Source organism: Thermosporothrix hazakensis (assembly GCF_003253565.1).
Classification (GTDB): domain Bacteria; phylum Chloroflexota; class Ktedonobacteria; order Ktedonobacterales; family Ktedonobacteraceae; genus Thermosporothrix; species Thermosporothrix hazakensis.
Window position 1 is genome coordinate 1 of sequence record NZ_QKUF01000037.1, and the last position, 50,651, is coordinate 50,651.

Here is a 50,651-nt window from a genome sequence, read left to right on the forward strand (position 1 = left end):
AAGGGATGGGCTGAAGGAAGCGTCTACGCTCTTGCCTCATCGCTTCTCAAGAGATCAGACAAAAGGTGTGCAATGGGTGTAGACAACTCTACCTGTTGTGCAGTCTTCGTGAAGAGACTCACGTCCTTCAGCGGAATCTTACTCTGCCTGAAAGGCGCAGCCTGGGTATCCTCGACAATTCTCTTCCCATGCCCCTGATAGATAGGAGAGGGGAATAGCGTGGGGGCCGTCGTCAGCATATCAAGTACTGCTTTCGGATCGACTCCATTGTTCTCAGCCACCGAGAGCGCTTCTCGCAAAGATTGTCCTGCGGAAACAATCAGGAAGTTGCCCACAAGTTTGACAAGCGTTGCCGCACCAACCTCTTCGCCAAAATCAACAATACCCTGCCCCCCCATCGCCTTCAGGAGTGGTCGGACGCGTTCTTTGGCTCTTTGCGGACCCGCAAACGGAATCCAGAGCCGTTGGGCGACAGCGGCCTCAGATCCTCCAAAGATGGGAGCCTCAACATAGACACTGCCATGTTGCGCATGCATCGCCGCCAGCTTCTTTGTCATTTCAGGCGATATCGTGCTCATCGCAAGATGGATACCACCTGGTCCCAATTGCTCTAAAAAGCCCTCACTCGTGACGATGCTTTCCACTGACGCATCACCCCACAAAATGGTCACAACAATTCCTCCGCTTGTCACCGCGTCAACGGGTCGACTCACCTGTTGTGCACCCTGAGCAACCAGAGGTTCCGCTTTGCTCGCCGTGCGGTTATACACCCGCAGCGCATACCCGGCTTTGAGGAGATTCCTTGCCAGTGGCAACCCTAGATTGCCGAGTCCAATACATCCAATCGTTTCATTCATCTTTCTCAATACTCCTGAATGATTTGCACTTAAAATGTGACGTTAACGTCATGTTTTGGATAAAAAAAAGCCTCGTTACGGTTCTCTTTCCTCAAGCCAGCGCTCGAAGCGTTCAATAGTGGCCTGTAAGTCAGCACGAAATTGTTGTAACGCTCCAATCTTCCGGTCTGCCTCGGCCAGATGCTGGCGCAGGATGGCAAGGACTTTCTGTTTTGGTTGTATTCCACCTGGATCAGTGAAATAGAGATCAATCACGTCACGTATTTCATCCAGGCTGAGTCCAAGCTTCTTTAACTGATCAATTTTACGCAGACGATACAGCGTCTCCTCGGTGTAATAGTGCTGGCCACGGCCTTCACGCTCACCAGGAGGGAGCAGCCCAATACTCTCGTAATAGCGGACGGTGCGCGCAGTGACCCCTGCTCGTTCCGTCACATCACCTATGCGCATCCGATCGTTCATCGCTCACCCACTCACATGTTACGTTAACGTCATGTTGATATGATAGACCGTGAGCGAGGATTTGTCAAGGACCTTTCTCCCCGGGGTTCACACGTCTGAAATCCAGATACCGCTGCTCAACACAATCTACATACGAAGATGATAGCGATAGTCTTGATACATCAACGCTTTGGCGCGGTTCTTTTTGCCTTCCCTAAAGCCATAGGAGGAGAGAAACAGAAGCTCAGTTCCTGCTCATGCTTCCCCCTTTGCCCTCCCCGCTTCAGCGTTCAAAGCACGTTCCTTTCTCCACTCCTTGTCTCATGGAGAGCTTGCAACGCATGCAGTTTCTTCTGGGTACGACGTTGCTCACCTCACGTTGATAGGCCCTTGCCTGTTCCCGATTCTGGACAGGCTGACCCTCTCCATTGTGCTTCACCATCTCTTCAAGCTCCTTTTCTATTTTCTCCAAGCCGTTCCCGTTTATCTAAGCATGCCCACTCAACAATCACCCTGATATTCTGAAACATCAGGGGAATCTCATCATAGATTCTGTCACCCTTGTCATTACATTCCCGAATCTGTACCGCTACCCTCAATTTCTTAAGCACATGCTCATTACCTCAGTTCAAAAAATGAGCCATGATGTTGTTTTTCAACGTCATTTTTAAACCTTCTCTATCACCACATCCTTCGCCTGCTGTAGTAGTTCAGGAACACAAGAGTCCAGGCTTCGCGCGCATAGAGTCAATCCAAGAAATCAAGCCCTTTTATTCAATTGTTCCAGCGAAAGACAACGATCTGAAGACGCTGCAATATTTGGATCACGCGTCACTAAAATCATTGTATTCTGTTCCTCCCGCTGGATTTCACGCAGCATAGTTAGCACCTCCTGACCTGTACGCGGATCCAGATTCCCTGTTGGTTCATCTACCAGTAAGAGCCTGGGTCGATGCATTAAAGCACGAGCTATCGCCACTCTCTGCTGTTCTCCTCCCGACAAACGTGCTGGAGTGTGTCCTAAGCGTCCGCCTAATCCAACCTGCTCCAACAGAGCTTTCACTCGTTGTTGTATATTGAAGAGTACAAACGCCCTTCAGGTACCTCTCCCACAAGGGAAGTAGAGCCTTACTCGCCATAAGCAACTATCCCGGGCCTATCATCTGATTGAGGTTTCAGTATCTCAGTTGCTATACTCTGTTCTGGAACAGTGGCGCTTCCCCCTTCCTGTTCTGGAACACACAAGGGGACTCCTCTTTGCTAGTTGTAAGTGAGAAGATCAAGGGATATGCGTTCCTCCACAAATAGTGTTGTCTCTGATGGATTTCTGATCTATTGGCAAGCTGGACAAAAAAGAACAGTAGCTGTCGGCTCTGACGCCTGGTATACCTGGCTAGAACAGGTCACATCCTTTTCCTTTCAAAGCAAGGAGGGATCCTTTTCTGCTCACAAAGCCCGAGCCACACATGGACGGGGGGCTGGTACTGGTATGCCTATCGCCATTATGCAGGTCGGCTTTATCGCTGCTATCTGGGCGGGTCGGAGAAGCTTTCACTACCACAATTGCAGATGGCAGCACAGAAACTCACTTCCAAAACCAGGGAAAGAGCGCCTATCCCATCGAAATCACAGTCTCCGTTGCCGGCTCCGGCCTCATCCATTGAGCCAATTGCCAGACACCCTCAACTTGGCCTCGCCTATCTCTGGGCCCTGTTGCCCGATGGCGACCCGCAAAGAGTAGAAGAAGTTGTCTCCTTGCTTGAGCAGTCCTTGCGAGAACTCCCGCAAGAGAGTCAGAAGGCAGAACTGCGTAGTGAATTGACCTTATTTCTGGTTGTCTTCGCGCTTCGACAACACGATTCTCGGCGCGCCGTTGAGCTCGCACAAGAAGCGTTGCACACGCTCCCCCGTCCGCTTCAAAGCGTTGCACACCTCGCGCTAACCCTCGCACAAGGGACCGCCTTCCAGGAACAAGGACAACTGGTTGTTGCAGAGCAGGCTCTTGTACAGGCAAGTATCCCGGGTGCGCAGACCGAATATCATCTCTTAAATCTCTTTGCGATGGATGCTCTGGCCAATCTCTATGAGGCACAAGGCCAATTGCAACAGGCTGGTCGTTTCTTTGAGCATGTGCTGTACATTGCAGGAAGGCCACCGCGCCAGTCACCTCTTTTGCTCGCCTGGGTTTCTCTCAGCTATGCATCGTTGTTACTCGAATGGAACAGGCTGGAGGAAGCAGAAACCCTTCTCAAACAGGCAATAAAAGAAAGCCAGCTTCTGGGTCTGGATGATCTCGCCAGCTTTGCAGGCATTCAGCTTGAGCGCACACGGGGCGATATTGATAAAGCACTGGAACTGCTAGAGCATCTCCAGGCAAACACTCACATCATTGAACCAATGAATACCTTTCTTGCCGCATGGCACGCTCGTCTGTGTCTTCTGACAGGCCGAAGAGCAGAGGTCCGTTCCTGGATGCGAATGTGTGGGTTACACTTCGATGATGAGCTTCAAGAGCCTCTTCGCCAGGAACCATACTTTGCATATATGACACTGGCCCGTGCCTTGATTGCAGAGGGACACCAAACAGAGCTAAAGCAGGCATCTCATCTATTAACGCGTCTGCTGGCCTTCGCTGAACACAAAGGATTTACAGGGTGGCGCATAGAGATCCTGACTCTCCAGGCACTCACATTACAGGCCCAGGGAGAAAAACATCAGGCACTCTCTGTTCTTGGCCAGTCCCTGGTGCTGGCAGAACGAGAGGGATATATCCGACTCTTTGCCGACGAACGGGAACCGATGAGGCAATTGCTGGCTCGGCTTCCTGCAAACAGTCCGATCTCGCCCCACTATCTCCAGACCTTAAAAAACGCCTGCATATCAGAGAGAACCGCATCATCCCCTCAACGGCTCCCTGACCCTCTCAGTGCACGCGAACTGGAGGTGTTGCGCTTGCTGGCCCGGGGATACTCCAATCAACAGATTGCAACAGAACTGATCATTACCCTCAACACCGCCAAACGTCATGTCAAGCACATTCTGGCAAAGTTAGGTGTGACCAATCGCCTCCAGGCGGTTCTTCGCGCCCATGAACTCTCCCTGCTTTCACCTCCCCAAAATACTCCCGATAATGCTCCTGAAGGAGCATGACCGTTCCCTCTTCCCCTACTATACTGTGACAAGAGCGGACAGGCCTTCATCGCCCCTCAGCAGAAGAAACCTGCGGGTGCCACTGAGTGCTTGTTGAATTGCTCTCCCAATCGCACTGTTTGTCAGAAAGGAAAAAGGTATGCAATCTGTACCGGTTTTGATTGTTGGAGCTGGACCAACAGGGCTCGCCACAGCTCTTTTTTTAGCTCACCACGGCGTACGCTCACTGGTGGTGGAACGCCACCCGAGCACCTCGATCTTCATCAAAGCACGGGGTATCGACTTTCGCACCATGGAGATATTCCGTCCTTTGGGATTGGAGGAAAAGCTTCGTACACAGGTTGGTACACTGAGCCAGAATACGCTGCTTCTGGTTGTCGAAACGCTTGCAGGCAAGGAACAACAGCGCAACTCCATTTCCTGGATGACTCAACCAGAAGGTACCTTTGAACAGATAAGCCCATCATCCTGGCTACTCGGGAGTCAGGCAATCTTTGAGCACGTTCTTGCCCGGGAAGTGCGGCAACGAGAAAGCGACATTCGCTTTAACACAGAACTCCTTTCTTTCACACAGAATGAGTCCGATGTTATTGCTCAAGTGCTCGATAAAACAACAGGAGAACAGCAAAGCATTCATGCAACGTACCTGATCGCGGCAGATGGCATTCATAGCCCTGTCCGTCAGCAGCTCACTCTCCCCTGGGAGAGTTACAGCGCCCCCGAGCCTCGAATCATCATCTCCTTTCGGGCCGATCTCAGTGCACTGGTACGCGAGCGCCTCTTCCTCTTCTGTTTTATCCACAATTCCAACATGGCGGGCATTCTTGCGCCCATCAACAATACAGATCTCTGGCAACTGAATATCCAATCTACGCCTGAAAAAGAAGTATCACTGGAGGATTTTCCTGCTGAACGCTGTCGCGAGCTGATACGTCAGGCGGTAGGCCTGGCCGAACTAGAAGTCGAGATCCAGCATATTATGCTTACTCAGGACGCGACAGGTATCGCAACCTCTTTCCAGCAGGGCCGCGTGTTGCTCGCTGGTGATGCTGCTCATCAGGTGCCATCGGGCCTGAATAGCGGCATACAGGATGCCCAGAATCTGGCCTGGAAACTTGCCTTTGTGCTTCAAGGGAAGGCTGGCCCGGCCCTCCTTGCTACATACGAGGTAGAACGCCAGCTTGCAGCACGGATCAAAGCCGAAGCAGCAACACGCCCACCCAGGCCAGAACATCCTGAAGAGCTGCTTGATGCCCCAGAAGAAGAACAGCAGGTGCTTCCGGATGAAGTTGTACAGACCTTAAATCACCGTTATGTTTCTTCTGCGGTGCTTGCAGAGCCAGAAGCACATGCTCCTGTTCAGGGAACATTCGATCTCAGTGGTTACCCTGGCACACGTGCTCCTCATCTGTGGCTCAGACAGCAAGGACGCCGCCTTTCGACGCTTGATCTTTTTGATGCTCGGTTTGTGCTTCTGACTGGAGAAGAGGGAAGTGCCTGGTTATCGGCTGCCCAGGAGGTCGCATCACGTCAGGGCCTTGCGCTCGCCACCTATCGGATAGGCACAGACAACGCAGACCTTATGGCGGAGCAACAGCAGTGGTACACAACCTATGGTATCACTCCAACAGGTGCAGTCATTGTACGACCAGATGGATACATCGCCTGGCGAGCCACAGAAAAATGCGATGATCCTTTGCAGATACTGGATTCTGTCTTCTCTCACTTACTGTGCCGCTAAATCACCTCCTCCCAGAGAGGAAATCTGTATGTACCTTCTGGAAGAAAAAGGAGATTATACCTATGGAGATGAAACCTATTCCAACCCTCATTGTTGGTGGAGGAACAGTGGGCTTATCAGCTTCGCTCTTCCTTTCACATCACCATATTCCTTCCTTACTTGTCGAGCTCCATCCACGTCCGTCTTCTCATCCTCGCGCGCGTGGCCTCAACGCAAGATCGATGGAACTCTATCGTGAAATCGGTCTGGAGAAGGTGATCTATGCCAACGAAACGGCCCTGGTCAAAAGTGGGGGTCTCCGTGGAGAAACGCTTGTTGCCACCCTTGCACATCATAGCTCTCAGGCGCGGCAGGCTTTCTATGATCGACTCGAAGGCAAAGGGACCTTTGCTCATTTGAGCCCGGTCACAGGGAGCCGGTGTACCCAGGATGCCCTTGAACCGATCTTGCTGGCAGCAGCTCGTGAACGCGGGGGCGATGTGCGTTTCAACACACAACTACTCTCGTTCACCCAGAAGCGTGACGGCATCATAGCAACCATACAAGATCGAAGTACCAGTGTCCAGCAGGTCATCTCAGCGGACTCGCTGCTGATGGAGCAAAGAGCCCAATACGTTCCGCACTCAACATTTCGCCCAACGGACATGGCACACTGGGCCATTTTCTCAACATCCTCTTTGAAGCAGATCTCTCCGACCTCGTCCAGGATCGTGAGTTCAGCATCTGTCTGATCAGGAGAGACAAGATCGAGGGCATGTTTCTTGCCATCAATAATACCAATCGCTGGGTTCTCCATCTCCACTATGACCCGGAACAGGGAGAGCGTCCGGAGAACTTTTCTCCAGAACACTGCCGAGCAGTGATCCACCAATGCCTCGGTGAACCTCCACGCGCCCTTGAGGTGAAAGGGGAACGAAGTAGACCGCCGTCAGGCTCTGGAATCTGTCCTCTCTCGCTTGCTGAGGCATACGCAGAAAAGCAGTTTGTAGCGCGTCGACGAGACCGACATATGAAAAGGAGTACCGCCAGAGGAGAGAGAACAGGAGTGGGAAGCGTTGAGTAGTCTGCTGCTTCATACCTTGCCGTCCCTGATAGCGGCTCTCAACAAACACCGTTGGGGCTCTTGTCCTGACCCTTGAGGCGTTGACGAACCAATTAGAAGTGAGCAAGGGGTCATTCTATCACCACTTTCAGCACTTCCAGGATTACAAAGAACAGTTGCTCTCCTTCATGAAATGGAAGCGACGATGCAGGTGATCGAGCATTCGCAGCACAGGAAGGACTCTCCAATGTGTTGACCAACAGGCTTCCCACACAAAGAGCCAATGTACCTCAGTGAACGCTCTTTGGGTCACAACAGGAGCAAGTAGCATAACTATTGACTACGTGGCAAGCGCTCTCCAGTCGGGATGGCGGCGTTTAAGACACGCGCGTCACCCCATGCATCATAACACGCATACTCGCACATACAGGCTCTATACAGGACAACTAAGAATATATAAATGCTTGCCCAGGCTCAAGGCTCTTGCTTCATATTCCTCTTCGAAAGAATCGTTTGCAATTGCTCTTCAGTCGCTTTTGCCGCACGCAGATCAGCCTCATCAAGCATCACCCCCGTGAGCATTGCCCCGGTAAGGTCAGCACCCTGCAAATTCGCATAAGAGAGTTCGACCCTGGTAAGATCAACTTCCTGCAACTGAGCCCCGGTGAGATCAGCACCTGTGAGATCGGCATCTCGCAGCCTGGGTGAGAAGCACATGCGACAGATCAGCTCTGAGAGCTGGATAGAGAGAAGTTCCGAATTGAACTTTTGGAGCTCACGGCTCGCTTTTTCTATCCGCATGCGAGTCTCGCTCAGATCGGCACCTATCAGATTGGCGCCCCGGATATTGATTCCTCTCAGATCAGCTTTTGTGAGGCTCGCTCGCGACAGATCGGCACCAGAGAGGTCAAGCCCGATACAGCCCTGTCTTGCTGAGATCAGCCCCACTGAGGTTGGCTTCACGCAAGTTTACCCGGCTCAGATTTGCCTGTGCTAAATGGATCTGAGGCAGCTCGATCTGCTGGAGATCCCCCCCGATGAAACTTGTGCTCCCTTGCAGGGCAGCGCTGATAAACGTGGCAGGCAGGCCATTGTGACTGAAAAACTTCACCATGCTGACCTGCTGATCGCCATTTAAGGTTTGCAACACCTGGCCTAGCCGCTGTTGTGCTATCCGTGAAATCTCTGCCCTCCCACCGAGAAGCGTGAGAAGGTAAGTCTGGAAGACCATCTCCTGAAGCATCGTCATCCACTGCTGTCCGGTCTTCTCCTGGGAATATACTTGCCAGGCAGAGATACTTAGATTAAACAAAATGGCGAAAATGAGTGCGGCCCAGACGGGCGAAGAGAAGGAACAGTGAAGCGAAAGGTGTTCAGAACCGCCTTCCCTGACAGAGGAAAGCAAGGAGATGAGCCATAGAGACGGTCCCGCCCCTGTACACACACCAGAAGCTTCTTTCACTGTCGGCTGCTCCTCTGCAGCAGCCGCAGCACCAACGCAAAGAGCCCTCCCATCACGAACGATACAATGAGAATTCCTGGTTCAGGAAGACGGGTCATGTTGATCATCGGGAGAAAGGCATTCCCAACATAGAGCAAGACGCCGAGCACAAACGCACATATGATCCCGAGGAGAAGCGTTCTCCCAGTCCCCGGTTTCTTCTGTCTTGAGGCCAAGGTAGATCTCCTCTCTCGTCCATTTTCTTCCCACATGGCTCGCTCTCATACAATGAGAGCCTCTTGACCTCTCCCCCCTCTCTTCCTTCTCTCCTGAAGGTGCAAACGTTGTTGTGATCATGAAGGAAAGGAAACGAGCTCATGGAGAGGAAATACCCTCGCCTCACATCTCAATCCGCTTCTTGATGGGTGTCTCCTCTCTTGGAAAGAAAACAGACAGCAGATGTGCCAATTAGCAACAACCACACCAGAAGCACCAGACTGTTGCATTGCCGCCACAACAGGTTACTGTGCATGGAATCCAACCCGGCCCACTCATCAGACATCCAACCAGGCAGCCACTACAGGTAGGCCAGAGATTATTCCAGAAGCAGTTGGTATCACATGCATGACCAGCAATAACCTGCCCTTCTTCAACAATATAGCTTGCCTGGATACACTGTTCTGGAGCAGCAACACACGTTGGATCAGGGAGAGCCTTCAAGACAGACAGGTCCGCCATGACACTCACCAGGTCTTCTCCCTTTTGGCTGACATTGTAACCAATCCACGCAAAGCGATCCTCATCCCCCTTGAGTTGATAGGGGATGTACGCGCCAGTACATATTTTATCACCCATGACATAATAGGCAACTTCTTGAGCTTCTGGAACGGGGATATAGCCATGAGATTGAAAATATCGATCGAGAAGGAGAACACCTGTATGCATTGTCGCGCGCTGAAGAAATTGTTCTTTTTCCTTCCCCCGTAGTAGAATGGCCGTGGCATCTCTCTGCTGTGTTTTATCTGCTTGCTGAGCTTGGGCTACATTTTCCCTGGCACGCATTCCTGCTGCGAGAGCAAAGCGAATTTCTTGCTCTGTTGCACCTGCATTTTGAGCGACCCGTTTGTATCCTTCAAGGCAGGAGTGACATCCCTCAGCAGCTTTTGCTGTCAGCATGATAAGAGCAGAAGTACGCCTGTCTTCAAGGGTTTTCAGTTTGATGGACATTGATTACCTCTTTTCTAGCAAAGAGAAAGAGAAACATATTTCATCCTCGCAAAGGAAGACTCGTTTCTACGAACCGCATATTACATCATTATCTATATCTAGCCATTATAAGCTGCTAATAAATTACAATTCTGTAGTGTATTACTATGCATTATAGAACAGAGAATTAAATTCTGTCAATACTTATACTTCCTTGATATGAAAAACCTGAGAAAGAAAAGAGAAGAGATAAGCTTCGTAGATAGGGCATGATATGAGAAAATGATGTTCCTGATACGTTATTTCAATATCAGAAGAAGTATATCTGAAAAACAAAGAGACATGGTACTGCAAAGCATCACGTGAGAATCATCCAGGTAGACAATCTGCTTCGAGGTATTTTAATTCGCAGATCTATCATCATAGATAACCTGTTCAGAAGACGAAGAAAGTGGTACACTGGAGAAAACATATAAGGAACATCCATCATGCAGACAAATACGCACAACCTACAATCTATCTACAGAGGATGGGATCTGCAACAGCGCGCTCACCATGTCATCCTGCGGATGAGCCCGCCGCTCCTCAAAGAGCCGGGTAAAGTAGGCGATCATGTTATTTTGTGCCTGAATGCCTGCCTGCATATCTTCTTCTGTCGCGTCCGCATCGCCCGCGACAAAGGTGCCGGACCACTGCTTGAATTCCGCCCGCCGCTCAGTGGGAACCCCTAACATCTCCGCAATGACCGTGATCGGCAGAGGATAGGCCAGATCTCGGATCACATCCATCTCGCCCGCTGCCTGCACCTGGTCGAGCAAGCTGTTAGTGATCTCCGTGATGCGCGCATCCATCTGAGCCACCCGGCGCGGAGTGAAGGCCTGCGACACGAGTCGGCGCAACTGGTGATGGCGCGGCGGGTCCATACGCACAATACTCGAACTGATCGGGCTCACATCGCGGTACTCGGCGGCACGAAGCGATTCTGCTCGGAAGAAAACGTCGCGTGATCACTGAGCACACGTTCTACATCCTCATAGCGAAAAATGTTCCACATGCCTGAAGCTGGATCCTGAGAGACAGCCTGCGTCTCACGCATCTGACGATACCAGTCATACATGGCGATAAGTTCTTCTCTATTCGATTTCGTTTGCATCATCTTTCTTCTTTCTCTTCGTCTCATCTTCGACTCGCTTGACGGTCAATCCCGCGCACGTGAGCAGATCCGGCTCTCACATATGGAACAGTGCCACGAGTCGCGGAGCACTGTCGTCGCGCGTATCTCTTTGCACGCTCTGGGGGGCGAAAATCAGACCGGTACGGGAGCGGCAAGCTGCAAGAAAGCGAGCTTGTTCCCTGAACACACGAGGCTCACCACTACGCCAGACGTCACGTGCGCCGTGACCGGATTTTCGCCCATGCCATTCCCTCGTAGCTTTCTGTGTTAGAGCTCTCGCAACACTTTTTGCGTCAGCCCGAACAGCATCACCACAGCCAGCACCAGTCCGGAGAGGGGAAAGAGGATCGCAGGCCCGAACTGGTTCGCCAGCGCCCCGGCCAGGGCCCCAGGATAGAGCCCCAAGGAGCTGTACATCAACAGCCCCATCAGATGCCCCGGTATGGTCACCGCAATGAAGAACAGGACACGAAAGCCACTGCTGGCGATGGCCGCAATCAGCATACAGGCCACGACTCCTGGCAGTACGCAGGCCTCTCATCTGATGGGAGGCGCTGACTTGCACCACGTTCGCTGAACTGAATCACCCTTTTCCAAAACTCCAGACAGGGATCTCTCATACCATACGGTCAGCCTCTCAAAGAGATGAAAGAGAGCAGGACCTTTTCCTTGCTGACTCCTCCTGAGCAAATTATTGTGCAGAGGCTATTTCGGGACCCCGTCTCAGGCGCTCATCGCTCTCCTGAGTGCGACTCATCGTCGAAACGGCCTGACCAGCCTCAACGAATCCAGGCACAAGCTATATTTCATGTGTGTCATTTACACTCCTACAAAATGAACCTATTCTCGGTTTACACTCATCTTCACTCACTTGCGGAGAAATAGCATCATCGGTCTCAAGCGAGAGCAAGATCAAACCCAGGCTATTCATTTTATGCAACACCCGATAGAGCGCCGCTTGATCGGGCAAGGATCCGCAGAGCAACGTTTTGCCTGAGGCTTGTGGGAGAAGCTGAAGGTCTTCAAACCATTCTTGCCAGGATGAATCCAGATGTCCCTTGATGCCAATCCGACAATGGATATTCAGCATCTTCCTCCTTTCTTTGAACCTGTCTGGAGTATAAGACGCCCGGGGTGAGTTGCCTTGCTGGCTGTGGCACCGGCTTCTTATGGCTACCCAACTGATATCTCCCCAGCACCCCAACATCCCAATGCGGGTGAGCATAACAGAAGCCAACATTGATAAGCCCGGGTATGTGCTCACAATGAACCTGCCGGCAACGAATGACTCAACATCGCCCGTTTCTTGAACCTTATATAAGGGAAGAAGAGTGTCAGACGTTCTGAGTGTATACAACAGAAGACCCGCGGTCTCAGCGGCAGCCACCCAGAACAGAGGAACGCGTCAACCAGCACACGCTAGCCCGAGTCGCTCCAGCAAGCAGCATCAGTCACCCGCTCTCATATCCCCACATCACCATATGCGTTCTCCCACCTTTCGAGCCTCACTCACACATATTACCCTCAAACAGGCGAAATATCATCAAATACGTCCATCATGAAGCCAAAGCAAGCATGGGAAATGTTCTTGTATATATTTAGCCAGTCACCCTTTTCATAAGAAAACAATCTTTTTTACCTATTTACTTGTTCTCAATAAACACATCTGCTATCATTGACAGATATAAACAGATCAATAAATACCCTCCCGGATAGGGAAGAAAGAATATCCTATGATGAGCTTACTGCATAATAAAGGCTTCGCTTCTTTCAAACTATGGCTTCAGAAAGATCTACAATCGACGCATTATAGCCTTTTTGCCCTGGCGATCCTCCTGATCGCAACTCTATTAACCGTTGTCGTCTATATTACCTATCCTTATCCGCCCCTCAATGCCGACACCCCGGGCTATCTGGAAGCGGCCAGGCAAATACAGATCTATGGCCTGAGCTTCCAATCCATTCATGCGATGCGTCTCCCGGTCTACCCGCTCTTCATTCTCCTGATCTTCGCTGTAGCTGGACAGGGGAACTTGATGGCAGTCAGCATCGTCCAGGGTGCCTTATTTGTGCTTGCCGCGCTGGAAGTCTATATCCTGCTCGCCCTCCTGCTGCGGCGCTCCTGGCTGGCTGCCCTGGTCTCGCTCTTCGTCGCGGCCAACCCGGTTCTCCTGCTCTACAGCAAACAAATCATGACCGAAGGGCCCTCGCTCTGGCTGCTCACAACCCTCATCCTCTGCTGTGTGCTCTTCTTCCAGAACATCCAGAAACCGCGCTGGTTCCTTTTCTGGGCTATGCTCGGGTTCATGATCCTGCTCATCTTTACACGCCCAGAATGGATTCTCCTGCCAATCGTGCTCAATGCCCTGCTTCTGTTCAAAACATGGCGTACTTCAATCTTTCGGCGCATTATTCCCCGTATGATTATCTCGCTGCTGGTGTTTTATGCCCTTGTGGGGGGCTACATTCTCACAAACTACTTTGTTCATGGCTATATGGGCCTATCGTGGATCGAGAACATGAACTATCTGGGCAAGGTGATGCAATATCGCATGTATCGGGAAGCCCCACCCGAATATCAATACATTACGGACCGCATTATTCAATATATAGAAGTAGAGCATCGTGGCCGCAGTCCCTATCAACTCCTCGGCTCCACCCTTCCGGAGCTGCGGGCGAATAACAACCATTTAGCCGGTGAATATGCCCGCTCGATTATCTACCGCCATCCGCTGAAATTTATCGGCTATACCATTCCCTATGTGCCCATTTCATTGACCTATTTCTACGTACCACCAAGCGACCCGGCTCACCCGACGCTGCACCATATACTTCTCTCTTTGACCGCTATCCACAAAGAAATCTACCACCAGAACTATCTCTTTCTCTTCTATGCTGCGTTCTGGCTGCTTCTGCTCTGCTGGAAACGCACACGTTCACACCATCTGGTTCAAGGGATGAGTTTTATCAGCGTCATTGTCTTGTATGCGCTGGTGATTACGACAGCAGGAGGCTACTTTGAAACCGACTATATGCGGGTTCACATCGTCTTTGACCAGCTTATCTATGTGGTCACCTGGGGAACGCCAGCCGCGCTGTTGCTCTTCCTCGCGCAGTATCTCCGCAGAAAGCGACGGATAGCCGCTGTTTCGCAATAACCTGTTCAGAAGACGAAGAAAGTGGTACACTGGAGAAAACATATAAGGAACATCCATCATGCAGACAAATACGCACAACCTACAATCCATCTACAGAGGATGGGATCTGCAACAGCGCCGCATGCTTCGGCTGCTCAAGTCCCTTTCGGATGATCAGCTCCACCTGCGGCCCGCCACAAACCTGCGCTCTGTCGGCGAACTCCTGGCCCATATCATTGCAGTCCGCGCTCGCTGGTTCCACTTCATCTTTCATGAGGGTGGAGAAGCATTTGTCGAGCTAGGAAACTGGGACCGTCCCGATGCCCCCGAGCGAGACATCACCGACCTGACAACAGGGCTGGAAACGACCTGGCACACGATCTGGGATGCTCTGGGACGCTGGACAATCGCTGATCTGGATGAGACCTTTGAAGATGAAGAAGACGGCGAGCACGTGACCTATACCCGTCAGTGGGTGCTCTGGCACCTGCTTGAGCACGATATCCACCACGGCGGAGAACTCTCGTATACGCTCGGTATCTACGGAATGGACGGCCTCAATTTCGACACTATGGATGTTCAATGAGCAATGTACCTGAAGGGGATGGCCTCCGCCTTCCTCTCAGGCTTCGCTCTATCCAATGTATCTCTTTGAGAAAGAAAATCTATGTATTCGATGCGCTCGGCATTTCCCGCGCCCTCTAATCCGATCTGGCTTCCCGTGCTGCTTCTCTTTCTCGGACGTCTATTCTTTCCTGTGACAACAGCACCGCTCGGGATTCGGCTGCCTCTCCTGCTTGCGCTCATCACCCTGACCGGCATCTCCACGGCCTTTCTGGCTCGGCGCTCCCGGCTGGAGCCGCGCCCACAAGAGCGCTTTGTGATGATGTCGCTTCTGGGAGCACTGGCAATCCCGCTTCCCCTGGCCCTTGTGGAAAGCAAGCTGCCGGTAAGGGATCTCTCTTTTCTGTCCGCCATGCTTTTCCCGCAGGGCGCATACCCGCTCTACCTGAACATCGCGATCATCTTCACGCTGATCGTCATCGCTGGCAGCTCAATCGTGAGCGTACTCTACCTCTTCACACGCCTGCGTTCCCTGTCACTCCCTCCGCTGATGACCAATCTGGCAGCCCTGGCCCTCTCATGGCTTGCCTCTATGCTGCATATGCCCTTGCTCGTTCAGCAGCTCTTCCTGCTGTGCTACGCGTTTTCACTTCCTATGCTGCTAGCGTCTCTTTTCATCACGCCCTACTTGCTCGCAAAACGGCTCTCTGCCGCACCGCGCCTCGCCTTCCACATCGCCATGCTGACCTGCATCTGCCTCTACTTCTTGAGTCAGATCCTTCTCTATTTCATTGCAGCATGAGAGAATGTAGCATCTCTCATGCCACAGATGCATCATCGACTGGGCGCAGTCTCAGCGCCTTGTTTTGAACTCAGGTGTTGCCACAGCTTCAGAGCAGCCTGTTCTCCATCTCGCACGCAGGCAGGCACTCCGGCCCCATGATAGGCAGCGCCAGCCAGCAACACACCCGGGGTCTCATTGAGCAGCCGCTCTATCCGCACCACTCTCGCACGATGCCCCGCATCATACTGCGGAAAGGCCCGTTCCCAGCGTGACACCCGCACCTCAACCGGCCACTCTCTCACGCCCATCGACGCCTCAAGCTCCCGCTGAAGCCGCGCCACAAGCGCCTTATCCGAGATGTGCCATCCTCGCTCATCCAGATAGCGACCAACCGAACAGCGCACAATCACCAGATCGGTCGCTCTCCTCAGATGCTCCCATTTGCTCGACATCCAGGTGCAGGCCGTCATCAACCGCTTATCTACCCGCGGCACCAGAAAGCCATTGCCCTGCAACGGCCCCGGGACCGCCTCTGGCCGGTAGCCAAGCGTTGCCACAATCACTGAAGCATAGGCAATCTGAGCCAGTTCAGCCGCAACCGCAGGCGTCAACGCTCGCACGACCTCTTTTGCAACCCAGGCCGGAACCGCCACAATCACGCCATCAACGATCACTTCAGATCCATCAACGCAGGAAACGCGGTAGTTCCCGTTCTCAAGCCGCGTGACAGCCTGCACCCTTGTGTTCAGCCTCACATCCAGCTCGCCCTTCATCGCGTCAAACAACCGCTCAGGCAAATAGCCGAGCCCCTGCCGAAATGACAGAAAAGCGGGCCCGCTCGCGGTCGCGGGCTGAGCCTGCTTTCTCAATTGCAGCAGGCTATAGAGCAGACTCCGCTGCTGCCTGGCCGCCTGTGCCAGTTGTGGCGCGGTCATTGCCAGACTGAGGTGACTGGCCCTCCCCGCAAAGATACCTCCGACCAGCGGTTCAACCAGACGCTCAACCATCTCCCGCCCGAACCGCGAGCCGATCACCTCCGCTACCGTTGGATCATCCGGCAACGCCTGCGCAGGCAACACCAGATCCAGCCCCGCCCTCAGCAGCCCTGGTAGCGAGAGAATACCGCTTTTCGCCACAGCAACAGCATCGGTAGGCACACCCTGCACCAGACCGGTCGGCAGCGAGCGGAGCCGCCCACGGGTCCACAGATGCGTTTTTCCGGTATCAGGGACAACAAACTCATCAGCCAGACCGAGCTTACGGCTGAGCTCCATTGCCCACGGTTGCCTTGTAATAAAGGCGTCAGGCCCCTCATCAACCGGCACACCCGCAAACGGCGTTGTCTTCACCTTGCCACCTGCCCGCTCGTCCGCTTCAAACAACGTCACGTGCAGCGGCACGTCTCCTTTTACCTGCAACAGCGTATAGGCAGCGCTCAGGCCCGCCATACCACCCCCGATCACCGCCACGCGCATCGTCATAGCGTGCCTCCCTGCTCATGCACAACCTCGGCCAGCATCTCCAGAAACGCGGGATCGTCGTTCGGCATCCGGGTTCGCCTCAGAAGCATGCCGCGCTCTTCGGCGTAGGCCTTCGCCTCAATATCCAGATCATACAACACTTCCAGATGGTCTGAGACAAAGCCAGCCGGACACACCAGCACGCCCCGTACGCCTTTCAACTCATCCAGCCGTTGCAGCAAGTCAGGCCCAAGCCATGCTTCTGAGGTCCTGCCCGCGCTCTGCCACGCCAGCGACCAGCGCTTCAGCCCGGCAACCTGCGCCACCGCCTCAGCCGTCTCTCTCAATTGCTGCTCATAGGGATCACCCATCGCCCTGACCCGCGCCGGGAGACTGTGCGCAGTAAAGAAGATCTCCACCGCTTCCGGCTCAATCCCGGCCTCGCTCGCAAGCTGTGCCCGTTGGCTCAGCACCTCATCGGCCAGGAAGCGCACATAGCCCGGGGCCAGATGCCACTGATGAATCATCGTGAACTCGAATGGCGCCGCCGCCCTGACTCGCTCCTCATATTCTCCGATACTCAAAGCAGAATAGTGAGGCGCAAGCACCAGCCCGATCACCTGCTGCACGCCACTTGCGGCCAGCTCAGCGACCCCATCTTCAAGAAAGGGGGGCGCGTGCTTCATTCCGAGGGCAACGCGATAGCGCCCCGGTGCCAGACGCTCTAAAGCGGCGCTCAAGCCAGCAACCTGCGCCTGTGTCCGTTCAAAAAGGGGGGAGATTCCTCCAATCGCGGCATAGCGGCGCTGGAGATCAGCCAGCAATTCAGGGGTTGGGGGCCGACCATGCCGAATATGGGTATAATACGCTTCAATATGTTCCGGGCTGCTTGCCGTGCCATAGGCCATCACAAGCACACCTATTTGTTTTCTCTGTTTCATAGACTCGACTCTCTCAATTCGGATACTTCCTTACTTCAATTCTAACGAACCTGAGCGAATTGAGCAAACCACCCTGACCCGGAGCACAAAGAAAAAGGCCGACACTGAACATCCATTCAGCATCGGCCACCGTTGCAAGTTGAGGCGGGAAAGGAATAAAACCTGAACGTCACTTCCCCTTTATGCCTCAAATGGCTGGAGATACTCGCGCTGTGCACTCCACATCTCGTCAAACAGGGCGCTGATCTCTGCCGGAGAGCAGACCGCCGCCGTCAACGGATCAAGCATCAACGCGTAACGAGCCGCCTCTTTGTTTCGGTTCAGCAGTGCATCGGCCATCAGCGTGTGCACGGCCATATGGCTGCGGTTTAACGCGGCAAGCTGCTCGGGGAGCGGCCCGAAATGACAGGGCTGGATACCATTGCGATCGATCAGACAGGCCACTTCAACACAGCCATCCGGGAGATTGTCAATCAATCCGTGATTGCGCACATTGCCATAGATCACGGTTGGCTTGTTCTTCACCACGCCTTCAATAATGGCAGATGCGTATTCATGGCTGCGCTTGAACGGAATCTCTTTCTTGCCCTCAAGCATCTCGCGGATCGATTCCTCATTCTGCTTGCGCCAGGTTGGCCAGTTATTCGCATAGAAACCGGTTTCACCCAGATACCCCTTACGGCAATAGCGCTCGATCAGTTCGGGGCGCTTGCGGAAGTACGGCACATACTCGGAGAAGTGCCCGCTACTCTCGGTCACAAACGCTCCAAAATACAGCATCATCTCAAAGCGCACCGGATCCTTCTCGTAGACTTCGGGAACCTTCGCCCGCTCACGCAGTCGGGGATACATATCTTCACCCTGATAGGACAGCTCCGTAAACCAGGCGTTATGGTTCAGACCGGCACACTTGAACTTCATCTCCTCGTACGGGATTTCCAGGTAGTCGGCAAGCTGCTTTGACGTCCCCTGCACGCTATGGCAGAGTCCAACCGTTTGCATCGTGGTTCCCGTCAGTGCAACCAGCGTCAGAATCGACATCGGGTTCGTATAGTTGAGCACCAGCGCATTGGGGCAAAGTTCTTCCGCGTCATGCAGGATATCAAGCCATGCCGGACCGGTTCGCAGCGCCTTGAAGATACCTCCCGGGCCGATGGTATCGCCGATACACTGATTGATGCCATATTTCATCGGGATATCAAAATCATGTCGCACATTTGCCATTCCGGCGACCTCGATGGCATTCACGATAAAATCGCTTCCGCCCATCACCGCGCGCCGATTCGTCGAGGCAGTCACGGTCCAGTTCTTCCCGCTCAAGGCAACCAGCTTGTCCGCGATCTGATGAGCCAGTTCCAGACGCTCGGCATCAATATCTACCAGCGCAAATGTGCCTTCATCCAACCCCTCAAGACACAAAATATCAGTCATAATCTGCCGGGCAAACACGGTACTCCCGGCACCCATAATGGTCACTTTCGGCATGGACTTTGAACCTCCTGTTCAATTGATGACCAGTTGAAATGTCATCAGGTAAGCTCCCCACTGAGCTCCTGGTTATACCTGTGGGCGCACCGGTGCGGTGGAAGCGCGAACCACAAGTTGCGTCGGCACAATCAACGGCGCCACGTGCTCCTTGCCCTCAATCAGCGCCACCAGCCGTTGCACAGCCTCTTTTCCCATTCTGGCGCGATCCTGACGCACCGTGGTCAGCGGCGGCGTCATATACTGGCTGAGCACCACATCATCAAAGCCTGTCAGCGAAACATCGTCCGGCACGCGCAGACCACGCTCATGCAGCGCCCGCAAAGCGCCGAGCGCCATCAGATCGCTTCCCGCGACAAGCGCCGTCCAGTCTCTTCGCTGCTCTAACAGATGACAAACCGCCTGATACGCCTCCTCAACGTTCCAGCCAGACGAGAAAATCAGACCGGGATCAACCGCAATGCCCGCCTGGGCCATCGCCTGCTGACCGCCGAGCAGCCGTTCCATCGCTACCATATTTCCGGCTGGACCGGGCAGAAATGCAATTCGCCGATGTCCGAGAGAAAGAAGATGCTCCGTCACCTGTCTCGCTCCATCCAGGTGATCCGAACGCACATACACGGCAGAGCTTCCCAGGCCCATCGTATCCAGAAACACGGTCGGGATTCCGGCCTGTAACAGTGCATGAACCCGCGGGTCCTCAACCCCTACAGCCAGCATGACTGCCCCGGCAACCCGCCTTATACGCAGGCTCCGAATATAATTCTCTGGATACGTTCCTTTTGGCCGTGAAGGAAGCAGCAAATCATAGCCCTGGGCCATCGCCTCTTGCTCAATATATCTCAGCATGTCGATGTAGAAGTAATGGGCCGTCAACCCGAGCTGTGTCAGTGAGAGCCCGTTTGACTCATCAAAGAGCCCGAGTGCGAGCGTACGGGACCGCTGCCGCACCAGACTTTGTGCCACAATATCAGGCTCATAGCCAAGCGCCTCAATAGCCTCATACACTCGCCGTCTGGCCTCCTCGCTGATCCGTGGTGAGCCATTGAGCACCCGCGAAACGGTCGCACGCGAGACCCCGGCCAGCCGCGCTACTTCTTCACTTGTCGCCATGACACGCCTTCCTCCCTCGAACCATGTACACGTGTACACACGCTATACCGGTAGTATGGCATCTCTGCGCGCGAATGTCAAGGTTTCTCTCAAGCAAAAATCCTGCCCGTTCGTCCCTCACCCATCTTCCTGACTCCGCTATCTCGGTACCTATCTCACCAGCTATAGTAGAGCCTCAGAAGCCGATCCATCCCCACCCGAAGAAGTTCGGCATAGCACTGCTGAGCCCTCATCTCCCCTCTTTGTGTACGCGTGTACATACCTGTAAAAAAAGATCTCCCGAAAGCGCTTTCGGGAGATCTCGGGAGAACTTCCAGGTAGCTGTCTGGGTGACCCTATTTTGTGCCCATCTTCCAGATCGAGCTAAAGAAGCTATAGAGCGCATCGCCAGCGATACAGCCAGCCGCCAGAATGCTCATCGGACCTTCCGCCTTCTTGCCATAGATCTTCAGCACAATCAAGCGAAGAACCAAACCCGCGATCACCGCCCAGCCAGCCAGCGGATTGTTAATCAGCAAGCCGGTTGCCAGCAAGATCCCGATCTGACGCCTGGGCCCACCGATCAACTGAATAATAGCGCCAGGGATCGCCCAGAGCATCAGATAAAGCGCAGTATTGCCACTGGTCAGCCCCGCTTGAATCGTCGCCACATACACCTTGTCGACAGGCGGGATCAGGCCACCTTTAAAGTACGATGGGGACATCACGGCCACCATCACAACCGCCGCCACAAAGCCGACCAGCGTCGCCAGAAACTGCTGTCGTCGTCCCTCCAGCTCAAACGCCCGGCTCTCGTTCTCCCGCAGAATCCAGCCGGTTTTGAAGTCATAGCCCATATCCGCGAAGGCCGGACCGGTCGAGGCTGCGAAGGCCACCAGCACCGCCAGCGCGACGGGCGGAAAACCAAACAGCATACCAACCATCAACGAGATCAGCGCCACCGCAAACGCCGGAAACCAGCCCGCATGCATCGCCGACAGACCCACGATCAACTCATGTGCAAAGGCCACCAGCGCCGCAAAGACGATCCAGCCAAGCAGCATCGGCACCGACATCTGTGTATACAGGCCGGTTCCAATCGCCAGTACAACCGCACAAACGATGAACGCAACAAAGCCCCAACTGACCGCTTTTTCCACATCCTTTGACGTGCGTGTCAGCGGGATCCCATTCCCTTCTGTCTCCACGTCGTCTTTCTTGCGGTTCCGCACCAGGAGCCAGATCACCTGTATCAGCGCAACGATTCCGGCACCAATCATAATGCCATGCGGAATATACAGCGAATCGATGTTCATGCCGAAGAGCACTTTGTCATAGCCCTTCACAAGCAGGCCGATGCCAAACATAGCCAGCGCCCAGATATTCCCGATAAAAGCGACGCCAAAGGCCGACATTGAAACGCCAAAGAGTGACCCGACCACGCCTAGCACTGTCCCGGCGATCAGCAGCAGCCCACGCTTGCCACCCTTATCGCCCGCAATAATCGCTTCCGCCGTCGCGACGCCCGCCGGCCAGGCGTTCGACGCGGGAAAGACCCGGGTGTCAAACATCAGGAACAGGATGACTGCATCTATAACCATTGCAATCGTGACACCAATCAGTGTCGGCCAGACCAGGTCAGCACGCCCGAACAAATAGGGGATACCAATCGGCATCAAGAGCGCGTTTGCCGCCCCGAACGTTGCCCCTGATATCGATGTCTGCATCAGATTTTGCCGATGCACCGACCGGAACTTCGCAAAGAATTGCAGCGGGATACGCGAAACCAGAATCGCGATCAGCGCACCAATAATCGCGGTATTCGGCGTCACGCCAAGCGTCACAATGATTTGAATACCAATAATTGCCCCGAGCAAACCCACCACAATGTTCATAATCAGTGAGGCAGGCTCAAATAGTCTGGGATGGTGCTTTTCCTGTTGGGGAGGAACTGCCATAATACTGTCTACTCCTTTCACGCCACCCGACAGGTCAGATGAGGGCCGACAACAGAGGTGACGTGTATACGATCTCAGGGAAATAGTCCTCTACTTACAATAATTCGGCAGCAAAGCGAGCAAGAACAGCCCGCGAGAGGATCACCGGACATGACACCTGTTCCTGAATGCGTCGCTTCATTTCAAGCGTATACCCGATACAATCCAGCACAATTGCATCAACGCCCTGTCTCCCCAGGGCGCTCCCTGCGGCGATCACATCGTCAATTGCGGCATATGGCGAGGCAGCACGCGCATTGACGTGCTTCACCACCTGCTGCCAGCGCTTCTGCTGATAGGGGACCTGCTGCTCAGAGGGCGTCAGCACGCCGAGCGTCATGTGCGGGGTCGCGATCCCCCGCACAAAGCTATACAGGAGCTTCTCGGGCACCAGGAGCGGCACACGCGCTTCCAGTTCCGGAAACGTGCCAGTGCACAGCAGCAGAATCGTCGAGACCTGCGTTTCCAGCTCGCTGATCCGCTGGTGCATCAAGGGCATCACGCCTTCATGCGTAATCGTCACCGACGAGCCATCAACCAGCCGCGTCACCAACACATCCTCATCTGTCGAGCGTGGAGCCAGCGCGGCAATCTCGGCGGCGCTCAGACCATCCAGCGCCCCTTTCTCCACAATCTCGCAATCGGCATCGAGCCAGTGCCGCAGTTCAGGAACAACATCGACACGGGGAGCCTGTCCTATCGTTATCGTGCCAATTTTTCTCATGTGAGACCTCCTCACGCCTGCCTTGAGTGGCAGGACTATGCGCCCGCGCGGGTGGGGCAGAAGACAAAATACAAGCGTCCAGGGGACAACATCGGCCCGATACAATAACCTGTGTTCAAAATATCTGATAGCGCTAGGGTGGCAATAGCTGCAATTTCCAGGCCCGGAAAAGCAGGTCCAGGCGCGTTCTCGTCTCCGGTTCCAGAATATCAACGTCGAGTATCTCGCGAACGCGCTCCAGGCGATAGTTGACTGAGTTCCGATGGACAAAGAGCTCTTCCGCTACCTTACGCGTGTTCCCTCCATGCCGGATCACGGCTTCCAGGGTCTTACAGAGCTCCGTTCCGTTCCGCATATCGTAGTGATACAGCGGTTGCAGCAACGTCGTATACAACTGTACTAACGCCGGATGCTGCCCGATACTGAGCAGCATATCCTCAATATAGACATCCCTGTAGTGAATGATCTGACGCTCCGGCAGCACCTTCTGCCCGGCTTCAACCGCGTGCAATGCCTGCGTATAGCTGCGAGCCAGCAAGGAGAGCTGATCAACCGGGCATCCAATCCCGAGCACAAACCGAATCCCGGGTAATTCCTGTTTGAGATACGCGTCCATCTGTTCGGCCAGACGCTTCGCCCTCTCCTGCACATCCGCCTGCGAGGCCGCCGCGAGCACCACAAAGTTTTCGCCGAGCATCGTTATCAGATGTCGCTGCCCGTTGCTTCGCCCGCCCAGGCTATCGGTCAGCGCCAGGCGAATTTGTGCCTGCAAGTCTTCCCGATACTCTTCCGGCGTGTCGGGAGCGTAGCGCGGCTGCACCACCAGCACAAACAGCGCTGCACCTCGTGGGAAGTGCAGGCGTTGTGCCCGCACATGCAGCGCTTCCTCAGGCCGCGTAACACCAGTCAGCAGCTCAAGCAGAAACTCCTCTCTGGCATGTTCCCGCCGATAGAGCGCCGCTTCCTGAATCGTAAATTCGAGCGCCAGCACCGTTAGCGCCTGCTCAAGGCACATCTGAGCGAACAGATCGTCGGGTGCGGGCTCAGCGGAAAGCGCCAGGTAACCAGAAACCAGATTGCCGCTCCGAATGGGCCTCAGCACCGCCACCTGCTCCTCACGAAAGCCGGGCGTGGCGTTCAGCACCGTGCGATGAGTATCGAGCACCGCCACCTCGCAATGCAGCAGATTCCCGAGCATGGTCACAATCTCGGCGCTGCGTCGATGCAGGATCAGCTTCATAAACTCGCTATTGACGTCTCGCGCCTTGCTCAACACCACAAACTGGCGGTTCAAGATCTTCTCCATGATCGAGTGCGTAATATCGATCGTCGTCAATTCTGCCGGGATATCGAGAATCGGGATAGCATACTCATCGCTTTTCTGCTGTGCCTCCTCGCTCACTCGATAGCCGAAACGCTGCTGTTTGACGCCGATCGCGGCCCCGCCAACTTTATGCATTTCGTCCAGCAGGGTGCTGAGTGCATAGGGATTGTCCAGAAAGGCGTAACCGGTCGTCAGCACCAGTTCGTGAGGGCGCAGCCAGCCGGTCAGGTCAGGGATCTCCATCACATCGACATAGCGAATCTCATTCTGTAGCCCATTCGCGCCGCTGATTACCTGCGCTCGCTGCAAAACGGGAAGCGCTAACAACTCCTCAACGGTCAGCGCTGCCTGATCCATGCGCTTCGCCTCCTTCCCGGTATGAAAAGGGGGAGGGCAAGCGTGCCCTCCCGTGGATGCCAGCTACTCACTCAATGCAAGAGGTCAGGATTTGTTCCCCAATGTCTGAAGATGCGCCATCGAGCCATAGAGCTGCTGGAGCCGTGCAACCTCATCCGCGTCGTAGAACTGGCACTGCCCCGCCCCGAATGCCTTCGCGACCTCAACCGCGAACTTAACCGCCAGCGCAATATCTACCTCATGGCTGGCACCGGTCGCGCACCCGGGAACAGCGGTCTCAGCGGTAATGGCAATGCCGACCACTGGCGCTTTGGTCGCCACGGCAGGCTGTAAAATACTGTTGATATGATAGACACCGTTGCCATACGGCGTGATATCCTGCATCGAGATCGCAAACGTGCGCGCGGGCCGCCCTGTACTCATTTCCAACAGGTTCACCAGATCATCACTAAATTTCAGGATATAGCCCTCTTTCACGGTAGGAGAAATAGCAATTCCACGATGGTTAAAGACGCGGTTTCCCTTCGTCGTATCGATTGACAGCACGGCATCCATCTCGTCCGTCACTTCATGGCGATTCATCGTCAGGATGTCAACCGGAGAGTCCATAAAGGCGACAGGATGATGTGGGCGCGTCGGTGCATGCGGACAAATATGTGTGGTGATGATTACATCTCCGGGCAACACATCCCCTTTGGTCTGCATCTCAATCAGCTTGAGGGCCGAGGCCAGCGCCGCGATTGCGCCATCACCATCAGAGACCAGCCCGATACGCTCGGGACGCGCTCCAATCCCTCCGAGACGCCCGATAATGCCCAGAGTTGGCGCGTCGCCGCCACGCGATTTCCCCTTGCTGCCAGGGACCACAATCTTGATAAAGTCGGTAGAGCCCTTTTCACCCTGCACAGTGCTGACTGTCACATCCGACGCGCCATGCGCTTCGAGGAATGCTTTTACTTTCTGGCCAGAGACGGCGCTATCATCAAGAAGTTCAAATATATCGATTGTCTGTTTCAGTGACATATCTTCTCCTATCTAGAAACAAGCGGGCGCTACAGGAGATCCCTTTTCCCGGGAACAAGGCACGAAAGCGACGTGAATACGTTCTTTTGCTCCTCTAAATTTTGTATAGAATACAGTGATTTGCGTATGAGTTCTATGGCAACAGAAACAAACCTCCGCAACCACGTTTGTGCAGCCGCACAAATTCGCCCACCCAGATGCCCTTCAGGCACACTATCCCTGTAGAACCGCTCAAAACCTCAGCGGAGCAGACTACCAGACCCAACCCTCTAGTAATATACCGCGATTCGCCAAACGTGGCTACAGGAAACAGCATGACGCCGCCCTACATCCCGGAGAACCACGCTCCCGTGTACAGATTACAGGGGGATACGTACTTCTCCCCAAAAGGAGGCATGACGCGATGAAGCGATTTCAGCATATACTGTATAAAAATGGCCTCTCGCTGGCGATGTTTGGCTTCTTTCTCGTCTTCCTGATCGGGCAAAGTATCGCAGGCTACCAGAACTTCCTTGAAGAACAGGAAAGCCACCGTCAGCCCCCGATCAGCTACATCAGCTACCTCTCCAGCGGCGACTTTATTGAGGCTGTCTTTGAGAACTGGGAAAGCGAATTTCTGCAACTTGGCTTCTACGTGCTCCTGACCGCTTTCCTGTATCAAAGAGGATCATCAGAATCAAAGGATCCCGATCAAGCAAACAAACAACCCGAGCCACCCGGACCTGATGCGCCCCGACCCGTACAGCGTGGCGGCATCGCCCTTTTCTTCTATCAGAACTCGCTCTCAATAGCCCTGCTTGGCCTCTTTGTCCTCTCCTTTGTGCTGCACTTGCTTGGCGGCTCAGAGGCCTACTGCCAGGACCAGATGAACCACGGAGAGACCTGCATCCCGTTGCTCTCCTACTTCCTGACGCCGCGCTTCTGGTTCGAGTCCTTACAAAACTGGCAAAGCGAGTTTCTAGCGATGGGCGTCTTCATCATCCTCTCAATCTTTCTGCGTCAGAAGGGCTCACCTGAATCCAAGCCTGTCGCCAGCCCCAACGATGCGACTGGTGACTGACCCGCTTTTTGACTTGTCGTCAAGAAAGAGGATGCAAAAAGGAGGAAACTGCTATGCACAAAGACGATGCCCGGCTACAGCAGCTTCTTCAACGGAGCGAGCTGGCCGACTTTGCCACCGGAATCAGATCGCTGCTCTGGAACACAATCCGCCTCACGTCTCGACGCGTCGCAGATGAGGCGGAACTACCGCTCGGAGCCTCAAAAATCGGAGGGAATCCAGATCTCCCATCAGACACACCCTGGCCTACCTGGAATGGGCATCCACTCCCGTTTCTGGCCCAGATTCGCCTTGCAGACCTCGCCCCCTGCGATCCCACTCACGAACTGCCACATCACGGCATGCTGGCTTTCTTCTATGATCCCTCTCACAACGAATATCCCATCCCTCCTGAGCGCTTTCGCGTGCTCTCCTATCCCTCGTCCGCCGGGCTGTACCGCGCCACTCCTACCGAAGAACCGTCACTTTGCTTTCCCCCATGTGCGCTCACCTATACCAGCAGCGTGACACTGCCCCCACCCGAATCGTCGGAGCTGGCATGTATTGGCCTGCCAATGGAAGCCTTCTTCTATCCCGAGCAGCCCGAAAAGCTTGAGCAGGCCGCAGGTGCCTATGAGGAGCTCATCACATACCTTGATCACGAGGAGCATGAAGCACCGCGACACCAGCTTCTCGGTCATCCCTATCAAATACAGGGCGATCTCCTGCAAGAGTGTGTCCGCGACACCGACTATCAGGGCCCGCCTACAGACTGGCGGCTCCTCTTCCAGCTCGACACCGACGCTACCGCAGAAATGATGTGGGGAGATTGTGGCGCCATATATTTCTACATTCTCAAGCGCGATCTGGCCGCCCGAGACTTCTCGCATGTGCACCTGATCCTGCAATGTTGCTGACCGCTCAAGGCACAGCAGAAGCGCCTTCGCTGTGCCTCGCACCTGTACCTTTCCACCCTCGCGCCTCCTTTTTGCGGACCGGTCAGCAATGGCGTGGCCGTTTTCATGAGCGCGCTGTAGACCACACACAAGTCAGACCAAAAAGAAAGCGCGCAAGATGCATATATGCGCATCTCACACGCTTCCAAGCATTTCGACTTACTGATAAATGAAGTACACTCCCGAGCCAGCCGTGAAGTCAACATAGGTGACTTTGTTCCAGTTGCCAGCGCCCCAGTTCATATTACTGGTGTGCGCCACATTCCCGGAAACGCTCTCTACGTACGCCACGTGCCCATAGGTCGGATCAGCGCCCTGAGCACCCTGCATCAGCACAATAATCGAGCCCGGTACAGGCGTCTGAGAGACCTTCCATCCCGCCTGCTGTGCGCCACTCACCCACTGGTATGCATCGCCCAGCCAGGGGATCCAGACACCATAGACGTCATGATAGCGTTGGGCAGCCCACCATGTACAATAACCCGGCGTGAAATGGTTCCCCGACGAATCGCCCATCGGAGGAGGCGAGCCGGTATTCCCACCATTGTTCCCGGTTCCCGGACCGGTTCCCGGACCAGTACCCGGACCGGTATTGCCGCCCGTATCGGGCATCGTCGGTTCAGTTGGTACTATTTCCGGTTCAGCCGTTGCAATCTGCGCGATCGCCGTCACCGTAGCGGCCTGCTCTGGCAGCAGCACATAGCTATCGCCGCGTTTCGTCGTAAACGTTTGTGGCGTGCTATTTGTCAGCGCACGCGGGCTATTCTTCGCGTCCGTAGCAGTCGTGCGCACGGCAACCAGAGCGCCAACAATAATCAACAGCAGAACAGAAACAACTGCAATATGAACAATATAGCGGTTCCTGCGTGGAGGCGGAAGCGCACCACCGCTTTTCTTGCCGGTTCCTTTAATCACAACCGGCTTGCGGCGCTCAGGTTCCGCTTCTGGCAAAGGCGGCGCAGCCAGGTCGGTCGAGGGGAGGTACGCCCCCTGCGCTTCAACCTGCTCTGTCGCCTCCGCGCTATGTTCCATTGCAGAATCATCTAAATGCTTTGTAAGCTTTTCCTGTGGTGCATCATTCTGATTCTTCTTTAACAGTGGCATGCAAAAATCCCTTTACAGCAATGCATATACAAATATGTCAATCACCCGAAAAACGGAAGCACTCATATTGGACTTTAAGCGACTGGAAATGCTCGGTCAAGCAGTCAAGAGAGGCAATAGGACTAAGATGCTAGAGAGCAGCCCCGATCTTAACCGGGAATCAGGAGAATATGCGGGCTCTCGGTCAGAGAGGCTATTTGCAGAGGGGCATCAGTTTTCCCGACATCTTCTTGAGCGACAGGCGCGAGCGGTTGTCGAATGGTATATCAACCTGTATCGGGAACAGCGTCATCATGACAGAAACAGCACCGCGGACAGAACCGCTTTCTGAAGGGAAAGAGCGAGCAGAAGCCTCCCTTGCGCCATGAAAGTGCTTTCCCGCCCGACGAATTCCAGATCCGAAAAGCGGCAGCCAACGGCCCACCTGCGGAAGGGCTTCAGATCAGCACTGCCGATGAGAGATGGAGAAGGTCTTTTTCCCCGCTAGCCAGTACCAATGGGGGGGGCCTCCAGTGCATGCTGAAACCCGAACAGATACGCATGCCAGGAGCGCTTAAAGGGCGTTCAGATAGCCTTGAGGACTGAAATATGCTATACTAGAGACAGCATATCCTTCTCATCAAATGCAACAGCCTCTTCTACGTATGAAACAGAGGAACTGTATGCATCCTTATTCACCTTATCTCAAAAGAGAGCAAAGAAAGGAGGCGATGCACCCCCTTGTATAGCAGAGAATCGAGGGGTCCGCATCGCAGTGCTGAGGTGGCGAAAGAGCAAACCCTGGACAATCTCTGGTTGGCACAAATACTGTTTGACCTGGGGGGGGTTCAATTCGGGAATTTCACCGTGAGCGAGTCCGCCGTAAGTTCCCCCGTTTTTGTGAACCCAAAGGTCCTTATCAGTCATCCAACCGCTTTACGTGTTGCCAGCAAACTGATGCAACAAGAAATCAACCTCGCCCAATCGCTACGCCGCTCCCGTGTTCAGCCATTTAATGTTGTCGCAGGGGTGCCGGTTGGGGGTCTATTGCTGGCAACCGCTTACACGCTGGAAACAAGCACACCAATGATCTACGCCCGCAGCCGTCCAGAAGGAACGGGCAAACGGGGCATTGAGGGACGCTTTACTCCCGGCGATACCGCATTGATTATCGACGATCTCGTGACTCAGGGCAGCAGCATTCTGGAAACAGCTTCTCTGCTTGAAGAGAACGGCCTGAAAGTCAAAGATGTCATCGTCCTGATCGACCGGGAACACGGAGCAGCCGAGCGCTTGCGCCGGCATGGCTATAACCTGATGAGCATTCTCAAGCTCGATGTCATGCTGAACCACTACATGTCAAAAGGCTTGATCTCAGAAGAAACCTATCGCGCCTGCGCGGAATATCTCCGGAGCAAGCAAGGGCAGAACAACACATCGCCCCTGCTCTAGCAGACAAAAAAAAGCGGGATGCTCCTTGAGGAGACATCCCCTTTTTCATGCCTTGCTCACTGCCGTGGCGAGGGCGGGACCTGCCGTGGCTGTATAGCTGGATGCGGCTGCGTTGCCTGCTGTGTCGGCGAAACCGGGCGCGTCTGCTGCACAGGTGGCGCCTGCTTGACGGTCGGGGTCTGCTGCGGACGCAATGCATACACCGGCTCTTCAGGCTGAGACTGCTCGCTCGCTCCACTCAGCTTGTTCAGCGTCTTCATCAGCGGCGTAACCAGCTCCATAGGCAGCGGGAAGATGATCGTTGAATTCTTCTCCACCGAGATCTCAGTCAACGTTTGCAGGTAACGCAACTGCATGGCGTTCGGCTCAGAACCGATGATGCCGGCAGCCTGGGCCAACTGCGTCGAAGCCTGCAACTCACCTTCAGCGTGAATGATCTTCGCTCGCTTCTCGCGCTCTGCTTCGGCCTGCTTCGCCATCGCACGCTGCATGGTCGAGGGCAACTCGATATCCTTGATTTCAACCGCGGTCACTTTCACGCCCCAGGCTTCGGTGCGCTCATCGATAATCGCCTGCAATTCCTGGTTAATCTTATTGCGATGCGCCAGCAGCTCATCAAGTTCAGATTGACCGAGCACATTGCGCAGGGTTGTCTGGCCGATCTGAGTCGTTGCCTGCACAAAGTTAAACACCCGCGTCACGGCCCACTCAGGATTGACAACATGGAAGTAAATGACCGCAGTCACCTTGACTGTCACGTTATCACGCGTGATGATCTCCTGGGGTGGCACATTGATTGTCACAACACGCAGATCTACCTTGATCATGCGCGAGATGAACGGCCAGACCCAGAAGAGACCGGGGCCTTTCGCTCCCTCCAGCTTACCAAGCACAAAAATGACACCGCGCTCGTATTCCTGCACAACGCGCAACCCTGAAAAGAGCACAAAGAGTAGCACAATCGCCACTATCACGATCAGGGATAACGCACCTAATATATCCATGAACTAGCCTCCTATCATAAGTTCCCGGAAATGGCGTAGCTTCAATCTATCGCATTCATCATGCCAGATGATGAATTGCACCTGTTCTATCAGTCCAATTCGGTACGGCGCGGTTGCTCCTCGCGAACCTGTTCCCCGGCCTCTCCCTCAAACTGCATCATCTGCTGTTGTAGCAGCACCGGGCGCACATGTAAACGCAATCCCTCTACCGCGACGATCTCCAGCACCGAACCCTCATTGACAGTCACTTCTGGCGTATCCAGCACTGCGGTCCAGATAACGCCGTCATGCTTCACTCGCCCCTCAGGCCGCAACGGGCCAAGCGCCACGACCTGTTCTCCTATCATACTCTCAACACCGCTGCGGACTGGTAGCTTGCGGATACGCATCGCATAAAGCGCCAGACTCAGACCGAGGCCCCCCAAAATGAGCCCCCCGAACAGCACCAGCAGCGGTTGAATATGCGTCACACCTCCCGAGTTGAAAAGGATCAAAATACCGAACACAAACGAGATAGCCGCGCCGAGCGAGAGCAGGCCATAACTGGTGAAATTGGCCTCCGCGATCAGCAAGCCGCCAGCCAGCAGCAGGAAAAGAACGCCCCACCAGTTCACCCCGAGCGCAACGGCACCGATGATAAAGAGAATCAGCGCCAGGACACCGATTGTCCCCGGGATAAAGGTTCCCGGGTTGGCAATCTCAGCATATATTCCGAGCAGTGCCACCAGAATCAACAGGAAGAGCACCGTAGGATCCTGTATGAAAGTGTAGATCAAGTGAAGCATAAAGCACCGTCTCACTTCTTCTCTTCAAATAAGAGCGCTGCATGCACCTGGAAACCCGCGCTTTTCCTCCCTTACCGAATCAGACGCACTTACCCTTTCAGAATCAAATCAAAAAGCCAGACGTTCCAATTGCTATTTGTTATAGACAATATAACTTATTGCAATCTGACTGTCAAGGTTTTGCCAATCTGCTCCGGGAAACGCGGGCCACTCAGGGGCGAGAACGCAAAGATTTTTATTGACAGCAGCATCCCGGCTTCATATAATTTGTGATATCATATACAGGCTTTCCTTCTCTGTCTGTGAATCACAGCACAGGGAGGCATGCAGGCGCGGCACAATCAGACTGCATTCAGGGAAGCAAATAAAAGAAAATGACAGGGTTTTTGGATATCTGTATCTTTTGTCTGTTGCAGACAGATGGCTACACCTATTCAGTGACCCATCACCCCATACTTCATGACAGCAACTATTAAACACTCACATCTCATTGGAAGTCATAATCACCCGGACATCAAGCGCATTCGCCGTCTGCGTGATCGCGCGATGCGGGAACAGACCGGACAGTATTATGTTGAGGGACTGCGTTTCGTCGCAAATGCGTTTCAAAGTCAGGCTCCGGTCGATATGCTGGTTGTTTGTCCGCAGCAACTGGACCATCCCTACGCGGAACGCATTATTCACCACTATCAGCGGGTCGGAGTGCCTGTTCTCGAAGTAACCCCCGAAATCCTGAACGGCATCTCCGCCGTAGACGATCCGCAGGGAATCGGGGCAGTGGTGCGCCAGCGTTGGGAGTCACTCACGCGTGTGACCCCCGGCGATGAGCTCTGTTGGGTCGCCTTGCAAATCGTCCGCTCTGCCGGGAATCTGGGGACCATTCTACGCACATCGGAAGCAATCGGGGGAGCCGGTGTTATCGTGCTCGACGAGGCGACAGACCCCTATGATCCGGCCTGTGTACGAGCGACAATGGGGGCAATCTTTCGGCAGCGTTTTATACGCACCTCTATCGAGAAGTTTCGCCGCTGGAAACAGCGCCACAATTACCAGCTCATCGGGACATCACCTTCTGCCACGACCGACTATCAGGACGTTCACTATCACACACCAACGATCATTCTTATGGGGGAGGAGCGCAAGGGCCTTCCGCAAAGCCTGCAAGCGCTCTGCGATACAGTCGTGCAGATCCCGATGGTTGGTGAAAGTGACTCGCTCAATCTGGCGGTTGCAACTGGCGTGATGCTGTACGAGGTCTTCAATCAAAGGCGCAAAAAAGAGACCTCGCACTGAAAAAGGAGGGCGTGGGCTTGCTCTCCTTTTTTTCTTTAGTGCAGGACGCGACTTGCGCCAGACGGCTTATGCACGCCGCGCCAGATATAATTGTGCCATATAGCCCTTCGTGATCTGCCCATGAAAGCGGGAACGAATCAAGCTCGCAATAGAACGATAGAGGCGCTTCCGAGCTGCTTCCGGCAGTGCCAGATGATCGGAATAGGTATCCAGCAGGCGAACATAGCTCTCTGCGCTGTAGGACTCCTCCCAACAATAGCGCCGCACCTCCACCCCGGTAAAGAAACCGCTGCGTTCGATCTCATCCTTGATTGGTGCGGGCACCTCTTCCGGCCAGGGAAGCCGCAGCCCGGCCTTTGCCTTCTCTGGCGTCTGCGTCATATAGATCTCATCGACAGCCTCAAAAAAGTCGTAGCTCTTCTCGCTCTGCACATGCACATGCCAGAACAGCGCCAGCGTTCCCCCGGGCTTGAGCGCATAGGCCAGCTTGCGATAGGCAAGGTCCTGCGGCAACCAGTGAAACGCCGTCGCCGCCAGCGCGAGATCATAGGCCGACCCCGCCAGAGGTGTTTCTTCAAACGCGCCCACTTCAATCGAGACGTTCGGGAAGGCCGCCAGCTTCCGCCGGGCCACCGCCGCCAGTGCCTGACCGAGCTCAATCGCGTGAATACGATAGCCGCGCCGGGCCAGGGGCAAGGTCGCCTGTCCGGTTCCGGGGCCAATCTCCAGAATGCTTGCTTGCGCTGGAAGAGCCGCAAACGCAACCATATCATCAAACAAGCGCTCAGGATACCCCGGACGAGCCTGATCATAGAGTTCGGCCTTCTGATTAAAGCTCGCTCGTAGCTGTCTCTGTTCCTCTTCCATAGCGGCACAACCCTTTCTATCGTGCTATGACACAACCCTCTCAACTCCCGACGTTCCCTGCTCGATGCCAGCGCATGTCCGCAATTCGCTCTCACAGAGCCAGCAAAAAGGGCCGAGAACCTGATTGGTTGCTCGACCCGGCAGAGATGCTAGCCCAGGGCGTCCACTGCATCAAGCAGTGCATTCTTGTCGGGCAGCTCGCCCGGCGTATGCGTCACTTCGATATGACGAATAACGCCCTCTTTATCGATCACAAATACGGCTCGCTCGGCCATTCCAGCCGGATGACGAACACCGTACAGGTCGGTGACCTTTCCCTGCGGGTAGAAGTCTGAAAGCAGCGGGAAAGTGGTGTTGATCAGCTTTTTCCATGCATCCAGTGCGAAGGTGCTGTCCATGCTGATGCCAACAACCTCGGCCCCATTCTCGCGGAACTTTTCCAACTCGCCCTCATAGGACGGCATCTGGACCGAACACACGCTGCTGAATGCAAAGGGGAAGAAGGCCAGAACGACATTCTTCTTTCCGCGGAAATTGCTCAGCGTCCAATCTTCTTTGGCCTCGGTCTGTAAAGTAAAATCAGGAGCGAGATCGCCCACCTTTAACGTTTTTGTCTCTGTGCGGCTTGCGCTATTCATCGTACCGTTTTTTCGTCCTTTCGTTCACATTGAGAGAAGTCAGGAATAGGCTCAGCGTTTCGCGGTGACTTTCTCCGAACTTCGCTCGTTTCAAGATTGTGTGCTCTCACTCTCAAAGCTGAGTGACAGCGTTTCGCCCGCGATTGTAGCACCCCTGATGCAAATATGTCAAACTGGAGCAATGGAGGATAATTTCGCTCTTGTCTCAACAGGTACATGTACTCAATAAAAGAAATACAGGGAAGCGAAGTGCACTCCAACTCCCGGAATACTTGCAGGTAACCCGGGGGATAACCGCATATATACCGATTCTTTTCACGATTATTGCGATGTTTATCGGCACGTCGTGGCAGATCTTCCTGACCACGAGCGATCCGGCCCGCTACCAGTGCTATACGCTGGCTTTCTGGCTTGGCAGTGACGCAACGAAAATGCTTCCCGCCGATCAATGCCAGTTTCTCCGCAGTCAGCTTCCAGCACCACAGCCGCCGTTCCACATCCTGCCGTTTGAATACCCACCCTTAACGCTGCTTCCCTTTACACTGGCAATGGTTACCCCACTGCCATACTACCAATTAGCGTTTGCCTTTTTGATGTCGCTGGTTGTCCTGCTGCTCTACTGGCTGCTGCTACGCTTCGGCCCACGTGGCTCCTGGATTGCGTTCGTCTCCTACGTCCTGCTTGGAGCAATCGCCACCATGCAGGTACGTTTCGACGTCTTGCCGTCCTTGCTCACGTTTCTCTGTATTCTGGCAGCCGAGCGCAAGCGCTGGACGCTGGCCTACCTTGCGCTGGCCTTCGGCACGCTGCTGAAAATCTACCCGATCTTGCTGCTTCCAGCGCTCTTTATCGCCGAACAACGCTCCTGCGGACACCTGCCCGTGCCCCGAGAAGCCGTCACGCTTCGCACGCTCTGGCAGACGCTCACCACCTGCAAACAATGGCGCTGGAAAAACTGCCTGCTTTTTCTGATCGCGCTGCTTGGAATCACTGGCATCTTTGCGGCCCTGAACTTCGAGGGCGCAGTCATCGACCAACTTCAATACTTTCTGCAACGCCCGATGCAGGTTGAATCCAGCGGGAGCACGCTGCTCTGGCTGGCGCACTTCTTCGGCTTCCCGATCAGCACCAATTATGATTTTGGCTCGATCAACCTGCTCAGCCCGCTCGGGAAAGGGATCTCGAATCTGAGCACTCTGGCGCTGCTGGCAGGCTGTGCCTACGCGCTCTGGCTTCAGTGGCGCGCTAAAATGAACCTGACCCAGACCGCTATTGCGCTGCTTCTGGTCTTCATTGCCACAGGCAAAGTGTTCAGCCCGCAATACCTGATCTGGGTCCTGCCCCTCATCGCCTACGCCTACGCGCTTGACACATTCTGGCTCTTCCACTGGAATGTGATCTCGGTCCTGACAACCTATATCTACATATTCCTGTACAGCCAGACTGCAGACCCGCATCAATACGTCCAGCCGCTGACAATCCCCGGCTTTTTTGAAGTGGTCGGGCTCAGGAACGCCTTCGTTGTCTTTGTCACGCTGGCCTTCCTGTTCAACTGGTGGCAGGTCCGCAGCCCGGTCACGCAAGAAGACAGGCTAGAGGCGTTCGCGTAGATCTTTACGAATCTCATAGGCCAGCTCTGCATCATGCAACAGGGCGGTATCGACACGCTGAAGGAACATCCCCTCGTGGGTATGCGCAAGCGCGTTGAGCCGCCCTTTAAAGGGCACCGTGATCTGTGATTGCCCGATCAACCGTTCACGCCCATGCTCCCACTGCACTTCACCCGCCGCGTTGGCATACACAAGCACAATCTCGTTCTCGAAGGCGCGAGCCACACAGAGCGCGTTTACCATCTCTACCTCTGACTGTGGATTATGGCGCAGGCCAACCCCTGCATCCTCAAAGCACCAGTAACTCGGGCATATCACGATCTCAACACCCTGACGCGCCATCTGCCGAAACCCCTCAGGAAAGTTCAGGTCCCAACAAATCTGCAAGCCCACACGCCCGTAGGCGGTCTCGAAGACCGGGAACTCAGCTCCGGCAGCGATATACGAGCGCTCGGGAAGCCAGAGGTTCACCTTGCGATAGCGCCCCCGAATGGCTCCAGCCCGATCAATATAATAGGTCGTGTTAAAGAGGCCCTGTTCGTCGCCTTCAATGATCGATCCCGGGACAATATCAATGCGGCACCGCGAGGCCAGATCCTGAAAATGGCGACGATACCGGCCCTCTCGATCAACGTACTCAAAGCGCCCGACCACTGGCCCCGTCACAAAATCTTCGGGGAAAACGATAATCTGTGCCCCGGCGTTGACGGCCTGTTGAATGAAGCGTTCAGCCTTCTCAAGATTCACTTCCGGCTGAAACTGTGCGACTTCAAATTGTACAACGGCGAATGTGATCTCCATCAGTGTATACTCCTCCTGAACATAGCAACAGCATAGTCGAAGAGCGAAGCAGTGCGCAAGCCCTCTAGCCATTTCGCTTTGAGCATGCTTTGAGCTTTCTCATCGCCATAGCATATAATGTATGCAGCCAGCACGCGAGAATAATGAGGAGGTTTTTACGCTATGGCTGCATCAACTCAGCATGGTTCACCTCGTTTTCCGACGATCACAGGAGTGTTACCCCCATCCACTCAGGAAGAAATGGACACCGCCGTCAAGGAGCTTCAGCGGCAGAAGGACGTCTGGGTTGCGCTCTCCATTCGAGATCGCATCACGCTCTTAGAGACGCTGCTGACTGATATGGCAGCCATTGCCGAGCGTTGGGTGCATCTCAGTTGTCAGGCGAAAGCGCTTGCGCCAGACCTGCAAGGCGAAGAATGGGCTATCGGTCCCTGGCCGGTGCTGCGAAACTTGCGGCAGCTTCAGCAGTCGCTTCGTGATATCGAGCTGTTTGGGCGCCCACACATTCCCGGCCCGGTGCAGACGCTCCCCAACGGGCAGACAAGCGCTCAGGTATTTCCTTATAGCACATACGATCGCCTTTTCTTCCCCGGCGTGACCGCTGAAATCTGGATGGAGCCGGGCGTTTCCGCTGAAGCACTCCCCGAAACGCAGGCGCTCATCTATCAGCAGAAGCAGCATCCGGGCAAGGTTGCGCTCGTTCTGGGAGCCGGGAACGTCTCGAGCATTGCCCCGACGGATGTGCTCTACAAGCTCTTCGCCGAGGATCAGGTTGTTGTGCTGAAAATGAATCCAGTCAACGCCTACATCGGTCCGCTGATCGAAAAAGGGTTCCGGGTACTGATCGAGCGTGGCTTTCTGCGCGTCACCTATGGCGGAGCCGCCGAAGGAGCCTATCTATGCAATCATCCGGGCGTTGACGAGATTCACATTACGGGTTCAGATAAGACGTTTGAGGCGATCGTCTTTGGGACGGGAGAAGAGGGTGCGCGACGCAAGGCCGAGAATCAGCCGCTCCTTCACAAGCCGATTACAGGCGAGCTCGGGAATGTGAGCCCCGTGATCGTCGTGCCCGGCCCCTGGACAACAGCGGATATCGCCTATCAGGCTGAGCATCTTGTCACCTCGCTGACGACGAACGCCGGCTTTAACTGTAACGCGACACGTGTGATTATTCAGCATGCGGGCTGGAATCAGCGTCAGGAGCTCTTGCAGGCGCTACGAGCCACGTTTGCGAAGGTGCCGCCCCGCACGGCCTTCTACCCGGGAGCCCGCGACCGCTTCCAGAGCTTTCTTCAGGCGCATCCCGACGCCGAGACGCTTGGTTCGGCCAGCGAGCAGCAACTTCCCTGGACGCTGATCCCCGATGTCTATCCGACGAAGGTGAATGATATCTGCTTTACGACCGAGGCATTCTGTGCGCTCAGCTCAGAGACGGCGCTTCCGGCCTCATCGGTCGTCGAGTATCTTGATCGCGCGGTCGAGTTCGCCAACGAAACGCTCTGGGGGACGCTGAACGCCACGATCCTGATTCATCCGCTCTCGTTGAGAGACCCCGAGGTTGCCGCGGCCCTCGATCGCGCTATTGAGCGGCTTCGCTACGGCACGGTGAGCGTCAACTACTGGGCCGCGACCAGCTTCACCCTGGGCGTCACGACGTGGGGCGCCTTCCCGGGCCACACCCTCAACGATGTGCAATCGGGCATTGGTGTCGTACACAATACGCTGCTCTTCTCGCGCCCACAGAAGACTGTCTTGCGAGCGCCCTTCCGCAGCGTTCCTACGCCGCCCTGGTTCGCCACGCGCACGAAGGCCGCAAGCGCACTCTTCCCCAGACTGGCCGACTTCGAGAGGGATCCATCTCCGCTGAAGATTCCCGGTCTCGCGCTCGCCATGCTCAAATGATAACAACCGATTCCTGACCATTGCCGGGAATCAAGCCACAGCAGAGGGCCCACCTTCCCCCTTCAGCGAAGAAAGTGGGCCCCCTTTTATGATCGCCGCTGCCGTTCTTGCTCGACGATCTGTTCGACCTTTGTGATAAAGCAGTGCAAGCCATAGAGCAACATCTGCTCGTTTGGTGAAAGCTGTTCCGGATGTTTTGCAGAGAGCTCTGCCATGCGTTGCTGAGCGACCAGCAGCGTGGTTGCCAGTTCCGTTGAGGTCAGAGTCAGCACGTAGTACTTCTCATAAATTGGTCCAATCTCGTTTGCATGTCCACGCATACGACCCTCCCGCTGTCTTCTGCTTATCCTACGACCTCGAAATAGGTCCGACACACAATTTCTGTCGCGGCTTCCACACCCACCAGGCGTTCAAGCTGCTCCCAGGGCTGTTCGAGGCTCAGGTATTTCTGTTGAATGAAATCATGCCGGGCAACCATTGCGACCCCGCTGAGCCCTTGCTTCATGGCCTCGCATTCCCGCTTGATCTGCTCCCGTAATCGAGCAACCTCACTGTTCATTGTACGCTCGCTCCTCTCGCACTTTCTCCGGGAAGTGATGCAGGAACCCGAGCAGATCGCGCGGATCTATCAGCACCCGTGTGAAGGGAGAAGCCACATCAGAGGCTGTTTCCACCTGAAGGCCACACGGGAACTCGACCCGGCAAAACCTGGTATTTATCCTGTACCGCTCAAAGGACACCTGCGTCTGTGGAGGATACTGAATGGTCACTGTCTTCTCACTATACGTCAGCTCACAGCCACAATGGCGCAGAAACGCCAGTGCTTCTACTGGCAGCCCTTGCGTGACGATTGTCTGTTGTTCCTGTTGCATCTCATACCTATCCTTTCTTTATTGATTCGCTATACCTGACTTTCCAATTCGGCAGTAAAAATTTCTGTTCACGTCTTTCCTGATAGCATCTCCTGCCTCCCTGCTCAATTCTGAGCACTATACTTGTTGACATTTAGAAAACTAAGCTTCTAAGCGAGCCTAAGAAGTGCTCTCCTCTTTACATCGCATAAGTTCACATCAGGAGCACCTCTATTATGAAAGGAAAATTTTACACATCTAAGAGATACAACTGTATAATCCTTTCACACCCTAATGTGTGATGCTTTTACAGCATAAACAGTTTTCTGCTAAAATAGGAATAGCGTTTGTTGCGAAAAGTTGATGTTTGTTGATGTGTTGAGGTGAGATGATGTATAAGTCGAAACCATATGTTAAACTTCGAGAAGAGAGAGAGCGACTTGATTGGACCCAAAGCTATGTTGCTGCCCAGATCGGCACAACAAAAGAGACGGTTAGTAGATGGGAAACAGGCCGCCAGCCTATAAGTTCCCGTTTTCAGCTCAAGCTATGCTCTCTCTTCGGTAAAAGTGCAAAAGAATTGGGGTTCTTAGATAATGACCAGGAGCTTACTTCGATGGATATGCTAAGACGAAAACTGCTGAAATCCTTTGGCGTTATGGCAACTGCACCAGCCTCGGTGGGAGGTGATGATCCTCTTACTCTGTTGGAAAATTCAATGCCAGCGCTTTGGCAGCTCGGGTATAGCGGTTCCCTCGACCTTATTGCTCTGGTTCTTGCTTTTGCTCTTCCCTCGCTGGATTCTCTGGTCCAGGATAAACATTCTGCGGCTATCGCGTCACAAACCTATCAGCTTGATTGGATGTATGCAAATCAAATGCTCAACTTTGGTCGTGCGCTCAAATCAAGCCAGAAGGCGTATGAGTACGCAAAGCTCTCAGGAGATCACAACTTAATGGCTGTTTCTCTCATCAGGAAAGCACACACCTACTATCACTTGAAACAGCCTGCTCGTCAGCTTTCTGTTCAAGAAGAAGTTCTCCCTATGTTGAAGAATACAACACCTTTAGTTCAGAGTTGGCTGTATTTTACAATGGCAGAAGCTCAAGCAAGTCTCAATCAAGAATATGAAGCGAAACAAGCCTTTGAGCTTGCAGAGAAAAAACTTCCTTTATCACTTAAAGATCAAGCAACGAGCGCCTATGCATTGTTCAGCAGAGAATGGATTCTGAAATATCAACTGATGATCTTTCTTCGTCTCAAAGAGGCCAAGCCTGCTCTTGAGATGATCGAGAAACATCGGTTAGAAAAGGGGGCTTCTGATCTTATATGGTGTGAATACCTGAATCGTCGATGTGAAACCATGCTCCTGCTAGGTGATATGGATGAAATGGCACTTACATTTGAGCGAGCTTTGCAGTTTGCGGAGAAAACACAAAGCGAATTACGTCTCAATGAAATCAGTGAGACATATACACAGGCAGCGAAGAAATGGCCGAAAGAGACACGCCTGAAGCAGTTAAGGATGCTATTGCACAGGAGAACGCAGTATGATGATTGAGAGATATGAAGATGGTCGCCCTGATCCCCGAGCAGAAGAAATCCAACGAAACTGGAGGCAGTGGACAGAACAAAACCAGTATCGCTTAAAAGAGAGCCTTCCGGTCATCGAAGGCGATGGGGCGGTTCTTATAGAGGTCTTTGAACAGCAGGAGAAGAGAGAACAGGATCAATACCTCGTTTTTATCCCGCAGATTCCTTATACAAGCGGTGACAGTGAGAAGCTTTTCCTGGTGAATACCGAGGAACAACTTCATTTTCTGCTCGACTCGCTTCCTAAAATGATACGGGTTGGGATCATCCTTGCCCGCGATAAAATGCAGGAACGCCGTTCACTCCTCAATTAAAGGCCAACGGATAGATACATGCTGGAAAGCCAGAGGAATCATATTCGAGGATAGGACTGCAAGGCCGAAAGGTTTGACGTGTCACCCTGCCTTCTCTATAATGAACACAACAACCCAAAGCATAAAATATGCCAATTAGAAGAAAAGGAGCCAGGATGGCAGAGCGAGCAGGGCAACAGCTAGGACACTATACCATCCTTCGTCTGTTAGGCGAGGGCGGGTTTGCCCAGGTCTATCTGGGCGAACACATGTATCTCAAATCGCAGGCTGCAATCAAAGTTCTGCAAACCCGTCTCTCCAGTCCGGACGATATGCAAAACTTCCTCAAAGAAGCGCAGACAATCGCCCGGTTGACTCATCCCAATATCATTCGCGTGCTTGATTTCGGCGTCGAGGACGAAACCCCGTATCTGGTCATGGAATATGCCGCCAATGGCACCCTACGGCAGCGCCATCCTCGGGGCGAACGCGTCCCGCTCCAGAGCGTGGTTTCCTATGTCAAACAGGTTGCCGACGCCCTTCAGTTCGCGCATGACGAGCGCCTGATTCACCGCGACGTCAAGCCAGAAAACATGCTGGTTGGCAGGCGTGATGAGATCCTGCTGAGTGACTTCGGGATCGCCATGATCGCACAGAACTCGCACAGCCAGAAAACGCAGGATGTGATCGGCACCGTCGCCTACATGTCTCCGGAACAGATTCAGGGGCACCCCCGACCGGCCAGCGATCAGTATTCGCTTGCCATTGTCGCTTATGAGTGGCTCACCGGCGATCGGCCCTTCAACGGTTCCTTCACCGAACTATGTACACAGCATATGTTCGCTCGCCCGCCGCTTCTACGCGACAAATTGACCCAGATCTCGCCTCTCGTCGAAAACGTCATCATGAAGGCATTGGAGAAAGACCCCAAGCAGCGCTTCGAGCATATTCGCGACTTCGCGAACGCGCTGGAGGCCGCCAGCCAGGGCCGTTCTCCCTACGAGACACGCCTTGTCTCACCAAACGCAACGCAACAGGGCAATATCACGATGCTTGCGCCCGAAGGGAACGCCCAACAAACCAGCGCCCCTTCAGCGCCCTTTCCAGCCGCACAAACGGCCATGCAACCGGAACAACAGAACCCTTCCGGGCGTGCCATGCCTACGTTTCATGCGGCATCGACCGTCGCCCAGACTCATCAGCCCCTCATTCAGCAGCCGGGGCAGCCACAAACGCCGTCTTCACCGCAATTCGGCCAGACGCCACAGCAGCAAACGCCGTCTTCACCACAATTTGGCCAGACGCCACAGCAGCAGGCACGTGGCTTCAATGTCGGACAGTATCCCGGAGCACAGCCCCATTTCACCCAGACCCAACAGGCACAGCCAGGATATCAGACGCCGTATCAGCAGCCGTTCGGCGCTCCTCAGCAGGGAGCACAGCAGCAATTCGGTACGCCACAGCAACCGTTCGGAGTACAACATCAATCCGGCATGCAACAACCAGGCATGCACCAGCAATTCGGAGCACAGCCGTTCGGAACACCGCATCAGCAGCCGTTCCAGGCCCAACAGCCAGAGCTCCAACAGCGGCCTTCGGCTCCCGACCATCAGGGCTATCGACAGCCATCATCTCCGCAGCATCAGGCCGAAGAGCCCAAAGAGAGTCTTGACGAGTGGCTCGGCCCGCTTGCAAAGGCGAAATGGCGCGTCCTGGGCGCGGTCGTGGGCCTGATTTTGCTCTGTCTGGCCCATCGCTTCCAGATCACCATTTATGGCTACACGTTCCCGGTTGCCGCCGCCATTCCGCTCTTCTTCGGAGCCGCCTTCGGCCCGGGAGCAGGTATTTTCGTCGGCATCGTAGGAGCCTTCCTGAGTCCGCTGTTTGGCGGCGGCATGGGAGCGCTACAAGCAGTGATGGTCAATTATGGCTCGGTGGTCTCAACCAACTGGTGGGTCCCCCTGCTGTACTATGGGCTGGCAGGAGCCGCCGGTGATCTCTCGGTCCTGCTCAAGCCGCGCCGCTATCCAAGCCTGGGCTCATCGTTTCGAGCCTGCCTGCTCGCTATCATCCTGTTCGCGGTCAGTCTTGGTGTGACGCTCTATCAGGCCCAGGAAATAATGATCTTCCCGCAGATCGGTCTTATTCTGCTTGAAAATGTTGGTTTTGCTTTCATCGCGCTTGCCATCTACAGCATCGCGGCCCGACTGATCGACCCATCCTGAAAAAGCAAAAGGGCCAGGGAAGCCTGTTCCCTGACCCTCTTCTTTTGTTTAGCCCTTAACGACAATAATCGGCTTCAGACGCGCAACCAGCTTTGCCAGCCCCGCATCATGTACCACGTTCACCACATTCTGCGCATCCTTATACGCCTGCGGAGCCTCTTCGGACAGCAGGCCCTTACTATGCACGCGCACCGTCACGCCCCGCGCGCTCAACTGGGCCATCAGATCCTTGCTCGTGATCGCCTTCTTGGCAGCCGTGCGGCTCTTCTGGCGGCCAGCTCCATGACAGCATGACCCAAAGCTCTGCTCCATCGAGCCCTCAGCGCCCGCCAGCACGAACGAGTAGCGCCCCATATCGCCCGGGATCAGCACTGGCTGCCCGACAGCGCGATACTTCTCAGGAATCGCTGGATGATGCGGCGGGAACGCACGGGTAGCGCCCTTACGGTGCACACAGACCCGCTTCTTCTCGCCATCAACAACATATTCCTCAATCTTGGCAATATTGTGACACACGTCGTAGACAAGCGGCATCTCCTTCGGACGCGCTCGACGCCCGAACACGCTTGCAAAGGCCTGCCGCACGCCATGCATCAAAAGCTGACGGTTCGCCCAGGCAAAGTTAGCACCGCAGGCCATCGCGCTCAGGTAATCCTTGCCCTCGCGAGACTGCAACGGCAGGCAGGCAAGCTGACGGTCAACCAGCTCAAAGCCCCAATCCTGCTGCTTCTGCTGCGCAAGCTTGATATAATCCTCCGCGATCTGGTGGCCAAATCCCCGGCTCCCGCAGTGAATCGTGATCACGACCTGATTTACCTGCCCGATGCCGAGCACCTTCGCCGCCTCCGAATCATAGATGTGATCGACAACCTGCACCTCACAGAAGTGGTTGCCGCTTCCCAGGCTACCAAGCTGCACCATACCGCGCTGCACCGCCTGCTTGGAGACTGCATCGGGATTTGCGCCCGCCAGGCACCCGTTCTCTTCTGTGGCCTCCAGATCCTCTTCAAGACCGTAGCCCTGAGCAACCGCCCAGGCCGCCCCCTGAACCATCACCTCGCGAATCTCGTGCTGATCCAGCTTCCGCATCCCGGAACCGCCGACGCCAGAGGGCAGCGTGCGAAACAGCTCGTCCGCCAGCTTGTCAACCTGCCCCTTGACCTGATCGCGCACCAGCTCGGTCGCAATCAGACGCACACCGCAATTGATATCAAAACCGATACCCCCGGGCGAGACAACCCCTTGCTCCATATCGGTCGCGGCGACACCACCGACCGGGAAACCATACCCCCAGTGGATATCCGGCATCGCCAGCGAGTGGCCGACAACGCCCGGCAGCGTTGCCACGTTTGCGACCTGCTTCAATGAATTATCATTGCGGATCTGCTCGATCAATACATCATCGGCATACACCATACCCGGAACGTTCATACCATTCATGTAGTTCTGAGGGATGCGCCAGCGATTCTTGTCAACACGCTCTAACGGGATATTCATACGTTCTGTGTTCTCCGTTCTCCTGATAAAGCCAACCGGCTCTTTTCACTGTATCTTCGTTTTATGCCCTCGTATGCGGAAAGAGATTCTTTCTCCCTTTTCTATCCTGATAGCCTGTAAAATCCAGAAAGACTTCTTTTCTCCCATGCAGAAGCCACAAAAAGGGGTTACCCGATCAATAGAGAGTGGATATGCGCCCCTGAGAGTTGACACGTCAGGCTACACAAAAAGTGTCCCGGGAACCGCGCGTGAGCGCTCAACTAGATGTCGAAGATCACTCGTGCCCTGTAACCGCCATCAACGGAAGTTATTGAGGCCTCGTGCCAGGTGACAGCCTTGATCGCGCTACTGAGTTCGTGGCGCTCGGCGTCATAGGGCTCACCCCCGACACGCGCGCGCAACCGTTGCTCGCTGAGTTCGAGAATCTCAACCTCTCGAAAGAGCAAGAATTCCGTATCGAAGAGGAACACCAGCTCGTTCAACCACGCAATGAGCAGGGCGAGCAGGTTCTGTTCCTCAACAATAACCTCGCGGCTGGTCTCAACTCGAAGCTGTTCTGGCGCAATCATCAGACTTTCCATTCCCAGCGCCGCAGCAGCAAACAGCTCCTCTAACGTGCGACCATAGGCATGGATCCCAACATCTGCGGTATGCTCAAAAACTTCATAGGATTGCGTAAATTCAGCCATTACGCCAACCTGAGGGCAGATCGTCGTTTCTGCAAGGAGGGATATAGTTTGGAGGAAAGATATATTGCAAACATGGTGAGCACTGCCCCCTTTCTTTTCCTATGAAGCACGTTTCTTCGTACAAAGCATACAGGATGTTTTGCGATTTGTCAAGCAGATCGGTCCCGCACTATTCAACTTTCTGTCGAATTTCTCCTACCCCAGAATCGCGATGACGAGAATACCGGCAAAGATCAGCAGCGAGCCGATAATTCTGGGCATGCCAAACCCCTCACCCAGAAAGCGCCAGCCCATAAACGCGCCAAACACAATGCTGACCTCTCGAACCGAACCGGCATAGCTCACCTGTCCGAAAGAGTAGGCGAACAGGACAGCGCCATAGGTCAGCAGCGAGAGCAGGCCAACCAGAACGATACGGAACCAGTTCACCTTCAGTTCGAGCAGCGCCGGGCGCGCTCCATAGCGCCAGAGAATAAATGGCGCGGCAAAGATTGCCGAAAGCGCAAAGATCCAGAGCACATACGGCAAGGGATCAGCGATCCGGACAGCAGCACCATCGATAGCACTATAAATGGAGATACAAAGCGCAGTTAACAACGCGACAGCAATCGCGGGGAAGCTGAGCTTCGAGAACGAGAACTCACGGAGCGAAGAACCAATGCCGACAATAATAAGACCGATGACCAGAAGCCCGATCCCGAGCAGTCCCGTTGCCTTTGGCGTCTCAGATAAAAAAAGAGCGCTCCACAGCGTCAGTAGCGCCGGAGCGGCTCCCCGAGCGATCGGATAGACCTGCGAGAAATCTCCCAGCTTATATGCCCAGGCCAGCGATATATAGTAGAGCGCCTCGACAACCGCGCTACAGATCAGCAGCGGCCAGGCCTGCGCGGGTACCGGTGGCAAAAATGGCAAACAGACCAGGCAGACGACGGTACATAACAGGGCCCACATGAGAAATAATTGCTTGTTCTTCGCCTGCTTTAACAACAGATTCCAGCAGGCATGAAACGCTGCCGCTCCCACAACAAGACCCAACGAAAGCAGTGACACAGCCCATCACATCCTTTCCAGGTGCAGTGCAACGTATCTCGACAGTATATGGAGAAGAGTGATTCACTCCTTCTGTCGTTGTTTGCGAAATACAGTCCATAAAAAAAAGCGTTTCTCCGGAGCCAGCAAAGCAAGCAACCGGAGAAACTATTGTATCAGTTTTTGCTCATCTATAAAAGAGCGAATTAACGGGAGTGTGCCCAGAATTCGAGCAGGTCACTTTTGGTCACGATGCCCTCAAGCAGCCCGTTCGCCATCACCGCAACCGCGACATGCCCCATCGTAAAGAGCGTGTATGCCTCACGGGCGGGCGCGTTGGCCTCAAGCGTCGGGAAAGGCGGGCCCTGTACCTGACCAACAGTCGTTTCTTCCAGCGGCTCACCGCTTGCCAGCCGCTTCAACAGCCGGTCCTCGGTCAGGCTGCCAACCATCGTCCCATGCTCCATAACCGGCGTCTGGCTGATGCCATAGCGGCGCAGCAGCTCAACCGCGTTTGCAATCGAATCATTCGGGGCCACACTGACCACCAGCGGCATATTCCCCATATGTTGCCGGCGATAGGTGAGCACATCATACATCGTCGGCTGCTCGCTCTCGGCCTGCACCAGCAGGTTATTCTCGCGCATCCAGGTATCGTTAAACTGCTTGCTCAGGTAGCCGCGACCGGTATCGGGCAGCAACACCACCAGCACATCATCTTTCGTCAGGCGTCGCGCATAGGTCAGAGCCGCCGCAAGCGCCGTACCCGCTGAGCCACCAACAAGAATGCCCTCCTCACGCGCCAGCCGTCGCGCCCAGTAGAACGAGGTCCGATCATCGATTCGGATCACCTCATCCACCAGTTCGGGGTGATAGTTCCGCGGGAACATATCCATGCCGATGCCCTCAACCTTATAGGGTCCGGGTTCATCGCCCGAATAGACGGAGCCCGGGGGATCAGCCCCGATAATCTTCACATTCGGATTCTGCTCTTTGAGGTAGCGCGCTACGCCCGTAATCGTGCCACCCGTCCCGATACCGGCCACAAACGCCGTCAGTTTGCCCGCGGTATCCCGCCAGATCTCAGGCCCGGTTGTTCGATAATGGGCCTCGGGGTTCGCTGGATTCGAGTACTGATCGGGACAGACCGCCCCGGGAATCTCTTTCGCCAGCCGATACGCCACATTTTTATAGTATTCGGGTGAATCATGCGTTACATTGCTCGGGCAGATCACTATTTCCGCACCATAGGCACGGAGCAGGCTTCGCTTCTCTTCGCTCACCTTATCCGTCATGACAAAAATACAGTGATAGCCCTTGAGCGCTGCCGCAATCGCCAGGCCATGCCCGGTGTTCCCGCTCGTCGGCTCAACAATGGTACCGCCCGGGCGCAGCAGGCCTTTCTGCTCACAATACTCTATCATGGCGGGTCCAATCCGATCCTTTACACTACCGCCAGGATTGAAAAACTCGACTTTTGCCAGCACAAGGGGAGGAACATCGGCAGCAACACGCCGCAAGCGGATCAGCGGCGTATTCCCGATCGTCTCAAGGATCGAATTGCGATACCTCATCTCGCCGGGCACTGTCTCTTTCATCTCGTTCACGTTCTTAGAACACTCCTCTCACCAGGATCGTGACTGTCCCGAAAAAACGCAAAGACCAACCAGCCGGGAAGCCGCCTTCCCGCCCGGCTGCCGCATTACGGGATCATTCTTTTTCGTGCTATTCAGTATAGCACACGAGCGCCGGAATAACACAAAATGGTTCTTTATTGCAGAGTCTATTTGCCAGCATAGATCGACTACGCTTTTTCGTCTTTTAGCGAGAAAAAATGCAGCCCTCCAATCCTCAGCAGCATGCAGCAAAAATGAGCCTCTACGCCTTGCACGCCTGCTCGAAGGCAGTCGCGAAGGCGCGAATAGAGGCAAAACGCCGCATGGGATCTTTCGCCAGCGCGATCTGAAGCACCTCATCTACAGCCTCAGGAAGCAGGGGCATGTGCTCGAGCAGCGAGGGTGGCTGCTTCTTAAGATGCGCCTCGCTGAGCGCTTGCAGCGTGTCGTCAAAGGGGTGAGCGCCGCTGAGCCACTCATACAGCAGCAGTGCCAGCATATACTGATCGCTCGCGGGCAGCCGCCAGCCACGCAGGAGCTCAGGGGCCGTGTAACGGAGAAAGAGCGGGTGTATGACATCACCAAAATGCAGGCGAAAGAGATACTCACGCAGACCAAAATCACTCAGAATCAGGTCATTCCCGGCATGAACAAGGATATTCTCGGGACGTAACGACGCATATACAGCGCCGAGCGAATGCAGATAGTGCAGAGGTTGCGCTATCTGTTGCACATAGTGGCGCACCAGTTCGAGCGGGAGAATAGCCCCGGGATGGTGTCGCTCGCGCAAGCTGCCAGCCGGAAGATACTCGGACGTGTAGTACAGGCACCCGGAGACCTCACCGATGTCAAACAGCCCCTGTATCTGCGGATGCTCAATTCCCGCCAGCCAGTTCAGCAGATGCAGAGCGCCATTCAAGCGCCCCCGGCCAGGCGGGGCAAGCAGCGAGATCTGGACCAGGGTATGTGTAGAAACATCTTCCGCCAGATAGCGGGCGCATCCCACATACTCATCAAGCAGGCGAAGCAATCGGTAATTTCCGATCATGCGCACAGAAGCAGGCATCTCCGTCTCCTGACAATGATTATGTCGTTCAACCAGTCCGCAGCAAGCGCGGGAATCTCCTGCACACATTCGACCCGATCAGCTTCGCCCACCCGGCTTCTCAGCTTCTCGGTTTGTGAAGCACCCCATGCATAAATGCAGGGGCTTCTACAGCTACCCCACGGGGGATAACTGTGGGACACTTCCTGCCCCTTTTAATTTACGGTAGCGGATGAGTATGTTAAGTGCCGCATTGTGGTCACGGTCCAGTTCACACCCACAATGCGGACAAGAGTGCCAGCGGACACTCAAATCCTTCTTCACCACACACCCGCATGATGAGCAGACTTGGGAGGTATCTTTGGGTGCCACTTTGACGACGGTACAGCCAGCTTCTTCCGCTTTGCTTGCACAGAGAGCAACAAAGGCACTCCATCCTG

49 protein-coding genes and 1 pseudogene are annotated in these 50,651 nt (G+C 54.5%); 16 read left to right on the top strand and 34 right to left on the bottom strand.

Features of this window, described 5'->3' with window-relative positions; all coding sequences use genetic code 11:
• Positions 1 to 23 precede the first annotated feature (23 nt).
• The 3 genes from EI42_RS27905 to EI42_RS27915 all read right to left on the bottom strand — a co-directional run bounded on the left by EI42_RS27905 (position 24) and on the right by EI42_RS27915 (position 2,361).
• Complete coding sequence (locus EI42_RS27905; protein WP_111325924.1) at positions 24 to 857, bottom strand: NAD(P)-dependent oxidoreductase; 834 nt, start codon at positions 855 to 857, stop codon at positions 24 to 26.
• 75 nt (positions 858 to 932) lie between these two features.
• A complete protein-coding gene (locus tag EI42_RS27910) occupies positions 933 to 1,319 on the bottom strand; it encodes a MerR family transcriptional regulator (RefSeq protein ID WP_111325925.1) in 387 nt (128 codons plus the stop codon).
• A 739-nt stretch (positions 1,320 to 2,058) separates the two neighbouring features.
• A complete protein-coding gene (locus EI42_RS27915; RefSeq protein ID WP_211326379.1) occupies positions 2,059 to 2,361 on the bottom strand; it encodes an ATP-binding cassette domain-containing protein in 303 nt (100 codons plus the stop codon).
• Positions 2,362 to 2,867: 506 nt separating this feature from the next.
• Here EI42_RS27915 and EI42_RS27920 point away from each other — a divergent pair.
• The 4 genes from EI42_RS27920 to EI42_RS35020 all read left to right on the top strand — a co-directional run bounded on the left by EI42_RS27920 (position 2,868) and on the right by EI42_RS35020 (position 7,252).
• The gene (locus EI42_RS27920) at positions 2,868 to 4,448 is read left to right on the top strand and encodes a LuxR C-terminal-related transcriptional regulator (protein WP_111325927.1); all 1,581 of its coding nucleotides are present in this window, start codon (positions 2,868 to 2,870) and stop codon (positions 4,446 to 4,448) included.
• Positions 4,449 to 4,587: 139 nt separating this feature from the next.
• Entirely contained in the window at positions 4,588 to 6,189 is a 1,602-nt protein-coding gene (locus EI42_RS27925; protein WP_111325928.1) for an FAD-dependent monooxygenase, read from the top strand.
• Between the two features lie 62 nt (positions 6,190 to 6,251).
• A complete protein-coding gene (locus EI42_RS27930; RefSeq protein WP_111325929.1) occupies positions 6,252 to 6,920 on the top strand; it encodes an FAD-dependent monooxygenase in 669 nt (222 codons plus the stop codon).
• On the top strand, positions 6,818 to 7,252 hold the full coding sequence (locus EI42_RS35020) for an FAD-dependent monooxygenase (protein WP_371859996.1): 435 nt from the start codon (positions 6,818 to 6,820) through the stop codon (positions 7,250 to 7,252). Before EI42_RS27930 ends, EI42_RS35020 begins: the two co-directional genes overlap by 103 nt.
• A 453-nt stretch (positions 7,253 to 7,705) precedes the next feature.
• Here EI42_RS35020 and EI42_RS27945 read toward each other — a convergent pair whose 3' ends face one another.
• The 8 genes and pseudogenes from EI42_RS27945 to EI42_RS27980 form a co-directional block, all read right to left on the bottom strand.
• Complete coding sequence (locus EI42_RS27945; protein WP_111325932.1) at positions 7,706 to 8,194, bottom strand: pentapeptide repeat-containing protein; 489 nt, start codon at positions 8,192 to 8,194, stop codon at positions 7,706 to 7,708.
• Positions 8,139 to 8,693, bottom strand: a complete 555-nt coding sequence (locus EI42_RS27950; protein WP_111325933.1) for a pentapeptide repeat-containing protein — start codon at positions 8,691 to 8,693, stop codon at positions 8,139 to 8,141. The genes EI42_RS27945 and EI42_RS27950 overlap by 56 nt, the downstream gene beginning before the upstream one ends.
• 447 nt (positions 8,694 to 9,140) lie before the next feature.
• Complete coding sequence (locus EI42_RS34045) at positions 9,141 to 9,617, bottom strand: hypothetical protein (RefSeq protein ID WP_249033485.1); 477 nt, start codon at positions 9,615 to 9,617, stop codon at positions 9,141 to 9,143.
• A gap of 132 nt (positions 9,618 to 9,749) precedes the next feature.
• Positions 9,750 to 9,899, bottom strand: a pseudogene (locus EI42_RS35025) (carboxymuconolactone decarboxylase family protein); the annotation flags it as partial.
• 488 nt (positions 9,900 to 10,387) lie between these two features.
• Complete coding sequence (locus EI42_RS27965) at positions 10,388 to 10,831, bottom strand: cytochrome P450 family protein (protein WP_111325936.1); 444 nt, start codon at positions 10,829 to 10,831, stop codon at positions 10,388 to 10,390.
• Entirely contained in the window at positions 10,828 to 11,034 is a 207-nt protein-coding gene (locus EI42_RS27970; protein WP_137686070.1) for a hypothetical protein, read from the bottom strand. The genes EI42_RS27965 and EI42_RS27970 overlap by 4 nt, the downstream gene beginning before the upstream one ends.
• 285 nt (positions 11,035 to 11,319) lie before the next feature.
• Positions 11,320 to 11,556, bottom strand: a complete 237-nt coding sequence (locus tag EI42_RS27975) for a hypothetical protein (protein WP_111325938.1) — start codon at positions 11,554 to 11,556, stop codon at positions 11,320 to 11,322.
• 295 nt (positions 11,557 to 11,851) lie between these two features.
• On the bottom strand, positions 11,852 to 12,142 hold the full coding sequence (locus EI42_RS27980; protein ID WP_307722233.1) for a hypothetical protein: 291 nt from the start codon (positions 12,140 to 12,142) through the stop codon (positions 11,852 to 11,854).
• A gap of 643 nt (positions 12,143 to 12,785) precedes the next feature.
• Here EI42_RS27980 and EI42_RS27985 point away from each other — a divergent pair.
• The 3 genes from EI42_RS27985 (at position 12,786) to EI42_RS27995 (ending at position 15,555) form a co-directional block, all read left to right on the top strand.
• Positions 12,786 to 14,210 carry a hypothetical protein gene (locus tag EI42_RS27985; RefSeq protein ID WP_111325939.1) on the top strand — a complete coding sequence of 475 codons (1,425 nt, stop codon included), beginning with the start codon at positions 12,786 to 12,788 and terminating at the stop codon, positions 14,208 to 14,210.
• Positions 14,211 to 14,268: 58 nt separating this feature from the next.
• Positions 14,269 to 14,775 (top strand): DinB family protein, encoded by a 507-nt coding sequence (locus tag EI42_RS27990; protein WP_111325940.1) that lies wholly within the window; start codon positions 14,269 to 14,271, stop codon positions 14,773 to 14,775.
• Positions 14,776 to 14,865: 90 nt separating this feature from the next.
• Positions 14,866 to 15,555, top strand: coding sequence for a hypothetical protein (locus tag EI42_RS27995; RefSeq protein ID WP_211326380.1), 690 nt, complete (start codon positions 14,866 to 14,868; stop codon positions 15,553 to 15,555).
• Between the two features lie 32 nt (positions 15,556 to 15,587).
• On the opposite strand, the gene hemG is transcribed toward EI42_RS27995, so the two are convergent.
• The 8 genes from hemG to EI42_RS28035 form a co-directional block, all read right to left on the bottom strand.
• On the bottom strand, positions 15,588 to 17,018 hold the full coding sequence (gene hemG / locus EI42_RS28000; RefSeq protein ID WP_111325942.1) for a protoporphyrinogen oxidase: 1,431 nt from the start codon (positions 17,016 to 17,018) through the stop codon (positions 15,588 to 15,590).
• On the bottom strand, positions 17,015 to 17,938 hold the full coding sequence (gene hemH / locus EI42_RS28005; RefSeq protein WP_111325943.1) for a ferrochelatase: 924 nt from the start codon (positions 17,936 to 17,938) through the stop codon (positions 17,015 to 17,017). The genes hemG and hemH overlap by 4 nt, the downstream gene beginning before the upstream one ends.
• 180 nt (positions 17,939 to 18,118) lie before the next feature.
• Positions 18,119 to 19,423 carry an alpha-galactosidase gene (gene melA, locus EI42_RS28010; protein WP_111325944.1) on the bottom strand — a complete coding sequence of 435 codons (1,305 nt, stop codon included), beginning with the start codon at positions 19,421 to 19,423 and terminating at the stop codon, positions 18,119 to 18,121.
• Between the two features lie 72 nt (positions 19,424 to 19,495).
• Positions 19,496 to 20,536, bottom strand: coding sequence for a LacI family DNA-binding transcriptional regulator (locus EI42_RS28015; protein WP_111325945.1), 1,041 nt, complete (start codon positions 20,534 to 20,536; stop codon positions 19,496 to 19,498).
• 335 nt (positions 20,537 to 20,871) lie between these two features.
• Entirely contained in the window at positions 20,872 to 22,473 is a 1,602-nt protein-coding gene (locus EI42_RS28020) for an OPT/YSL family transporter (protein ID WP_111325946.1), read from the bottom strand.
• Positions 22,474 to 22,567: 94 nt separating this feature from the next.
• Positions 22,568 to 23,236, bottom strand: a complete 669-nt coding sequence (locus EI42_RS28025) for an AroM family protein (RefSeq protein ID WP_111325947.1) — start codon at positions 23,234 to 23,236, stop codon at positions 22,568 to 22,570.
• Between the two features lie 133 nt (positions 23,237 to 23,369).
• Positions 23,370 to 24,917, bottom strand: a complete 1,548-nt coding sequence (locus EI42_RS28030; protein WP_111325948.1) for a PucR family transcriptional regulator — start codon at positions 24,915 to 24,917, stop codon at positions 23,370 to 23,372.
• An 84-nt stretch (positions 24,918 to 25,001) separates the two neighbouring features.
• Positions 25,002 to 25,940, bottom strand: a complete 939-nt coding sequence (locus EI42_RS28035; RefSeq protein ID WP_111325949.1) for a DUF1177 domain-containing protein — start codon at positions 25,938 to 25,940, stop codon at positions 25,002 to 25,004.
• Positions 25,941 to 26,343: 403 nt separating this feature from the next.
• On the opposite strand from EI42_RS28035, the gene EI42_RS28040 reads away from it, so the two are divergent.
• Positions 26,344 to 27,000: a DUF6766 family protein gene (locus EI42_RS28040; protein ID WP_111325950.1), complete on the top strand. Its 657-nt coding sequence runs from the start codon at positions 26,344 to 26,346 to the stop codon at positions 26,998 to 27,000.
• A gap of 53 nt (positions 27,001 to 27,053) precedes the next feature.
• Complete coding sequence (locus tag EI42_RS28045; protein ID WP_111325951.1) at positions 27,054 to 27,896, top strand: YwqG family protein; 843 nt, start codon at positions 27,054 to 27,056, stop codon at positions 27,894 to 27,896.
• Positions 27,897 to 28,094: 198 nt separating this feature from the next.
• Here EI42_RS28045 and EI42_RS28050 read toward each other — a convergent pair whose 3' ends face one another.
• Entirely contained in the window at positions 28,095 to 29,039 is a 945-nt protein-coding gene (locus EI42_RS28050; protein ID WP_111325952.1) for a CHAP domain-containing protein, read from the bottom strand.
• Positions 29,040 to 29,801: 762 nt separating this feature from the next.
• Between EI42_RS28050 and EI42_RS28065 the strand changes: the two genes are divergently transcribed.
• A complete protein-coding gene (locus tag EI42_RS28065; RefSeq protein ID WP_170142974.1) occupies positions 29,802 to 30,470 on the top strand; it encodes an orotate phosphoribosyltransferase in 669 nt (222 codons plus the stop codon).
• Positions 30,471 to 30,526: 56 nt separating this feature from the next.
• Here EI42_RS28065 and EI42_RS28070 read toward each other — a convergent pair whose 3' ends face one another.
• Positions 30,527 to 31,474, bottom strand: a complete 948-nt coding sequence (locus tag EI42_RS28070) for a slipin family protein (protein ID WP_111325956.1) — start codon at positions 31,472 to 31,474, stop codon at positions 30,527 to 30,529.
• Between the two features lie 89 nt (positions 31,475 to 31,563).
• Positions 31,564 to 32,250, bottom strand: a complete 687-nt coding sequence (locus tag EI42_RS28075) for an NfeD family protein (RefSeq protein ID WP_211326381.1) — start codon at positions 32,248 to 32,250, stop codon at positions 31,564 to 31,566.
• A 468-nt stretch (positions 32,251 to 32,718) separates the two neighbouring features.
• On the opposite strand from EI42_RS28075, the gene EI42_RS28080 reads away from it, so the two are divergent.
• Complete coding sequence (locus tag EI42_RS28080; RefSeq protein ID WP_111325958.1) at positions 32,719 to 33,552, top strand: TrmH family RNA methyltransferase; 834 nt, start codon at positions 32,719 to 32,721, stop codon at positions 33,550 to 33,552.
• A gap of 66 nt (positions 33,553 to 33,618) precedes the next feature.
• Here EI42_RS28080 and EI42_RS28085 read toward each other — a convergent pair whose 3' ends face one another.
• Positions 33,619 to 34,419, bottom strand: a complete 801-nt coding sequence (locus EI42_RS28085; RefSeq protein WP_111325959.1) for a class I SAM-dependent methyltransferase — start codon at positions 34,417 to 34,419, stop codon at positions 33,619 to 33,621.
• Positions 34,420 to 34,568: 149 nt separating this feature from the next.
• Positions 34,569 to 35,057, bottom strand: a complete 489-nt coding sequence (locus tag EI42_RS28090) for a peroxiredoxin (protein WP_111325960.1) — start codon at positions 35,055 to 35,057, stop codon at positions 34,569 to 34,571.
• Positions 35,058 to 35,257: 200 nt separating this feature from the next.
• Between EI42_RS28090 and EI42_RS28095 the strand changes: the two genes are divergently transcribed.
• Positions 35,258 to 36,667, top strand: coding sequence for a glycosyltransferase 87 family protein (locus tag EI42_RS28095; RefSeq protein WP_111325961.1), 1,410 nt, complete (start codon positions 35,258 to 35,260; stop codon positions 36,665 to 36,667).
• Here the strand turns inward: EI42_RS28095 and EI42_RS28100 are convergent.
• Positions 36,650 to 37,468, bottom strand: coding sequence for a carbon-nitrogen hydrolase family protein (locus EI42_RS28100; RefSeq protein ID WP_170142971.1), 819 nt, complete (start codon positions 37,466 to 37,468; stop codon positions 36,650 to 36,652). The two genes, EI42_RS28095 and EI42_RS28100, sit on opposite strands and share 18 nt — an antisense overlap.
• A gap of 162 nt (positions 37,469 to 37,630) precedes the next feature.
• Here EI42_RS28100 and EI42_RS28105 point away from each other — a divergent pair, with 162 nt between their 5' ends.
• Positions 37,631 to 39,373: an aldehyde dehydrogenase family protein gene (locus EI42_RS28105; protein WP_111325963.1), complete on the top strand. Its 1,743-nt coding sequence runs from the start codon at positions 37,631 to 37,633 to the stop codon at positions 39,371 to 39,373.
• An 86-nt stretch (positions 39,374 to 39,459) separates the two neighbouring features.
• Here the strand turns inward: EI42_RS28105 and EI42_RS28110 are convergent, their stop codons facing one another.
• From EI42_RS28110 to EI42_RS28120, 3 genes are read right to left on the bottom strand one after another with little or no spacing between them, the layout of a single operon-like run.
• On the bottom strand, positions 39,460 to 39,693 hold the full coding sequence (locus tag EI42_RS28110) for a hypothetical protein (protein ID WP_111325964.1): 234 nt from the start codon (positions 39,691 to 39,693) through the stop codon (positions 39,460 to 39,462).
• Positions 39,694 to 39,716: 23 nt separating this feature from the next.
• The gene (locus EI42_RS28115) at positions 39,717 to 39,932 is read right to left on the bottom strand and encodes a hypothetical protein (RefSeq protein ID WP_111325965.1); all 216 of its coding nucleotides are present in this window, start codon (positions 39,930 to 39,932) and stop codon (positions 39,717 to 39,719) included.
• Positions 39,922 to 40,245, bottom strand: coding sequence for a hypothetical protein (locus EI42_RS28120; RefSeq protein ID WP_111325966.1), 324 nt, complete (start codon positions 40,243 to 40,245; stop codon positions 39,922 to 39,924). The genes EI42_RS28115 and EI42_RS28120 overlap by 11 nt, the downstream gene beginning before the upstream one ends.
• A 367-nt stretch (positions 40,246 to 40,612) precedes the next feature.
• On the opposite strand from EI42_RS28120, the gene EI42_RS28125 reads away from it, so the two are divergent.
• The 3 genes from EI42_RS28125 to EI42_RS28135 all read left to right on the top strand — a co-directional run bounded on the left by EI42_RS28125 (position 40,613) and on the right by EI42_RS28135 (position 44,335).
• Positions 40,613 to 41,785 (top strand): helix-turn-helix transcriptional regulator, encoded by a 1,173-nt coding sequence (locus tag EI42_RS28125; protein ID WP_111325967.1) that lies wholly within the window; start codon positions 40,613 to 40,615, stop codon positions 41,783 to 41,785.
• Positions 41,775 to 42,131, top strand: coding sequence for a hypothetical protein (locus EI42_RS28130; RefSeq protein ID WP_111325968.1), 357 nt, complete (start codon positions 41,775 to 41,777; stop codon positions 42,129 to 42,131). The genes EI42_RS28125 and EI42_RS28130 overlap by 11 nt, the downstream gene beginning before the upstream one ends.
• Before the next feature lie 155 nt (positions 42,132 to 42,286).
• The gene (locus EI42_RS28135) at positions 42,287 to 44,335 is read left to right on the top strand and encodes a serine/threonine protein kinase (protein WP_170142972.1); all 2,049 of its coding nucleotides are present in this window, start codon (positions 42,287 to 42,289) and stop codon (positions 44,333 to 44,335) included.
• 48 nt (positions 44,336 to 44,383) lie between these two features.
• On the opposite strand, the gene EI42_RS28140 is transcribed toward EI42_RS28135, so the two are convergent.
• The 6 genes from EI42_RS28140 to EI42_RS28165 form a co-directional block, all read right to left on the bottom strand.
• A complete protein-coding gene (locus tag EI42_RS28140; RefSeq protein ID WP_111325970.1) occupies positions 44,384 to 45,832 on the bottom strand; it encodes an RtcB family protein in 1,449 nt (482 codons plus the stop codon).
• A gap of 260 nt (positions 45,833 to 46,092) precedes the next feature.
• Positions 46,093 to 46,521 (bottom strand): archease, encoded by a 429-nt coding sequence (locus EI42_RS28145; protein WP_111325971.1) that lies wholly within the window; start codon positions 46,519 to 46,521, stop codon positions 46,093 to 46,095.
• Positions 46,522 to 46,716: 195 nt separating this feature from the next.
• Complete coding sequence (locus EI42_RS28150) at positions 46,717 to 47,571, bottom strand: EamA family transporter (protein WP_111325972.1); 855 nt, start codon at positions 47,569 to 47,571, stop codon at positions 46,717 to 46,719.
• A 185-nt stretch (positions 47,572 to 47,756) separates the two neighbouring features.
• A complete protein-coding gene (locus EI42_RS28155) occupies positions 47,757 to 49,124 on the bottom strand; it encodes a cystathionine beta-synthase (protein ID WP_111325974.1) in 1,368 nt (455 codons plus the stop codon).
• A 304-nt stretch (positions 49,125 to 49,428) separates the two neighbouring features.
• The gene (locus EI42_RS28160) at positions 49,429 to 50,232 is read right to left on the bottom strand and encodes a serine/threonine protein kinase (RefSeq protein WP_170142973.1); all 804 of its coding nucleotides are present in this window, start codon (positions 50,230 to 50,232) and stop codon (positions 49,429 to 49,431) included.
• Between the two features lie 153 nt (positions 50,233 to 50,385).
• A partial coding sequence (locus EI42_RS28165) for a zinc ribbon domain-containing protein (protein ID WP_146505443.1) occupies positions 50,386 to 50,651 on the bottom strand: 266 nt, incomplete at its 5' end.

Excerpts from the sequence above, each read along its gene's own strand:
- EI42_RS27920 (WP_111325927.1), top strand. The coding sequence starts at position 2,868 with ATGGCAGCACAGAAACTCACTTCCAAAACCAGGGAAAGAGCGCCTATC.
- EI42_RS28115 (WP_111325965.1), bottom strand. The coding sequence starts at position 39,932 with ATGAACAGTGAGGTTGCTCGATTACGGGAGCAGATCAAGCGGGAATGC.
- EI42_RS28015 (WP_111325945.1), bottom strand. The coding sequence starts at position 20,536 with ATGGCGACAAGTGAAGAAGTAGCGCGGCTGGCCGGGGTCTCGCGTGCG.
- EI42_RS28130 (WP_111325968.1), top strand. The coding sequence starts at position 41,775 with ATGATGATTGAGAGATATGAAGATGGTCGCCCTGATCCCCGAGCAGAA.
- EI42_RS28105 (WP_111325963.1), top strand. The coding sequence starts at position 37,631 with ATGGCTGCATCAACTCAGCATGGTTCACCTCGTTTTCCGACGATCACA.
- EI42_RS27925 (WP_111325928.1), top strand. The coding sequence starts at position 4,588 with ATGCAATCTGTACCGGTTTTGATTGTTGGAGCTGGACCAACAGGGCTC.
- EI42_RS28125 (WP_111325967.1), top strand. The coding sequence starts at position 40,613 with ATGATGTATAAGTCGAAACCATATGTTAAACTTCGAGAAGAGAGAGAG.
- EI42_RS28070 (WP_111325956.1), bottom strand. The coding sequence starts at position 31,474 with ATGGATATATTAGGTGCGTTATCCCTGATCGTGATAGTGGCGATTGTG.
- EI42_RS27910 (WP_111325925.1), bottom strand. The coding sequence starts at position 1,319 with ATGAACGATCGGATGCGCATAGGTGATGTGACGGAACGAGCAGGGGTC.
- EI42_RS27970 (WP_137686070.1), bottom strand. The coding sequence starts at position 11,034 with ATGATGCAAACGAAATCGAATAGAGAAGAACTTATCGCCATGTATGAC.
- EI42_RS28080 (WP_111325958.1), top strand. The coding sequence starts at position 32,719 with ATGACAGCAACTATTAAACACTCACATCTCATTGGAAGTCATAATCAC.
- EI42_RS28110 (WP_111325964.1), bottom strand. The coding sequence starts at position 39,693 with ATGCGTGGACATGCAAACGAGATTGGACCAATTTATGAGAAGTACTAC.
- EI42_RS27975 (WP_111325938.1), bottom strand. The coding sequence starts at position 11,556 with ATGCTGATTGCGGCCATCGCCAGCAGTGGCTTTCGTGTCCTGTTCTTC.
- EI42_RS28085 (WP_111325959.1), bottom strand. The coding sequence starts at position 34,419 with ATGGAAGAGGAACAGAGACAGCTACGAGCGAGCTTTAATCAGAAGGCC.
- hemH (WP_111325943.1), bottom strand. The coding sequence starts at position 17,938 with ATGAAACAGAGAAAACAAATAGGTGTGCTTGTGATGGCCTATGGCACG.
- EI42_RS28025 (WP_111325947.1), bottom strand. The coding sequence starts at position 23,236 with ATGAGAAAAATTGGCACGATAACGATAGGACAGGCTCCCCGTGTCGAT.
- EI42_RS28100 (WP_170142971.1), bottom strand. The coding sequence starts at position 37,468 with ATGGAGATCACATTCGCCGTTGTACAATTTGAAGTCGCACAGTTTCAG.
- EI42_RS27980 (WP_307722233.1), bottom strand. The coding sequence starts at position 12,142 with ATGCTGAATATCCATTGTCGGATTGGCATCAAGGGACATCTGGATTCA.
- EI42_RS27930 (WP_111325929.1), top strand. The coding sequence starts at position 6,252 with ATGGAGATGAAACCTATTCCAACCCTCATTGTTGGTGGAGGAACAGTG.
- EI42_RS28145 (WP_111325971.1), bottom strand. The coding sequence starts at position 46,521 with ATGGCTGAATTTACGCAATCCTATGAAGTTTTTGAGCATACCGCAGAT.
- EI42_RS28040 (WP_111325950.1), top strand. The coding sequence starts at position 26,344 with ATGAAGCGATTTCAGCATATACTGTATAAAAATGGCCTCTCGCTGGCG.
- EI42_RS28020 (WP_111325946.1), bottom strand. The coding sequence starts at position 22,473 with ATGGCAGTTCCTCCCCAACAGGAAAAGCACCATCCCAGACTATTTGAG.
- EI42_RS28030 (WP_111325948.1), bottom strand. The coding sequence starts at position 24,917 with ATGGATCAGGCAGCGCTGACCGTTGAGGAGTTGTTAGCGCTTCCCGTT.
- EI42_RS27990 (WP_111325940.1), top strand. The coding sequence starts at position 14,269 with ATGCAGACAAATACGCACAACCTACAATCCATCTACAGAGGATGGGAT.
- EI42_RS28050 (WP_111325952.1), bottom strand. The coding sequence starts at position 29,039 with ATGCCACTGTTAAAGAAGAATCAGAATGATGCACCACAGGAAAAGCTT.
- EI42_RS34045 (WP_249033485.1), bottom strand. The coding sequence starts at position 9,617 with ATGCATACAGGTGTTCTCCTTCTCGATCGATATTTTCAATCTCATGGC.
- melA (WP_111325944.1), bottom strand. The coding sequence starts at position 19,423 with ATGCCGAAAGTGACCATTATGGGTGCCGGGAGTACCGTGTTTGCCCGG.
- EI42_RS28090 (WP_111325960.1), bottom strand. The coding sequence starts at position 35,057 with ATGAATAGCGCAAGCCGCACAGAGACAAAAACGTTAAAGGTGGGCGAT.
- EI42_RS28155 (WP_111325974.1), bottom strand. The coding sequence starts at position 49,124 with ATGAGGTATCGCAATTCGATCCTTGAGACGATCGGGAATACGCCGCTG.
- hemG (WP_111325942.1), bottom strand. The coding sequence starts at position 17,018 with ATGACGATGCGCGTGGCGGTGATCGGGGGTGGTATGGCGGGCCTGAGC.
- EI42_RS28140 (WP_111325970.1), bottom strand. The coding sequence starts at position 45,832 with ATGAATATCCCGTTAGAGCGTGTTGACAAGAATCGCTGGCGCATCCCT.
- EI42_RS27905 (WP_111325924.1), bottom strand. The coding sequence starts at position 857 with ATGAATGAAACGATTGGATGTATTGGACTCGGCAATCTAGGGTTGCCA.
- EI42_RS28045 (WP_111325951.1), top strand. The coding sequence starts at position 27,054 with ATGCACAAAGACGATGCCCGGCTACAGCAGCTTCTTCAACGGAGCGAG.
- EI42_RS27985 (WP_111325939.1), top strand. The coding sequence starts at position 12,786 with ATGATGAGCTTACTGCATAATAAAGGCTTCGCTTCTTTCAAACTATGG.
- EI42_RS27995 (WP_211326380.1), top strand. The coding sequence starts at position 14,866 with ATGCGCTCGGCATTTCCCGCGCCCTCTAATCCGATCTGGCTTCCCGTG.
- EI42_RS28120 (WP_111325966.1), bottom strand. The coding sequence starts at position 40,245 with ATGCAACAGGAACAACAGACAATCGTCACGCAAGGGCTGCCAGTAGAA.
- EI42_RS28035 (WP_111325949.1), bottom strand. The coding sequence starts at position 25,940 with ATGTCACTGAAACAGACAATCGATATATTTGAACTTCTTGATGATAGC.
- EI42_RS28135 (WP_170142972.1), top strand. The coding sequence starts at position 42,287 with ATGGCAGAGCGAGCAGGGCAACAGCTAGGACACTATACCATCCTTCGT.
- EI42_RS28160 (WP_170142973.1), bottom strand. The coding sequence starts at position 50,232 with ATGCCTGCTTCTGTGCGCATGATCGGAAATTACCGATTGCTTCGCCTG.